Source organism: Nostoc sp. NZL (assembly GCF_015714705.1).
GTDB classification, from domain to species: domain Bacteria; phylum Cyanobacteriota; class Cyanobacteriia; order Cyanobacteriales; family Nostocaceae; genus Nostoc; species Nostoc foliaceum_A.
The window spans coordinates 115344-157419 of record NZ_WBKL01000062.1 but is presented as its reverse complement, the minus strand read 5'-3'; the positions used below and the strand labels follow the sequence as shown (position 1 = coordinate 157419).

Here is a 42076-nt window from a genome sequence, read left to right as displayed (position 1 = left end):
GAATGAGGGAGCAGGGGGAGACAAGGGGGAATTATTTAACAAGTTTCTTCTTTGTCTTTGCGCTCTTTCTTGTTTCTTACCCATGCCCGATGCGCCATGCCCCATACCCCAATTCTATTTCCCCATACCCAATTGTTGAGCTTTTTGGTAAACTTTACCCTCGGTTAATAAAGAAGGTGCAATCACAACTTCCACTTGTTGCATTTCTTTAATATTTTTGGCTCCTAAGGTGCCCATGCTGGTCTTTAAGGCTCCTAAAAGATTGTGAGTGCCATCATCTAGTCCTGCTGGACCAACGAGTATTTGCTCTAGGCTACCGGTGGTGGCAACGCGAATGCGGGTGCCACGAGGCAACACTGGGCTGGGAGTAGCCATACCCCAATGATAACCTCGTCCTGGGGCTTCTGCGGCTCTGGCAAAAGGGGAACCAATCATCACACCATCAGCACCACAGGCGATGCATTTACAAATGTCGCCACCGGTGATTAAACCGCCATCAGCAATGATGGGGATATAGTTACCAGTTTCCTTGTAGTAATCATCTCGTGCCGCAGCACAATCTGCGATCGCAGTCGCTTGTGGTACACCCACGCCTAACACACCACGGGACGTACAAGCGGCACCAGGCCCAATTCCCACTAGTACCCCAGCCGCCCCAGCTTTCAACAAATTCAATGTAACTTCGTAAGTCACGCAATTCCCTAACACTACGGGGATGGGCATGGAACGGCAAAATTCTGCTAAATCGAGTGGTACTAAAGACTCTGGTGACAGATGTGCAGTAGAAACTACCGTAGCCTGCACAAAAAATAAATCGGCCCCAGCTTTTGCTACCGCCTCGCCATATTTACTTGCACCGGCTGGAGTTGCACTTACCGCTGCAATGCCACCTTGTTGTTTAATTTCCTGAATACGTTGTTCAATTAATTCCGGCTTTATTGGTTCGGCATAGAGTTCTTGCATCAGGGCAACAAATTCATCTTTCCCCACAGAGGCAATCCGATCTAATATTGGCTCTGGGTCTGCATAGCGAGTGTGAATACCCTCTAAATTGAGAACACCTAATGCTCCTAACTGTGACAAACGTACAGCCATGCGAACATCTACTACGCCATCCATTGCACTGGCAATTATCGGGATTTCCCGCTCAATATTGCCAATACGCCACTTAGTATCTGCCAAACTGGGGTCTAGTGTTCTGTTACCAGGGACTAGAGCAATTTCATCTATTCCGTAAGCTCTGCGAGCTGTTTTTCCCCGCCCAAGTTGAATTTCCACGCTTTAATTTTTCTTAAATCTGTTTAAGCTAGGGTATCAAATTGTGAGATAAGTTGGGGCGTTTTTTTCCTGAACTACAGAGATAAATTCAAGTTACCCAAGCCGCCGTTCGAAACTTTGATGGACGCAAAGTATTGACCAAGCAACCAAATGAGTAAAAATTGTTAATTGGTTTTTATATTGTGTTGTTTGAGGGTTGGTGTTGCGCTAGTTTTTGGAGAATTGTAGTTTCATGTGTCTGTTATTACTTAGTTAATATCACGATTGTTGGCATTAATTGTCTTAATTTGCCTGTATTGAGTTAAGTCAAAATCATGCAAATTCCCACTAATGATTTACTGTTTATTTTTAGCTGCATCCACACCGGTGTAACCAGTTGCTATCCAAAGTATCGCTCTAGCTCCATCGCGAATAGATTTTTCGATAGATTCAGGGGGTTTTTCTGAAGGAACTGGTACTGGTTTTAAATAAATACCTCGACTACCCAAAATAATTTCGCCGATGACACAAGCCCGACGCATATGAAAATCTGAAGTAATCAAATAAACGCTCTTGATGCCGCGAGCTTGCAAATCATCTACTAACGTAGTAAAATTAGTAACTGTATCTACGGCCTCATAGTCCAAGTGTAAACGTTTGGGATCAACACCAGCTTTGGTAAACACTCGTTGGGTGAATCTAGGTGGACTACCCCCAGTAATCCAAATTGGTATATTTGGATGCTGGCGAACAAATTCGGCCGTAAACTTCTCTCGCTCTAAACGTCTGGTTGAACCACCCAAAACTACAACTGCTTGCGGCTGTACAAATTGGTTTTGTACTTCTTTGTATCCCCACCACGTGATTAGGGGTAGGACAAAAGCCATAAAACGAAAAGATTTACCTGTAAAGAGTAGCTTATTCAAGGCTCGATAACTTTTTTTACTGATTCCAAAATTTCCTCTGGCTAGAAGAAAAACAACAATTGATAGTAGAAGAGTAGCAAACTCCTATAAAATCTGCCCAAATATAAATTTGGGTGATTTTTATGTTATAGCGCGATTAAGCGTGCTTGAAATTTTTCCTCTAATTGATGGATTATCCTAACCGATATCGGACAATCCATCAAAGGGTTCTAGCACCTTGCCGGATAAGACCATTTAGAAGATAAAAATATAATTGGCATTTATCCTACTCAGTAGTTGCTGCTTCCAGCCAGACTTCCACATCATCTGCTAGCAACTTCTGTGCTGCATCCAGCATTGATGTTGCTATGTCTTTGAGGTCTTCACGGTTATTCAAGTAAGTTTTCAAGGCTTCCATTGGGTCAATGCCGCTACTTGCACTCAATTCAGGAATCCGGGGGCGAGCTAATTGACTCACTAATTCTGCTTGAATGGTGTAGGTATGAGCGGGACTTAAAGCAGTATGCAGAGAGGAACTGTCAATTAAATCCATCTGTTCGGAACGGAGTTTGTAAATTAGCCGCACTACAGCATCTTGAATATCATACTTAGCGATCACTTTCATTAACAACGCTTGGGGATCATCTGCTTTCGAGACATCCACTTCAATGGTGCGGAAAGTCCGAACTGTTAGGGGGCAAAATTCCCATTCAGCCTTCCCCCGCTCCAGTTCTAGCATCACATAGCCTTTGTCTTCTTTTTCTTCGCTAAAATCTACCCGCTCAATGCTTCCTGGATAAATCACAGGCGGGTTGTTGGATTTATTGAGGTTCTGGTGGCGGTGGACGTGTCCCAAGGCTACATAATCAAAACAAGGTCGCGTCAGCAAAGATAAGGGCAGAGTAAAGCCTTTACCCACCGCCAAAAAGCGTTCTGCGCCCAAGGTCGCATTGTCAGACATCAAGTGAGCCAGAAGGACTGTTGGCACATCGGGGTCAAGACGGCGAATTTCCCCTTCTAGAACAACTCGCAGGCGTTCCGTTAACAGTTGGTTGACTTCCGCTAAAGACGAACCTTCAGTCTCTTGGCGAGTCATCAGGGTAGAACGGGTCAGCCAAGGAAGAGTAATTACCTGCACTTTGCCATTGCGGGTTTCGATGCAGTGAGTAGTTAATGTGTCACCGACAACAAATCCTGGCACTCCCAAAGTGCGGTAAATATTTAAACTCGCTCCTCCCTGTCCTTGGGAGTGTTGGTCGTGGTTGCCTACCAACAGCACTGTTGGTATATTAGCATCCATAAGACGGCGAAATTGGCTGGCAAAAGCTTGTTGTACATATGGCGGTGGTGTAGCATCCGGGAAAGCATCGCCACCAAATATCACCATATCAACAGCATCTGTCAGCGCTCGGTCGATACATATAGACAAGGTATTGACAAAATCCTCCAATCGCGTATTTAATCCAGTTGCGGGATTAATTCGTCCGTGAGAGAAGCCGCTTCCCATGTGGATGTCGGAGAGATGGAGGATTTTAATCATAATCTGTCATTAATATTTAGTCATTTGTCTAAATATTAATGACAAATGAGCAATAACTAATAACTAAATATGAATTCCGCATTCTGTTTTATCACTTCCCCGCCAGCGTCCGGCGCGTTCGTCTTCGCCTTCGCCGACTTTGGTGGTGATGGGTTGGTCGCCAATGCTGGGATAACCTTGGTCGTGAAGGGGGTTGTAGATGACTCCATGTTCAGCCACGTAAACCCAGCTATCTTGACGTGTCCAAGTAGCTATAGGATTTACTTTCAGCCGACCTTTACCGTCTAATTCAAATATGGGCATATTTGCACGGGTTACTGCTTGGTCGCGGCGGCGGCCAGTTATCCAAGCGACGCTGTTGAGTTCGTCTAGACCCCGTAGCAGTGGTTCAATTTTTGTAATGTGGTGGAATTGGGCAATATCTTTGTCCCAGAGTTTGTCGCCATATTTGGCTTCAAAGGCTTCGCGGGTGTCTACATCTGGAGTTTTGAAAGTTTGCAGATCCAGATTATAGATTTGTTTAGCTTTGGCAACTAATTCTAGACTTTCAGGGAAGTGATGCAAGGTGTCAAGAAAGATCACAGGAACGGGATGCTTCAGTTCACTGTAAAGAATATGAGTAATTATCATGTCATCCACGTTAAAGGCGCTTGTTTGCACCAGTCCCGTTGGGATATTCTCTATAGACCATGCCAGTATTTCTTTAGGAGTGGCAGTTTCAAATTGCTCATTTAATTTTTCTAAGTCAAAAGCGATCGCTTGGTTTATAGATGCCGTGGGGACTGTCATGATAATCTTCTTGTTCAAATATTTTTACCTTGGATTAAGATTTATTTTACTCCATCAAGGCGCGTATTCCGCTCGGAGTTCAGGTATTTATTCTGTTCGGGAATTACGAAATTTTGGGGAGTGGCGAGTAGGGAATTGGGAGATCAGGAGAATAACCCATTTAAAGTAAAAATTAATACTTTAATAAAAAATTAAGTGTTTACTAAGAAATTTTACGGTAATTTAAGTTTTACAATGCTTTTATAGATATTTATACTGATTTTGATATGGTTAAGAAACAATTAATAAAAAGGATTTTACTTAAATGAACACTTCAAAATCCCCTAATCGCTTAAATGAATCTATAATTATGGGCGCTTTAATGATGTTGACCAGCGTTAGCATAATTACAATAATGAACTTTTTCTAAGATAAAGATTTCTAATTTTAGCAATAAAACTTCACATAGTCCTGCTCAGTTTTGAGCAGGACTTTTACTTTTATTATCCAGATAAAACCGTGTATATTAACTTTCTTCTATGACTTTCGGCAGAAAATCATTTTGAAACCGTATTTTTACGTACTTTTGCAATTAGAGAATTTAAAATTAAGATGCGATCGCATCATCCACGCCGACCAAGCTATGCTCCAAGCAACCTTAGACTTGCTTGCAGAGGTAGGATATAGGATATAAAAGCATGATTATAGAAGCGATCGCTTCCCGTGCTGGAATTGGCAAAACGACCATCTATCGGCGTTACACTTCCAAAAAAGAACTAGTTGCAGACACTATAGAAAGTCTGAGAGATGATTTAGCGATCCCCGATACTGGCAGCTTTTGAGGAGACATAGATATTTTGATCAATAATGCAATGCCGCCAAAAAAATAAGCTGATGCGCGTCTAAAGTATATAAACACTCTGGACGGTTACCTGATGACTGATGACGATTAACAGTCATCAGTTAACCGTCATCAGTCATCAGGTAAATGTACAAATTAAATGCGTAACAGCAACTTGTTACCAAAATAACTTTTCACGAACGGTTGTAAATGAGATGATGGATTAATTAGAGAAAAAGGTGAACAATTGTTATTTTTCTCCTTCCGCTTCTGGTTGCAGGATGGCATTACAGTATTGAATGAGAGTGGTCAAGCGATCGCTAATCGTCTGAAGTCTCGTTTGTGCAGTAGATGCTTGCCGCGCTCCTTGCAAAAACATCACATCTATTGCCAACAAGCGCAATTGTTTGCTCATTTCTGTTTGATAAGACTGCACTCGCCAGTTTTCATCAGCCAAAGGCACAATCTGCTGCCCGAAAAATTGCTGCAACGAGGCTACACGCTGTCGCAGTTCGGGCGCAACGATTGGGGTAGTTGTGGCATCGGAGCGTAATTGCTCTAGTAAGGTTACGAGTGCCAAATATTTCTCACGGTTTAAAGACATCCAGTGCTAGTTAAGATAGTATTAATGTCAAGTAATTTTTCTTCTACAATAAACTTTCTTAAGCGCTTATCAGCACTAAAAGCCTCAAATCCTGATTTGAGGCTTTGTTTGCCATCAATGGATTTTCAAGCTTATGATCCTTGAAACTCACACTGGATGACTACCGTTTGCAATTGGAGAATCATTCTTACATTGTTTTTTCTACCCGTCTCTGGGCAACAGCAGCTTCTTAGGTTGATGCTGCCAGTTTTATTTATCATTCACTTATCTACCGATCCTATCCAAACCCAATTGTATGAGCAGTCTAGCTATAAATTCATCAGTTGATCTGACCATTCCGGAATGGTTAAAGAAATGTTTGAAGGAGCCATCGACAAGTAACGGCGAAGCGGAAGATCATCGAAGGCATAATGATGCAGTCTTAATTGGTCGGGCATTTGAATTTGCTTACCAACTCCATCAAGGTCAATACCGCAAATCGGGAGAACCATACATCGCTCATCCCATCGCTGTAGCCGACTTGCTGCATGACTTGGGAGGCAGTGCTGCTATGATAGCAGCTGGATTTCTTCATGATGTCGTTGAAGATACAGAAGTTACAAGTCAAGAAATAGAAGAACGCTTTGGTGCAGAAGTACGCCAATTGGTTGAAGGTGTCACCAAGCTTTCTAAAATCAATTTCACTAGCAAAACCGAAAGCCAAGCCGAAAATTTCCGGCGGATGTTTTTGGCAATGGCGCAAGATATTCGGGTAATTGTGGTGAAATTGGCAGATCGTTTGCATAATATGCGAACTTTACAATACATGTCAGAGGCCAGCCGCCGCCGCAGTGCCCAGGAAACGCGAGATATATTCGCACCTTTAGCCAATCGCTTGGGGATTTGGCGAATTAAATGGGAACTGGAAGATTTGGCTTTTAAGTATTTGGAACCGGAAGCTTACCGCCAAATGCAGGAGCATGTTTCCGAAAAAAGGACGGCGCGAGAAGAGAAATTGGCTAGAGCTACGAACATGTTGCAAGAGCGTTTGCAGCAAGCCGGAATCCACTTTCAGGAAATCAGTGGTCGTCCCAAGCACCTTTATAGCATTTACCAAAAAATGCACCGCCAGCAAAAGGAATTTCATGAAATTTACGATTTGGCGGCGCTGCGGATTATTGTTCAAACCAATGAGGAATGCTATCGGGCGTTGGCGGTGGTTCATGATGCTTTTCGCCCAATTCCTGGGAGATTTAAGGACTACATTGGACTGCCAAAGCCTAACCGTTACCAGTCCTTGCATACTGGGGTGATTGGACTAACTGGCCGTCCTTTAGAGGTGCAAATTCGGACAATCGAAATGCATCATATCGCCGAGTATGGGATTGCCGCCCATTGGAAGTACAAAGAAACTGGAGGTTCTAGTATTAGCCATTTGACAGCGACAGATGACAAGTTTACTTGGCTGCGGCAGCTGCTAGAATGGCAAACTGATCTCAAGGACGCACAAGAATATCTTGATAGCGTCAAAGATAATCTATTTGAAGATGATGTCTATGTCTTCACCCCTAAGGGGGATGTTGTTCCTTTAAGCCCCGGTTCTACCACTGTAGATTTTGCTTATCGCATTCATACGGAAGTGGGAAACCATTGTTCAGGGGCGCGGGTGAATGGGCGAATGGTATCTCTGTCAACGCGGCTACACAATGGCGATATAGTAGAGGTTCTCACCCAAAAGAACTGCCATCCGAGTTTGGATTGGTTGAACTTTGTTAGAAGTTCGGCGGCGAAATATCGAATAAAACAATGGTACAAGCGATCGCGCCGAGAAGAAAATGTTGCCCGTGGACGGGAATTGTTAGAAAAGGAACTTGGTAAAACAGGTTTTGATAGTTTGCTGAAGTCAGATGCGATGCAGATTGTCGCCGAAAAGTGTAACTACCACAGCGTGGAAGATTTACTTGCCGGTTTGGGTTACGGAGAAATTACGTTGAACCTAGTGCTAAATCGTTGGCGAGAAGTGGCGAAGGGACAACAACCAGTTTCCACAGTGCCGCCATTTATCCCCAAAGAACCAACTACATCAAAAGCTTTACGAGATGCATCTCCAACGACTTCCCGCTCTAGTGATTCGCCAATTATTGGGGTAGAAGGGTTGGTGTATTATTTAGCTGGGTGTTGTACCCCAATTCCTGGCGAACCGATTATTGGTGTGGTAACGCGAGGTAGGGGGATTTCGATTCATCGCCAAGGCTGCCATAATCTAGAGACTGTGGAGTATGAGCGCTTAGTACCAGTTAGGTGGAACCCAGCCGCCGAAAATAGTGGTCGTCCGCACACCTACCCTGTAGATGTTCAAATTGAATCTCTTGACCGCGTAGGGGTGCTAAAGGATATTTTGTCACGCTTGAGTGACCAAGGGATCAATGTCCGCCATGCCCAGGTGAAAACCTCTGTTGGTCAACCTGCATTGATCGACCTAGGAATAGATATACGCGATCGCTCTCAACTAGAGCAAGTCTTCGTTCAAATTAAGAAAATGAGCGATATTTTGAATATCCGCCGTGTTGGTCAAATTGACGAATAGTAGGAGTACAAAAATACTGTGCCCCTATAACAGCTAGGGTGCGTTAACCCAATGTAACGCACCAGTTTAAGTTGCGATTTTACTCTCAAGTTTTAAATTTTGAGTTGTAACAAGGCGACATTCATACGTAAGCAATCGCTTCTAATGGCAAAATTACTGTAAATGTAGACCCTTTTCCTAGCTGTGAATCTACTTTAATTTCACCATCCATTAACTGAACCAATCGAGAGACTATTGCTAAACCTAATCCTGTACCATCAGAACTTTGCACTTGGGGAGCAGTTACTTCCCGAAAATAGGGATTGAAGATTTGTGCTTGAGCATCTGGAGAAATACCAATACCACTATCAGTAACAGAGATAGCCCACTGCTGTTGAGATACCGTCCAGCACTCCAAATGAATTGAACCAGATTCTGTGTAGCGAATTGCGTTACTTAGCAGATTTGTCAGAATTTGCTGAAGCCGAAGAGAATCTGTGATAACTTGACTTGGGGCGCGATCGCATTCAACAACCAAGGATAATTCTTTAACACGCGCTAGTGGCTCAATCATCTCTAAAACAAAGTTGATTAAACTACGCACATCGGTTAAAGTAGGCTGCAATTTCATCTGTCCGGCATCATAGCGCGAAATTTCCAGAGTATCGTTAATTAACCGGACAAGAAGTCTACCATTCTTGAGAACTCGCTCGATACTTTCAAGATTTGCATAGGTGTCTTTGAGTTCTGGTTGTTGACGCTGCTGGCGCAGAAATAAGTCTGCGTAACCGATGATTGAAGTCAGGGGCGTTTTCAGTTCATGAGCCAAATGAGAGAGATTATCTTTATTAGCGCGAACCAAACGAGTTAGTTCTTGGTTCGTCAACCGCAATTGACTTTGGAGTTGTTTAAGCTCTTGTAATCGTCCTTGAGTATAACTGTTAAAGCAACGAGCGATCGCTTCATCAATTACTGTATCAATCAGGCGAACAGCCCTTAGTACCTCTTGTGCAGATCCTTGTAATAAATCTTCTTCCAAAAAGGAAAAAATCACAAACCGGAGTAAACGATACTCTCGCGCAATTTCTGCTGGTTCAAATCCTTGTTCAGCCCGGAGTGTACCGTGTTCTAAACTTGCATCTACTACTGTTTGCAAATCGCTGGTTGCAGATTCAGAAAGTACTGTTGCTAATGCTTTCAAAACACGGGGTAAGCTATCCCGTACAGCTTTGAAAGTAAGTTCATTAGTAGCTTCAATTTGTTGATCCTGGTAAACCGCTTCTACCCATTGATCAAGAATGGCATCACTTTTTGCAATTAGAGTCTCACTAAAATCCATCTTTTGCCTAACCAAACACAGCGAAGCCTTTTCCACTAGTGGTAGATTAGTACGGCTGATGTCAAGTTTGCACCTGACAGAAGATACAGAAGATAAAAACAGAGGTAATAGATTTATTACAAAGAGTCTGCACCATCAGCGTAGAGACAATGCAGATTATTTATCATATTCAGGCTGCTCAGAATTAAGCTGAATTCACAATATTCATAGACTGCAACATTTTTTCTCGCTTCTTGCGGGCAATTTCTTGCAAGTCAACAGTTCTATCAGTCTCATCTACAATTTCACCAGTTATCACCTCAAGCACATCTTCCAAAGTGATGACACCAGCGATGCTTCCATATTCGTCTACCACTACTGCAAGATGTTCACGAGCTTCTATAAAGTTTTTCAACAGTTTATCTGCTCGAATTATCTCAGGGACAAAGTTGACTTTTCGAGTCAAACTAGCGATTTTTTGATCATTACTTCCTTCAATCATCGCTGTCAGTAAACTCTGTTTTAAAGCATATCCAATGACTTCATCAAGAGAATCATCTATTACAATAATTCGGGTATGTTGGGACGCAATAATGTTTGCTTTTGCCTCAGTAAGAGTCATATCCCCATAGATATATGTCAGCATGATTCGGGGTGTCATTAAGTCAGAAGCTGTCACATCATTTAATCTAAACACCCGCTGGATCATTTCTGCTTCATCGCTTTCGATAATTCCCTCTTGATGACCAATCTTCGCCAACAGCTTTATTTCAGCCTCATTCGTAGTTGGTCGTTTTTTTCCTTTGGCAAAGGGTGCAGTAACATTTTCTAGAATCCAGACTAAAGGTGTAAAAGCAATAGCAAGTCCAGCCACAGGTAGAGCCGCGAGTATGGCGATTTGCTCACAATAACGCTCTCCAATTGTCTTTGGGATGATTTCACCAAAGATGATAATCAAGAATGTCAATACTCCTGAAAATACACCAAGCCATTTATCTCCTAATACTTGAGTAGCAATACTACCTGTGAGAATACTACCAATGATATTGAAAGTATTGTTAAGAATTACAATAGCCGCAATAGGTCGATTCATGTTTTCACGAATCGCTAAAAGCGTTACTGCTGAACGGTTATTTGATTGTGCTAATTGTCTGACTCTCAGGGTCGAAACAGAGAACAGGGCCGTTTCTATACCAGAACAAAGCGCTGAACCTAAAAGAACAACAAACACAATGATTAAAAGCTGTAGCATATAGTTTCCCAAATATGGGAAGGGAAAGTTGAGGTTAGCTGATAGCCAAAGGAGTTGGTATCTTGTTATCTTCTGAGTTTACCGCTTTCCTATTTTAAGCCCATTGTGCAGGAAGGCTTTGTTCCTATAGCACTAGTTTTTCAGCGATCAATGATTAATATTAGTTAGTGTGTCTATTTGTTCCAATCACTATGCAACAGCTATTTCCCGGAGAGGTATTTGTTAACACTGCTGATTTTGATACTGGTATTCGCCAACTGTTACCCAGATACGATGAGATGTTGGAGGTAATTACCCGTTGTCTACCTTCCACAAGTCGGCGTGTTTTAGAATTAGGTTGTGGTACAAGCGAACTTAGTCTCAAAATACTTAACCGCTTTCCAGATGCCCAAGTAATTGCCTTAGATTACTCACCTCGAATGCTGAAATTTGCCCAAGAAAAAATTACAGCAGCTGGATATCAAAAACGGTGGGTTGGTACACAAGCAGACTTTGGTAACTGGGCAGATAATCCAGAAAAGTTAGATATTGGTAGCGAATTTGATGCCTGTGTCTCATCCTTGGCAATCCACCATCTTCATGATGAGATGAAATTGAAGTTATTTGAGCGAATTGCTGCTAGCCTCACTCAAGACGGCTGTTTTTGGAATGCAGACCCCATTTTACCGGAATCGCCAGTCTTAGCAGAAGTTTATAAGGCGGCACGAGAAGAATGGTCAGTTCAACAGGGAACTAATTTAACAGATATTCGCGCGAAGCTTGGTGCAACCAGCACCCAAGGTTACTCCAGTCAAGACCAGCTAGCTACCTTGGATGCTCATTTACAAATGTTGAGCAAAGCTGGATTTAAGACAGTTGCAGTACCTTGGAAATATTATGGTCTGGCGGTGTTTGGTGGCTGGCTATAAAAATTTTAGGTTTTGGATGCCTGGATTTGGGATTTACCTGTCTCTAATGGGTATTTATAGCATTAACAGCTTGATAGTAACAAAACAGCAATAAATAACATTATTTCTCTTGATCAGAACTAATATATAAACGCATTATGTCTGTGAAGGAGGTCTTGCTAACTCACGCAAGGTTTTTGGCTGAAACTTGCGGTAATTAAGCTTGCTTTATGTTTTTATGCAATATTTCCACATCAGAAAGTACCCGTGAGGGTACTATCAATCCTCCACAGACCTATCCGAAAATACAGAGTAGAAAATTTTATTCATAAAGAAACCAGGGACACGCGATTTAGATTCGTTTTTCTGCTCGTTTCAAAAGTGGAGTTCAACCCACTGTTTGCCATCACTTAGTTTCAAAAGGAGAATATCTTGGATGGCTCGAAATAAAAAGAAATCAGCCGGGTTTAAATATGAGCATCCATTTAACTCTAGATGCCCTATTTGTTGTATTATCCCGCCCCACATGCTGGAAAATGTCGTGGTGAATGGCAACCCCCAACAGCGGAGTTGGGCTTTTCATACATTAAATGTTTCGGCACAGCTTCGTGGACGGAGAGATGTCATAGGTGCTATCTCATTTGCACCTTCTCCAGGTGAAAAGCGCCGCACTATCTACGATGCAAAAAATGGGCAGCAACTACCTGGCACATTGGTGCGAGGTGAAGGAGATCCACCAAGCAGCGACGTAGCAGTGAATGAAGCCTACGATGCTGCTGGTGCTACTTATGACTTGTTTTATGAGATATTCGATCGCAATTCGATTGATGACAAGGGGCTGCGTTTAGACTCCACCGTCCATTATGGCGTCAAATATGACAACGCCTTTTGGAACGGCGACCAAATGGTTTATGGTGATGGCGACGGAGAAATGTTTCAACGCTTCACAAAGTCCATTGATGTGATTGGGCATGAACTAGCTCATGGGATAACTCAGTATGAAGCGGGATTACAGTATTATGGCGAACCTGGGGCACTGAATGAATCGTTTTCTGATGTCTTCGGTTGCTTGGTGAAACAAAAGACCAAAAATCAGACTGCACAAGAGGCAGATTGGCTGATTGGCGAAGGTCTTTTAGTACCGACTGTCAAAGGTGTTGCCCTCCGCTCAATGAAAGCACCGGGAACAGCATATGATGACCCAGTACTGGGTAAAGATCCCCAACCAGCCCATATGAAAGATAAATATACAGGTGTTGAAGATAATGCTGGGGTGCATATCAACTCAGGAATCCCTAACCATGCCTTTTATCTAGCGGCTGTTGAGATTGGTGGCTATGCCTGGGAAAAAGTTGGTAAAATTTGGTACATAGCTTTACGCGATCGCTTGCGTGCCAAAGCAGATTTTAAAAAAGCTGCCAACGTCACCATTCAAATTGCTGGCGAACTCTACGGTAATGACAGTCATGAGCAAAAAGCTGTGCAGAACGCTTGGCAAAAGGTAGGAGTTATTTAGAGTTAGGAGTTAGGAGTTTTTTCTTAACTTCTAACTTTTAGATGTACTACTTGTTGTTGCTAAACTGGGAGGTGAAAACTATCATCTCCCAGTCTTTGTATTTATCCCAACCAAGTAGCACAACGGAGAGCAAAAAAATGCGGATATCCTTTGAACGCACAGGCGGCTTTGCTGGGATTACCAAGAAAACAACCGTTGATACAGACACTCTCCCACCAAACGAAGCCAGCACACTTCCCCGACTGGTGGAAGCTGCTGATTTATTTAGGCTACCGGAACACATTACCTCGCCAAATCCCCAGAGCGATCGCTTTCAGTATAAGTTAACAGTAGAAGATAACGGTAAACAGCATACCGTGACTGTGAGTGAAGCAGCATTGCCAGGAACCTTAAGGCCCCTGATTGAATGGCTACAAACAATGTCACAAAAAAGGTAAGTTGCTCAATTAGCAATTGAATTTTTAGAGAAAAATCCAGTCAACCCAATATAAAATTGAGTGCCTAACGAGAAACATATAAACAGGAGAATATAAAGTTGTGGGTGAAGAGAAGATAAATTTTAATTTCGCAGAAGAAAACCAAACTGATGATTTTTTGCACGTAGCATCTGTAAAAGAGGATTGGGGTGGAGACGGCAGAGGGCGCATGAATTTATCAGGAAGACGCACAGCAATCTCTAAAGAGTATGTACCTCGTCAGTACCAATTCTTTGATACAAATGCTATACCAGAAAAACACGGTTGGCGAGTGAGTGGCATGCCAGATAATGTAGCATCTGGAAGTAAGCGATCGCTAACATGGCATGACTGTGGTGCATCCACTTCAAAAATAGTTTTACCACCTCAATTTGAAGCACCTTCTGGCTTCTTTAGTGCCGATTTAGAGATTTTTGTACTTAGGGGTGCAATTCAATTAGGTGAGTGGCAATTAAACAAGCATGGCTACTCCTTTGTCCCCGCAGGAGTGAGAGTAGGCCCTTGGAAAGTGCTAGGCAATGAAGAAGTTGAAATCCTCTGGATGGAGAACGGCCCTGTTCCATTGAAATATAAAAATGCAATAACCGATCATCCAGATGCTAGATTTCGTGACTTCATCCCTGCATTAGACAGCAAATTACTACCGTGGGGCAAAACAGATACAGTTCAGTTTGAGGTATCTAAAAAAAAGTACTTAAGAAAAGATAGTAACGGAGGTGGAGTATGGTTGCTTGCCATCTTGCCACATTATGACGGCAGAAATCAAATGATTCAATCTTATAATGAAGAAGCATATAGTTTAGTTGGATACTGTGATATAGGAAATTACAGTTTTGCAAAAGACCACTTTGGCTATTGTCCTAGCTTTAGCACTCTTCCTAGACACAAAACTGATGATGGCGGCTTATTCTTTGTCAGAGTTGATAGGGATTTATCACAAGTTGCAACAGTTTTGTCATATCCACACTAATAAACACATAGTTTTTAAACAGCAAGGTTTCTATGTGGCCATTCTAGAAGGTCTTTTTAAATAACGTCCAATAGGTGAACCTAGAACTTTTCCATTGTTGTAAATTAAGTTTCCGCGCAGAAAAGTACTCTTCACTCTTCCACTTAATTCCACTCCTTCAAAAGGTGTATAACCTTGTTGTGACTCCGACTCAGCAGCACTTACTACAAAGCTTTCATTGGGGTCTAACAGCACCAAGTCAGCATCATAACCAATAGCAATATCGCCTTTTTCTAACAAACCAAAGCGCCGGGATGGGTTCCAAGATAGCAATTTAGCCATGTGATTGTAGGACATCCCCCGCTTGCTACCCTCACTAAATACACCAGAAAGTAAATATTCTGTACCGCCAAAACCAGACTTTGCTAACCAAATATTATTCGGGTCTTTAGCACTTCTTTTTTGTTCAGCAGAACAGCAAGCATGGTCGCTAACTATCCAATCTACTTGATTGTTGAGTACTGCTTGCCATAAATATTCCACATCAGCGCGAGGACGGATAGGAGGGTTAACTTTTGCCCAAATTGTATTTGGAGTATCGACATCTAATAACAAATGTCCGACAGTAACTTCTCGCCGAAAGTTGATATGAGGAAAAGCAGTTTGCATAGTCAAAGCTGCTTCCATTGCTTTACGTGAACTCAGGTGCAATAAATTGATATTTGCACAGTTAGTCTCGTTTGCTAAATAAGAAGCAATGCAAATTGCTAAACCTTCGGAATGAGGAGGACGCGCTGCACTGTAAGCGTGTAATCCGCTCAGACTAGAGTCATTTTCAACTATTTTGGTATAGGCATTTAGAATTTCTGCAACTTCGCAGTGCAAACTTAAGCTAATAATATCTCGCGCTTGGGGATGTTTTTCCATCAAGCGAGTTAGACCACGCATAATAAATTCAAAATGGGCGAAATCATACCGTTCCTCTTTATTAATCATTAAAAAGAGGTTTTGCTGGTCTGACAAACCATGCAATCCATAGCCGCCATAAAACATGAAGATTTTAAACGAAGATACACCGTGTTCTTCAAACAATAGAGGTATTTCGTCAATATGCTGGCTAGCTATAGGTGCGATGTGATAGCTGTAATCGACAAAAAAATTACCTGCGGATAACGCCAACACCTCTGGAAAAAAATCTCGGTAGGAACCGCCTTTGTTGAGATAATACTGCCCTGTACGGATGTAATTTAAACTGGTAGTCACACCTCCCATTGCGGCTGCTTTGCTTTCAGTCACAGCATCTTTATCGAGGGGTTGATAGATACCGATGTGCATATGGGCATCCACGACCCCAGGAAAGCCCAGTAAATTTTTGCCATCAAATACCTCTTTGCCTGTGTCTGGGCTAATATTAGGGGCAATCTGAGCAAATTTTCCATCCTTAATTCCTAAATCAAGTAGTTCGATTGCATCCTGATGGGGACGAACTACCCGCACATTTTTGATAATTTGATCTAATACGGGAGTTTCAGACACAGTAGACCTCACACTAAAATGAGTTTAGTTAGGAATTCCAACATCGAATCAGGACGAAGACCAAATCCCATCATTATATAACGGTTTTTTATGAAATCACCTTCAGGAGGAAAGACAATGGAAAGTTTTAATGAGTATCATATAGACCCAAAAGAATTTACTTTTCTTAAAAGTTTTGAAGATAAATGGCAAGTCATTAGAGATGAGTTTACATGCTTTATTAAGGATGCATCTGATGACGAGTTAAAATTAACTTATGATATTTTGGGGCCTAAAAGTCAAACGATTAAAACCAAAGGTGATGCAAAATATAGTGCTTTTGGTATTTTATTTCAAGGTATGTTTATTGAACAATATATTCAAGCGTATCAAATACAATATCCTGATTATGGGTCAGATGATGCATCACAAAAAGCACTTGCATTAAGAGAGAAATATTTCCCAAATTTAGCTCAGGTGATAGAAAAAGTTAACTTTAGTGATGATGAGATAATTAGAAACGTGTATTATGGTACATTCCATCCAGGCTTAGATATCAAGCTGCATGTGAACTATAATCCTCACATGAATCGTGGCTATCTAGGATTAATCGTGCCAGAGGGAGATGTGGCTATGAAAATATGCCATGATCAACTTTATTGGCATGAAGGAAAATTCCTGGTTTTAGATCACAGCTATCCACACTGCCCGCATAATTATACCAATTATGATAGAACTGTCTTGGTTGTAGACTTTTTTAAACCGGATAAACCTAGAGAGGAAGTTATCCGATTTGAAAAAGAGCAAGTCACAAAACGTATGCAAGATAATCCTTATAGCTTAGGCGTTTTTGGTAAAAGCGATAAAGCGAAAGAAGAAGATTTTATCAAGTATGGTTTAGCCCATCAGTTAGAGTGGGATAAAGCTTTATAAGCTTAGTGTAATGCACCTTAGATTGTTGATGTGCGTTAGCTGAAAGCATAACGCACCCTAAATTTATATTTATTCAATAAAATTGGTAAATGAACGAAAAAACATACAAAAAGTTAATAGCAAAGCAACTTAATCAAGATTTTAAATCTGCGGTTGAAATTATCAAATTTTCTATTTCAAAACCTGCTGCTAATGAACTTTTAATTCAAAACAAATTTGCTGGGGTTAACGGTGGCTTTGATACTTTACTTTGTCGTGGTGATGTTCCCTATGTTAACTTAATTCCTCCTTTTGATTTAGGTGTAGAAGCTGTGGGGAAAGTTGTCGCTATAGGTGAAAATGTTAAAGATTTTCAAATAGGTGATGCTGTTATAACTACGGCGCGTGGCGGCGGTTATCGAGAATATCAGGTTATCGATGCAAACTTAGCGCTAAAGGTGCGGGAAGCGACACCAGAGTTACTAACACTAATGCCTACAGGTGTATCAGCCTTGGTTGCATTGGAACAAGTGGGGGAGATGAAAAGTAATGAAGTGGTTTTAGTGACAGCAGCAGCAGGGGGAACTGGTCATATTGCAGTGCAATTGGCAAAGCTAGCTGGGAATCATGTTATTGGTACTTGCAGTTCTGAGGCGAAGGCAAAGTTACTAAGAGAATTAGGGTGCGATCGCATTATCAACTATCGCACAGAAAACCTCAATCAAGTCCTCAAGCAAGAATACCCCAATGGGGTTAATTTAATTTTCGACTGTGTAGGTAAACAAGTTTTTGATACCTGCGTTGACAACTTGGCAGTGCGGGGACGGTTAATAGTAGTAGGTTTCATCTCCGAATACGCAATTGATGTAGAGCAAATTACACAACCACGAATTTATCACCAGCTATTTTGGAAAGCTGCTTCTGTGAGAGGCTTTCTCATGCCTCATTATAAAGAACATATGGCAGAGGCACGCGATCGCCTTTTAAACCTGTTCTACATAGACAAACTCAAAGTTGCCGTTGACCCAACCCAGTTTCAAGGCATAGAATCAATACCCGACGCTGTAGAATATCTTCTCAGTGGTCAGAATTGTGGCAAAGTGGTAGTGAGGTTTTAAGTAACACGGTATTAGTTTATATCCAGTCGGGGGTGAGAATGGCACAAGATTCAGAAAACACTTTAAAAGTTGCTCGGCAGGCATTTGATAATCTTACGCATGGTATGGCAACAGGAGAGTGGGAAGCATTGTTAGATATGCTCACAGAAGATTTTACTCTTTGGTTTCCAATGGGAAAATTCCACGGCTTAAACGTGGGAAAAGAGCGAGCTAGAGAATTTTTTGAGTACGTTTTTGAATCCTTCAATCCTGGTTTGAACCTGACTGGTCTAGACCGTGTTACTAGCAATGAAACGACAGCTGTTTTTGAGTTTCGGGATGAGGGGCTTTTGTTCGGACAGCTTTACAAAAATCGGGTGGCAGTTTCCTTTGATGTGCGTGGAGACAAAATTTGTGGCTATAGGGAATACTTTGGTAGTGATGGTAAATCGTATTAAATAATTCGTAATGTGTAATTACGAATTATTTAATACACTTTTGTTAGTTTCTTTCAGGGTTGAGTTCGTTGATTTCTCTGCATTTAGCCTCTGCGGCTTGATATGCTGCTAAATAGTCTTGACCACCTAACATCACATCACCGTAATATTCATAAGGTGGATCACCATAGATTGGCAATGGATCATCTTCTGGATAATCTTCTTTCGATTCTTCAATAATGGTTTTCAGTTTTTTAATGGTCAGCCTTTGCGCTGCAAAATACCAGAGTTCTTGGGGATTTTTGTTTAGGTGCGGTAATGTGGGATCGATAATACGGACATCGGAGGCGTCGCCTATCTCAATCCAACTGTGTTCAATCGGTCTGTATGGCTTCCCGCCAAAAGCTAAAAATCCCTGAATATATCTTGCTCCCTCAGTGGATAATGCTGCTTTGTAAGCATTATCAAACGGAGTGCTAGCTCTGCTGTTTATGCTTTCAGCAATTTTGATTGACAGCGTTTCATCCAATAGTTTGTTCATCAATAGCAAGGATTAGAGCAGCCATGAAAACATATTACCACTGCTGCTTACCATTTTGCTTGACCAAACAGGGCATTGGACAAACAGGGGATGGGGCAGAGGGAAAATAACTAATAACTAATAACTCATGACTAATGACTAATGACAAACTCTACTTTGTATTAATCACCATTTGTAAATTTCTTAACAAGTCGCTTGAGGTGTAGGGCTTAGACAAAAGGAGTTTGACATTATTACCAAGGATTCTAATCATTTCATGATTGGAGGCTAATCCACTGACACCAATAATTTTGATATCTGGATTAATTTTTTTCAACACATTGATAGTTGTTGGCCCATCCATAGATGGCATCATCATGTCAACCAAGACCACACTAATTTCTTGTTGATGTTTTGTATATAGTGCGATCGCCTCAATACCATCGCTAGCTAATAGAACTTTATAGGCATTTTTTTCTAACCAGGTTTGAGTAACCTCTCGAATTGAATCTTCATCATCAACAACTAGAATCAATTCTCCATGCCCTGCTGGTAATTCATGATCTCCACCTAATTTACCGTCTATCTCCATTGTCTGGGTGACGGGTAAGCAAATTTGAAACTCCGTGCCTTTGCCTACTTCAGTAACTACATTTACAAAGCCGCCATGACTTTTGATAATGCCAAGCACTGTTGAAAGACCAAGCCCTGTGCCTTTACCTAGTTCCTTTGTTGTGAAAAATGGCTCAAAAATTCTATCTACTATTTCTCTTTTAATTCCTATACCTGTATCACAGATACTAATCATCACGTAAGAACCCACCTTAGCATCAATATTCATCCGGGCATAGTCGCTATCAACCCAGAAATTCTTTGCAGAAATCTTTAAGATGCCGCCATAAGGCATGGCATCACGAGCATTAATGCAGAGGTTCATCAGCACTTGATGCATCTGAGTAGCATCGCCAAAGATATTCCATAGGTTTTGCTGAGGAACATCGATGCGAATTTCAATAGCTCTGGAAAATGTTTGCTTAACAATATTTTCAATTTCTGAAATTAAATACCGCACCTGTAAGGTTTTAAAGTTACCTACAGATCCGCGTGAAAACCACAGCACTTGTTTAACTAAATCTGCTGCACGTTTAACGTTTTTTTCCATAATTGTTAGCCATTGCTGACTTTTCTCATCTGGGAGTTTTGCCTCCAAAAGTTGCACTGTCATCATCATAGGTGTCAGTGCATTGTTAAGATCGTGGGCGATGCCACTTGCTAAGGTGCCAAGACTCTCCATCCGCTGGGCCCGGAGAAACTGCGCTTCGAGTTGTTTTTTCTCTGTGATGTCGGAGTTGACAATGAGGATGGATTTGGCTTGCCCTTCATCATCATTTACTAGTGCCCAGCGGCTAGCAATAATCATCTCTTTGCCTTGTTTTGTGACTTGATTTAACTCACCTTGCCACGAACCATGTTCAACTAGAGTTTTCTGAATGTTTTTCAGTTGGCAAAAATTTTGCTTTCGATATAAAAGCTGATTAGCATCCTTGTCCAGTGCTTCTTCTGCCATCCAACCATAGAGATGTTCAGCCCCTTTATTCCAAAATTGAATTTTGTGAACCAAATCTTGAACGAGAATCGCATCTGTGGTGATATCGAGCAAAGCGGCTTGCTCACGGATTTTCTGTTCTGCGTTTTTGCGTTCGCGTAGCGCAGCTTGCTGTTCGGTAATATCAATTACAAAGCCCGCCATTCGAGCAACTTTGCCTGTAGAGTCTAAAAAGATATACCCGTTGTCTTCAACTGTGATGTAAGTGCCATCTTTGCGACATACAAGAAATTCAAGGTGGAATCGCTCTTTTGTGGATAAAACGCGGTTAATCTCTTCGTTAAAGAAGTTTCTATCATCAGGATGAACCAACTCTAGCCAACGGTTTAAACCTCCTAACATCTCAGGCATAGAATAACCTAATATTCCCTGTACATTGCCAGCATATTTGATCTCGTTGGTATGCAGGTTCCAGTCGTAGAGAATCTGACCACTCGCTTGAATTAGTGCTTGATAGCGATTGTTCCACTCGTCTAATGCAGCTGAATGACATCGAAGTTTTTCCTCTACCCGCTGGCGCTCCAAGATTTCCATCTCTAAACGTTTGTTTTGCTCTGTGAGTTTTTTTGTGAGGTTTCGTAAACGTAAATGGGTATTTACCCTAGCTAAAACCTCTTTCTGTTCTAGAGGTTTAGTGATGTAATCTACTGCCCCAAGATTTAAACCTTTGACTTTATCCACCTTATCAGTCATGGCGGTTATAAATATTACGGGAATATCTTGAGTAGCTGGATTTATTTTCAAAAGTCTACAAGTTTCAAAACCGTCGATTTCTGGCATTAATACATCCAATAAAATCAGATCAGGTGAGGCATATTCTGCCATATTTAGTGCTGTTATTCCATCTTCAGCTACTAAAACTTTAAAGCCGTAAAACTCTAAAAAATCGAATAATACTTCTAAGTTAATAGGAGCGTCATCAACTATTAAAATGACATTTTTTTCATTGGTTTTAAAATTCATACTTGCCTCTTATTAAATTTATTTTAAAAATTATCGAATTTGTTTGCCTTTAAAATCTTTGGCAAGTTGACGAATATGGATGGCAAACGGCACTTTATCACCTCCTCGTTGTAATGGCAAATAATTTTTGCTAATTAGACTATCTTCTGGTTGATTGGGTATATCACATCTTCTGCCAAGTTTTTTAGATCCAAGCAAAAAGATTTAATTAAAAGTAAACTATTTCCTGGAAATACCTACGTCTATAAAGTAAAGCTTATAGGTAGGAAACATCAGCCCAGCTATGTGTGTAAAAAGTACATAGCCTCTGAGTTAGAGCACTACAAGTTGAAGGATCGGTGTAGGCGTAAGTAATCCTACGCTACTTGCAATTTTAGCTTGATGATTCACCTATAGCGCTTCTCTTTTGGATGCAATGCAATACACGACGATACACGGTAGAGAAAGTAATCCTGTGCCTCTACGAGTAGACTGTGTTCTATGCAAGTGAGAAATAGAAAATTTAAGGGCGCACAACTAGCTGTGCGCCCCTACTATGTTTATCCATCAAATTACGGGGTTCTGGGGGGGTCAAGTTTTATCCGAAGCGTCTTGGGACGACAAGGGCTTCCCCAACAAACCTGCCCAGAAGGCATATTACTAAAAACACTACTACGAGCGCCAATCACAGCATTAGCCCCGATTTGCACCCCCGATCCAACAAAACAATCTGCTGCTACCCATGCACCATTCTCAATGGTTATACTCGCCGTTTTCAACCCAAAGGCAGGGTCTTGGATATCATGACTACCAGTACATAGGTAACTTTTTTGGGAAATTACGCAGTGTTCACCTATGTGGATCTGATCGAGGCTGTATAAAACTACGTTATCTCCAATCCAACTGTAATTCCCAATGGTAACTTTCCAAGGGTAGGTGAAGCGGGCGGTGGGTCGAATTAATACGCCTTTACCGATACGAGCGCCAAATAGTCGTAGCAAAGCACAACGCAGAATATTTAACGGTTGAGGAGTGAGGGGAAAGGCGATCGCTTGTACAAGCCACCATAACAAAATATACCAAGCTGGACGGCCGCGATCAAACCAAGATTGGTCATATTTGCGTAAATCTACAAAAGGTTGATCATTAGTCATTAGTCATTAATCATTAGTTAGGAGTCAATGGTCAATAGCTTTCCCTCTACTCCTCTGCTCCCCTGCTCCCCTGCTCCTTCCTTTGAGGTAGTTGCAGTATTTAAGTGACCACCACAGTTGCGTAATTCGTAGAGTTTAACGCCAATTTGATATTCATATTGACTCAGCAAGCGTGCATAGATATATCCGGCTTTGCCATCCAAAAAACCACGTTGAATAATATAAAATAAAACAAACCGTAAAATAGGTTTAAATGGCAGGTGTACCCACACTTTTTTCAAAAAGCGCTTGCGTTGAACTGCATCACCAAATAGATTCGCGCCGATGGTGCCGCTATCATCTTTACCTGTGAGAATATTAAAATAAACGCTGGCTTCCCAGTTTGAATAGCGGTTGTGCCGTTCTAACCAGTGATAAAGGTCGCGGAAGTCCTCGTGAAGCATATCATTTTTGAGATACCCAACTTTCCCCTGCAAAATAACGTGTTCGTGAACTTCGTTATCACCAGTATTGGGAATATCTTCTGTATGTAGGTTTTCGTAGCGACCTTTTTTATGCTGAAATAAACGTAGATTCCAATCGGGATATTTCCCACCATAACGAATCCATTTTCCTAAGAAAAATACGCGGCGATTGAGATAATAACCTGTATATTCATCATTTTGAATTGCTTGGTCAATTTCTTCCCAAAGTTCGGGGGTGATGCGCTCATCGCAATCTACAATTAGCACCCATTCGTTACGGAAGGGTAGATTATCTAAAGACCAATTTTTCTTTTTAGGCCAGCGTCCATTGAAGTTGAATTGCACGACATTTACACCGTGACTTTTAGCAATTTCAATGCTGTTGTCGGTACTTTGAGAATCTACTACAAATATTTCATCTGCTCTGGCGAGGCTAGCGAGGCAGGCTGGCAAGTTGGCTTGTTCGTTTTTTGCGGGAATTAATACAGAAACTGGTATTTTAGATGACATATTGAGTATAAATTATGTTTTTTGTTATTTCTTATTTGATGTGGATAGAAGACCCTGAATAGCAGCATTTAAGTAACCAATCTGACCGTAAGCATATACAAGTTTGTCAAACCGTTCTGCTGGATCAGAAAAATATTGCAATGCCTTATACAAGCCGCGCACAAATCGTTCGCTACCTCTCTGCAATTGAGCGATTCCAGCTTTACCAGCGAGTTGTTCTCGATAGCATTCACTGATCCCCTGCCACCAACCTCGGTTTAAAAACCAGGAGCGTTGGAGGCGTTCTGGAGCAACATTATGAGCAACCAGCGCTTCGGGAAGATAAGCGACTTGCCAATTGCGCTGTAGGGCAAATTCGGTCATTTGCAGTTCTTCATTTGATAATAGATTTTTTCCCACCCGACCGAGGTGAGGATCAAAACCGCCAATTTCTTCTAGGAAACCACGGCGGATGGAGTAATTTAAGCCTCTGGGTGTTAAGCCAGGTTGCTCAATATAGATGATACTGTCACCCAAATCGTATGCACCTAGATTTGCAGCTAGCCCTGGAGATAGCCACCGTGGTTGCTGGATTCCCTGGGGCCAGATGAGAGTAACTTTGCCACCTGCGATCGCTAGTTTAGAGTTATTGTAATAGGCAAAATATAAAACTTGCAGCCAGCCCTTGCTCGCAACGGCATCGTCATCTAGATAAGCAAGAATATCACCACTAGCTACTTTTGCACCCGTGTTGCGGGCGATAGATAAACCAATGGTGGGTTCAAAGACATACTTCAGGCGCGAATTGTGGGCCCTTTGTTCTACAACCTCACGGGTGCGATCGCTAGACCCATTATCAACTACCACAATTTCAAAGTCAGCAGCAAAATCCTGCGCTAAAAGACTATCAATTGCAGCCCCTAAATAGGTATCTCGATTGTGGGTACAGATAATGGCAGAGATTTGGGTGTCTGGCATAGATTTTATTTTGGATTTGAGATTTGGGATTTTAGATAAAAATCTTAAATCCAACGCACACCTGCTGAGAGTTAATCTAAACCAAAAATTACCGACCCACCAACCGAGTTTCTTCGGAAATAATCTTTAAAACTTCACGTTTGTTGAATATGACTGTGTAAAACTACAAGTGTTTGGGCTAGTTGACTCAGACGGGTTTCCAAAGATTGCTTGCGCCCCAACAGTTGACGCAACTTTTGGTAACGAGCGATCGCCATACTAACATTGGGAACCTGATCTGCTGGACATGGGCGCGACCAGACTTTACCAGCATCGTCCACACCACAGAGGCGGTAGCCAGTAATAGATGATTGATAAGATACTTTCCCACCAGTGGCGCAAATTTCTTCTACGTAGTTCATCAGGCGATCAACTTCTGCATGGCGCAGTGTTGCGGTTCCTCCCGGTTCTGGCTCGGTGGGATTAGATTCTAACCAGCCATTGACAATTGGCCCTTCTAAGTAAATATCCTGAATTTGCTTCAAAATATTTTGCAGTTCTATTTGCCAACCTGCAACAGTTTCCTGAATTTCTTGCAATAGATTCATCGCCAATGCTGGATTGGCTCCGTGACGATGGCTACTAAAGGTCGGAGTTTTCAGCTTGGGTAGGCTGGGTGTTTTGCCACCATTCTCTTCTGCTTGAAAGGTCTGCACAGAGTCATGGTGAGGAAAGAAATTTTGTTCAGAAGGATAATCACTCTCAGCATCTACGCCCAAGTCAACTGTTTGTCCTTCCTGAGAGGATGGAGTTTGTGTACTTTCTGTGGGTTCGTTGGCTCCGACGCTGATTCTAAAAGAAAAAGGCCGTTTTGTCGTCGCATCAACTGTTTCAGCGGCAGAGGCAGTGCCGCGGTTCCCTAAATCATGTAGAGTTGCTTCAATGCGTTTTAAGCCTGCGTTCATAAAGACATCCTAAAGTTTGCTGTCCCCAATGGTGTTGAATAATTGAAAATGGGGTTGTTGGGATTTTTGGCTTTTGCCAGTTAGGGCATCAATGATGCTGGTGCTAATTTTATCCCTTAAAAGTTATTTGAAACTAAAATTTTCACCGATGAAGTAAAAAACTGTGGTGATAAATTGCAACCGTAGGCATATTGTTAAAATATTCAGGAAACAACGTTGGGTAAAATCATCTTAGTAACAGGGCCAGCACGATCTGGTAAAAGTGAATGGGCAGAAACTCTGGCCATGCAGTCAGGAAAAGCAGTTGTTTACGTAGCAACAGCCACCGATAACCCAGATGACCAGGAATGGCATCAACGCATTTTAGAACACCAACAACGCCGTCCCCAAGACTGGGTGACTTTATCTGTACCTATAGAACTGTCTGCTACCATCGCCGATGCCAAACCATATACCTGTCTTTTAGTTGATTCTTTAGGAACTTGGGTTGCTAATCTTTTAGAAGAGGACGAATCTACTTGGGAAAACATCCTTGCAGAGTTATTAGAAACGGTGGATTTGGTTGCTGCTGATATGTTGTTTGTAGCAGAAGAGGTGGGTTGGAGTGTGGTACCAGCTTATCCGCTTGGGAGGACATTCCGCGATCGCTTGGGTTCTTTAGTGCGCCAGCTAGGTGTACTCAGCAATACTGTTTATTTAGTTACTGGTGGTCATGTTCTCAATCTCAGCATCCTTGGTTACCCATTGCCAAATAGAGGCAAAGGAGAAGTGAGAAGTCAAGATTCTTAATTAATTCAAATTAATCCAAAATCTAAGATTTAAAATCTAAAATTGTAATATGGCAACCAAACAAGAAGTTAGAGGATACCTCGCCTACTGGTTTCAGTTGGGTAAGAAAGTGATTACGGACAACGGTAAGGCAAGCTTTTTGCCCAAATCAGTGCTAGATGGCGATCGCTATAGTGAAGAATTTGAACAGTGCTGGCAAAAAATTCTCTCACCAGAATCGGGTGATTGTTACCTAGAGGGTACACATGAAACCATTGCTGAACTGTTGACACCAGCATGGGATATGGTGGCTTGTGGCCGTTGCAGTATGCCAGTAGCCGCCCGAAACGTCGGGATGCCGGCGTTGTTATGCCCGTGCAATGATTTACCTAACTGGCCTAATACCGAATTACCAGCACCGCGAGAGCCAATTAAGACTCAAGACCAACTCAAAACAATTCGCGATCGGCTTTTAGATAATATTGCATAAACAAACAACCAAGTTGTAAATCTGATAAGTTTTCTCTAATTATTTGATTATTTTAATTTTTCCTGTAGTGGCTTTTAGTTCAATTACAGGATTTTTACCTATCTGTAATAGGGACGCACATCTGTATTCTCTCGTGTTTTGGGTTCCAGTTGATACCAATTCACGAACGAAAAACCTGATACGGAAGAAGCTTTCACATCCTCATCTTGCTACAGATAACTCTGGGGAACGCGCTGGCTCCCCTATCAGTTAGATATTTTTTTATTGGAAGTTCCTGAGTTCACTTTGGTACTTGAGGATTTGGCGTTGGACAAGTTTTATTAGCAAAATCACACTGATAAATATAGGGTTCTTGCCAACTCACGGGAATTTCTAATAAGTCTCGCGTTCCTGTCATACCTTGTCCAATAAATAGCAACAAAGCAATGCAGTTTAAAATCGTATGGACGATGCGCCATCGATTGGACTTATCTTGATAAATATCTTGAACAATTGCCAATGAAAAAATCATTAGCAGTGCTGCGGTAATGCCAATATAATAATGTGACCAATACCACTCATTAGTGCGGCGATATACTCCATCCTGACAGCCTAGTATTACTAAACCTGCACCAGTTAACGTAGCAAAAACTGCCCGCCATACACGCTGTTTTGCCCGATAAAGTAAAACTAAAGAGGCGATAGTAGCAGCAAATATTAACAGAATAAAAGCAAACTGAAAAGGTGTTTTATTCCATAACTGATTTGTGATAATATTTTTGCCAATAGGGTAGCTTAATCCGATTAAAGTTAATCCGACAACTGCACTTGTTAGTCTTTCACCTAACTGCTTATGTTCTCCACCCACCACTGGAGGAATTTTGCTCTTACTCCCGGCTAAAATTTGCAATCTGCGTTGGCGTGTTTGCCAAGCAAAATTAACCACTATACCGATGAGTGGGAAGACGAATATAACTGCGATCGCTGGATGTAAAAGACGTATAAAATCTGTTATTTCCATACAACACCTTTAAATGAATCATTAAATTCATGTCAAATGGCAATATAAAGCATTTTACTATCACTTAAATTAATTTCAGATGAGAATCTGTTGAATATTTATTTAATTGTGTTATTGTTAAACTTTTAAAAAAGCAAATAGGTTAATAATTCATAAAAATTTATAAATTTTGCAAATAGGTTTTCTACCCATATACATGAAACATATACATTTCCATACTATAAACTTGCAGATAACTTATTATTAGGTGGAATATTACGTCGGCGTAATTTAGTCATTTTAGCCAATTTCCAAACTGAATAATATTTATCACTGTAAACAATATCTGTCTTTAATTTATACTTTTTTTCGATTTTTTCATGCCAAGTGTCTGAAGGATTTAATAAAAATACATCAGCAAAACCATCAGGTATTTTAGGAATTTTTTGGTTGTTTACCAACAGAAAACGCACTTTTGGTTCTAAAAGATAGCTGAGAGAAAAAACATTCCCATAATTATTGCCCAAAGCATCACTAATTAAAAGTGGGCGAGTTGTCTGATTGATGATTTGGGCAACTTGTGGATTGCCATAGCTCATACCCTTATTCCACCAAGTTTCTGCCTGGGAACTCACCTTAGAAGAAATCAGACCACAAATAATCACTAATGCCATGATTATGTGCCAAATGCTCCGGCGTGACAAGCTCCCATTATATAGTTGCGTAGCTAGTAGGTAAGCAACAGTCACTTGGATTCCTAAATAAGATGGTATTAAATATGCTTCAGTAGATGATTGTATACCCCCAGCATTTGACAGTATTAGGGGTAGCGCCGGCACTACAATCAATGTGATGAGAAAAAACCAGACTTTATAATTAGTTGTTAGACAAAGAAAATAAATTGAATATCCTACCAAAATTAAAAAAATTGATGTAATTAAATAGTTAAAAGAATTATCTGGGTTAAGGTCTATATCAAAGAAAATCCTGCTTAACTGCATCAGCAAAAATGGAAAAACAGGCATTAAGTTTGACTGTGTTATTGTCTTATCTGCTGAAATCAAAAATTGAAAAAAGTCACCCATTACAATTGTTATCCAAGGCATGAAGGCTAAAAAACCTACCAGTGATGCTAAAAGATAAGTTCTGACAGTTTCAGTCAACTGAAATTTGGCAGTAAGCATCACATAAATTCCGTGAGCAACTGCTACAAATACACTCCAAAGAAATGTATAAAGACTGATGGCTAAAGTTACTGCATAAATGCTCCAAATAGCGAATAAATCTGGTCGTTGCCGTTCTTTCACAGGCTCATTTTTATCTTGTGATTCCAGCCGCATTGCTCGCAGTAAAGACGCACTAGATAGCAATATGGTGACTAACCAGAGGATATATTCTTGTGCTTCTTGGGCATAAACCAAGTGAATTGGAGAAATTGCCATGAGTGCGATCGCTACACCAGGAACCGATAATGGTACATTAAATAATTCTCGGCATAGCCAATAAACACAAGGGAAAACCAGCAAACTGATGAAGGCAGATAAACTCCTAATCGCCGTCACCGAATTACCAAATATTTCCATCCACAATTTGGCTATTATGTAATAAAACGGTGGATGGTAAGGATCTTCTTTTGCCAAAGTCATAATCGTGGCATTTAAGCTTTTTTGTTTATTGGCACCTTGAAACTGAGCAAAGCTTTCTCCAGTAATGACACGATTATTAAAAATTTCCTGTTTTGCTTGATTAATTGTGTAACCAGAAATCCGCAATGAGGTATAAATTTCATCATGCCAGAAAACTTTGCCATCAAGGTTAAAAAACCGAAACAATATACCCATTGCCAATAAAAAAATAATTAAAAATCGCAACCAACTCGGAGCAAATTTGAGATGGCGCATAAGTAGTTTTTCCAATAATTTGTCTAAAATAATCCAGTTAGGTGCACTGGATGAAGTGACATAGCTACGCCCATTGTAGACATCGCTAGTAATTCTGAGCCTGTTTATCAGACATTGCAAACGTGCTTTGACTGAGAGTCATTTGATTTGAAATATTGGCAATAAATACCTCTCTTCTATTAACTCTGAAAACAATTGCACAAGGTTGTATCAAATACGGCAAAACAGGCCTTAATTTTACAGATAAGATGTAGATGGAGGTAAAATATCACAAATAGTACTATTCCTATAGTCTGTGTTGTGCACTAGCAAGAGGACGCGGACTTTGTTTCTGTAGCCGCGACTGAGCGTCGTTAGGACAAAAGAGAATTTTTACAATATTTGGTAACGCCATCTATCAAAATCTTTACTATTAGATATAGTTAAAAAATCAATAGTCTTAAAATGTCTATCAATGGCTGGAATACTGCATATTTTAGCTCCAATATTCAAGTATGCCTGCAAAATTTTAGGAATTTCAACATTATATGGATCTGGACAATTTTGAGATATTTCTAGACAAGATTGTGGATTGGGATAAACCAAAATACTTGGATGCATCAAACCATTTTTCTGAAAATAATCATAAGCGCAACTAGCTTGCGAAGGACATTGTGTTAGTAATGATGCACAGCCAAAAAAATATTGGTTTCTACTCCAAATGAGATAATTTGCTAGCCCTTTCCATAGCAATAAAAGTGCCTGACTGTTGCGGTATTCTTTAGCTATACATGCACGCCCAACTTCAACTGATGCTTGAAGCACAGAATTGGGAATTGCATTAAGATTAAATATATCGGCAGCATCAAAGCCTAGTGTTTGAGAAGCCATTGTATAGGTTTGCATCCGATAAGTTCCAATTGTTTGACCTGTTTGTTTGGACATCAGGATTAAATGATGACAAACCGCATCAAACTTATCTATATCCATCTGGGTAAAGTTAGAAGCAGAAAATCCCAAGCCTAGTTCAAGATTAAAAACTTCAAAGCGCAACTGAAAAATTGATTCTAATTCTTCTTCAGTTGATGCCAAGCGTAGGATATATTTTTCAGTTTGAAGGACGGGAAAATCTTCAAGAGGCGGAGGAGGATTCAGTTGGTAATTGATGTTGCGTCCAGAAACTTCCATCTATGTTCCTACTTAGATTTGCGAAAATATCCTACTAGGATTTAGGCACTATACAAATAGCTCACATTATGCGTTAATGTGTCAAAGCGTGATTGAGACGGTTTTCGCTAAAAGAACCTCTAAAGAGCTTTTTTACTCTCTTGAATTAGAGGTAGAGTGCTTTTATTATGGACATTAATTCCGAAAAAATCTGGCAATAAGATACAAAATTTTCCTTTGATATACGCTATAAATGCAAGTCAGCAAAGAAAGTCAAAATCAGGGCAGAAAGCCCCCGGATAAATCCAGGGGCTTGGATAATTTTAGCTGCGATGCTTGCAGTGAGCGTAGCGATCGCCTATGGGGGCGGGTACGCGATGTCTACGACGGGCTACGCCTATGCAATCTGCGGTAAATGCACTCTACAATACTTAATTAATTACGGTGATTATTGCTGTAGCGAACCCTTGTACCTGCCCAAAGCAACTTCTCCCGCAGCGTCTGATAGTAGGAATTGTTCTCGCGCAAAATAATAAATTTAGCCCGACAATCTGCCATCCGCACATCAACGCGGTGTCCCGGCCAAATTGAAGTCCCCAATACCCCATCTGTCCACAGTTTGGTACTCAAATCGTAATCGCCCAAAGGCCAAATACTTACCACAGAACCAGGGGGCAAAACGAGGGGGCGACTAGAAAGGCTCATTGCACAAATAGGAGTGATGGTAATCGCCTCCATGCCATCATGCATAATTGGCCCATTAGCAGAAACAGTGTAACCAGTAGAACCTGTAGGAGTAGCAATGATTAACCCGTCCCCGACGTACTGATCGACTACCTCACCGTCAATTTCCATTTCCAGAATTGAAGTAATCATCCGGTCAGCGGAGGCGGGTTTGACGCAAAATTCATTCAAAGCCAGGTAATGCTCACTAACTGGTTCTAAATTAGACCCATGACCCTCATACACCGCAGCTTGTAACATCATCCGCCGTTGGATAGCATAGCGATCCTCAAACAGTCGATCCCAAATTTTCTCAGTATCCTGAAACTCTTCTACTGACTCAGTTAAAAACCCCAGATGACCTCCCACATTCACTCCCAGAATAGGGATGCCTGCTGGGGCTAAATGTCTGGCACCAGTTAAAACAGTACCATCGCCACCGAGTACCAAAGCGAGATCGATTGGTTGACCCGCAGAAGCCAAAAAGACAGGATAGGGGTTGTCTTTTGGCCCGCTAGGCCCCATCAACACATGGCACTCGCGGCTTTCTAGTTGTTTAGCACAGATTTCTGCCCATTCTTTACTTCGGGCATCCCGCGCTTTATAAGCAATGATTACCTGCTTGAGTTGCACGCACAATTACCACTTCAGGAGATTAAACTGCTCCATATCGACGGTATCGCGGTTGCGATAAATGGCAAGCACGATCGCTAAACCCACCGCCGCCTCGGCTGCGGCCACGGTAATCACAAATACTGTGAAAACCTGACCCTTAATTAATGTTGAGTCGAGGAAGTTGGAAAATGCCATTAAATTCAGATTAACAGCATTGAGCAGTAACTCAATTGACATCAGCACCCGCACAGCATTGCGGCTGGTAATTAAACCGTAGATGCCAATGCAGAATAAAGCTGCTGCTAGTAATAAAAAGTACTGGAGTTGCATGAATCTGAGTATCCCTCCTGAAAAAATCTGGCTATTTATCTACGACTCAGGTCGTAAATATTACTCTTTTGTTTCGCTAGTTGTTGATACTAGTTCTCTGGGGCGTTCTTGCAAAGTCAAAACAGTTTGCCCCAGTTTGGATGGTGTCAACAGGTCTGGCAAATACTCGCGGCGTGCCAAAATAATTGCTCCTACCATTGCTATCAGCAGCAAAATGGAAGCCAATTCAAAGGGTAGTAAAAAGTCAGTGAAGAAATGTTCTCCAATTAAAATGATAGAACTTTCACCACCCGCCACAGGAGGAGTTGAGTAGGCCCAAGGAGTAGCCAGAACCATTGTGCTTAAAAGACCAAACAATCCTACACTGACTAAACCAGTCAGTAATTTCCGCACCCAAGAGTTGGGAAATGCTACAAAACTCTCCCGCTTGTTCACCAACATAATGGCAAACAAAATCAATACGTTAACCGCCCCAACGTAAATCAGTATTTGTGCAGCTGCAACAAAATCAGCATTTAGCAACAGGTAGATTCCCGCTATGCTGATGAACACGCCGCCTAGCATAAAGGCTGAATAGACGATGTTGGAGAACAGCACCACGCCAATGGCCGCCCCAATCATCATCACACCCAATATGCCAAGCGATACAAACTGTACTCCTTCTGCTAGATTCACTGTTTTTTGTCCTTAGTCATTGGTCATTAGTCATTGGTCATTGGTCATTGGTCATTGGTCAATTGTCATTAGACAAAGGACGAAGGACAAATGACAAATTACATTCATTTTTCTGTTTGTTCCACCAGGTCTTCTGGACGCGCACCCGCACGCGGTGCATCTGCGGGCAGTCCATGTGGTTCGAGGACGCCCTTGGGTAGGTAAACTAATTCGCGCAGTGGTGTCACCATTGGGTCATCTGTTACTTTGTAGGGCAGACGACCTAGCGCTACGCTGTCATAGTTCAATTCATGGCGATCGTAAGTGGAAAGCTCATACTCTTCTGTCATAGATAGACAATTAGTTGGGCAAAATTCCACGCAGTTACCGCAAAAAATACAAACCCCAAAGTCAATGCTGTAGTGATTGAGTTTTTTCTTTTTGCTAGCTTTGTCGAATTCCCAATCTACTACAGGCAGGTTAATGGGACAAACGCGAACACAAACTTCACAGGCAATGCACTTATCAAATTCAAAGTGAATCCTACCGCGAAACCGTTCGCCAGGAATCAGTTTCTCGTAAGGGTACTGTACGGTAATCGGACGCCGCCGCATATGATCGAAGGTAACAGAAAGTCCCTGACCAATGTAACGCGCAGCTTGTACCGTTTCTTTGGCGTAATCACCAACTTGTTTCAGGAACTTTAGCATTTTTTGTCTCTCTTTTAAGGGGATAAAAGTTAGGAGTGAGGAGTTAGGAGTGAGGAGTTAGGAGTGAGGAGTTAGGAGTGAGGAATGAGGAGTTAATTAAAAACTCATAACTCATAACTCATAACTTATAACTCCTAACTCTTAACTCTCTCATTACCCGCCGAAGGCGAAGGGAAAGGCTAGTTTCAGGGCGGCAGTTAATAGGAGATTAACCAAACCAACTGGCAACAAAAACTTCCATCCTAAATCTAACAATTGGTCAATCCGTACCCGTGGCACTGTCCAGCGCAACAGGATGGCGACAAACACTAGTAAATAGGCTTTAAACACGGTCATCGTGATCCCCAAAGCAGCAGTTACTATCTGGAACACGGGATTTAGTTCACTGACTCCCAGCCAACCAGCGATGAGGTTGAGGGGAATGGGAAAGTCCCAACCGCCCAGGTAGAGAATTGCTACTAGTAGGGAAGAAAGGATCAAGTTAACGTAAGAACCCAGGTAGAAAAGACCGAATTTCATACCTGAGTATTCAGTCTGATAGCCTGCGACAATTTCTTCTTCTGCTTCGGGTAAGTCAAAGGGTAATCGTTCGCATTCAGCTAGGGCGGCTATCCAAAAGATCAGGAAACCGATTGGTTGTCGCCAAATGTTCCAGCCCAGAATGCCGTAGCCAGACTGTTGATTAACAATATCAACGGTGTCGAGGCTGTTAGACATCATAGCGATCGCTAACACCGCTAAGGCCAAGGGAATTTCATAACTAATAGATTGCGCTGCTGCCCGCAACCCCCCTAAGAGGGAGTATTTGTTATTAGATGCGTAGCCAGCCATTAACAAACCAATCGGTTGAATGCTTGACAAGGCAATCCACAAGAATACGCCCATACCCACATTGCTAATTACGATGTTCTGCCCAAAAGGGACGATCAAGAATGACAGAAACACCGGAATCACAACAATAATTGGGCCAAGGGTAAACAGCCAGGGGTCAGATTTGGCTGGTACTATATCTTCCTTAAATACCAACTTCAATCCATCTGCTACAGGTACTAGTAACCCAAAAGGACCCTGGTATTCTGGCCCAATTCGCTGCTGTGCAGCGGCGGAAATTTTTCGTTCTAGCCAAGTAGCAACTAATACCCCCACTGTTGCCCCAATCAGCATCAGTATCATTGGCAGTGGCATCCAAATTGCTTTGGCTGTTCCTGCTGGTATACCTAAATCCCGGAGGGATTCAATAAAAGTTCCTTGGAGGTCAATTCCTGAGTTCATGTTTCCGCTCTTTAAGACATCGAGTCATGGTGAGTTACAACTATTAGTTGAATTAATACCTGTAAATTCACCTATTTTTAATTTTTGCCCAGATGACGCTTGATTGAAGATTTGTTGCTAATTCCCATGCCTAGTATATCCTTGGATGGTTTTAGCCCTCTGAAGCGAGATGAGAACTTCTACTTATGGTTGGCATTGAGATTGGCTAATAAATCCTCAGAATTTGGGGAGCAGGGGAAAACAAGGAAGAAAATTTTACTTTGTCCTCCTTGTCCCCCGGCACGACAACACAAATACTCCGCTTCCCTTTTGGCAACGGTTGTCTGCTTTGTGAAATTTTCTGCTTCCCCAGAACTGGGGACTGACATGACTTAGTAATTTTAGACTGTCGATTTGAGATTTTTTGGTAAAAGCACCTTGTTTTCACTAAGAAAAAGAATCCAAAATCTAAAATCCAAAATTGCTTAACTGCCAGTTAACGTTGGTCAATGGGGGTATAAGTAACTTCGTGCCGACCGTTGTAAACCTGGGTAGGACGGAAAATCCGGTTTTCTGCTAGTTGTTCTTTCCAATGGGCTAGCCAACCAGCAACGCGAGCGATCGCAAATATTGGCGTAAACAAGTCTGTGGGAATACCCATCTTCCTATACACCAAACCTGAGTAAAAGTCAATATTGGGATAAATCCCTTTGCTACCGAGTTTTTCTCCTACCACTCGTTCCATTTCTTGAGCAACGTCATAGAACTTGTCATAGCCAAACTTCTCAAACAGTTGCTCTGCTAGTCCTTGTAAGATTATGGCTCGTGGGTCTTTCACTTTATAGACACGATGTCCAAAACCCATAATTTTGGATTTAGTTTCTAGACAATGCTCTATGTAGGGACGGACATTTTCCACAGTGCCAATTTTTTCCAACATCTGAATTACTTCTTCATTGGCTCCACCATGCAGAGGCCCACCTAAAGTTCCAACGGCACTAGCAACCACAGCGTAAGGATCAGTCAAGGTGGAAGCTGTCACCCTGGCACTGAAAGTGGAAGCATTCATTGTATGCTCGACTTGAAGTATCAAGCAGATATCAAAAATCCGCGCCATCAGAGGATCGGGTTCTTGCTCATTGAGCATGTATAGAAAGTTGGCGGAGTAGTCTAAGTCATCACGGGGACGTACCGGGTCATTGCCTTTTCGCATCAGTTGGAACGCCGCCACCATTGTCGGAATGGTTGCTATTAGGCGCACCACCGAATCTCGAATGTAGGCAGGATTATGTAAATCCCGGAGCGAATAAAACAAGCCTAAAGCAGCAGCAGAGGCTTGCAGCGCATCCATTGGGTGACCGCTTTCTGGAAAGCATTTCATCATGTCCCGAATGCGGTACTTTATTCGCCTGTGGTAACGAACTTCATGCTCAAATGTTTCCAGTTCTTCTTTGCTTGGCAGTTCGCCCCAGATTAAGAGATAAGCAGTTTCTAGGAATGTACTTTTTTCTGCTAGTTCTTCAATCCGGATGCCACGATATTCTAGTATTCCCTTTTGCCCATCAACATAGCTGATACTTGATTGAGCGGCGGGAATGCCTTCTAAACCAGGCTTGTATTCGCACACCATCATGGCAACACCATTCGCTTTGTGAAATATCTGATCAAGCTAACTTACCAGAAATTTATTGTCGCCATAACAGTAGCCGTTCTAACAACAATAGAAAATGTTGAAAAACTGTTATAGCAGGTACTTGGGTGGTGTCAACCAAAACATCTGACTACGACCCAGAGGAGAACCTGTTTCTGGTAGTTTTATCCCAATCATACCTGCTTTTTTCAAGACTAAGCTTTCTTTGACTTCTCCCCATAGGAGAATTTCTGCCCAATTGGTCAAATCAGGTTCGTGTCCAACCAGCGCCAGTTGGGTATTTTGGGAATAATTTCTTGGCTCTAACCAGTCTTTTAGCCAACTAGAAATTTGACCATCATGGGCGAGGTGGCTAGATTCCTCTAACTGGGAGCTTAGTTTTTCTGATATGAGGATATCAGCCGTTTGGCGGGCCCGCACTAAGGGGCTGGTGAGAATCAAATCAAAGCTTAAACCCAATTTAACAATTTTCTGAGCAACTTTCTCCGTTTTTTGCCTTCCTTCTTTGGTAAGGCTGCGCTCCTCATCCTTGATGCCTAATCCCTTGTCTTCAGCGATACCGTGACGAATTAAATATAGTTCCATACTTTTAGTTTTATTAGCGTAGCGGGGCGTAGCCCGTACTTAGTTAAAATTATCGTCTGGTGTGAATTAACCTATCCTAATCTCATTATTACGTATTCGTTTCTCTGCCATCTGTCTGGTACAGTGCAGTGTTACACGTTCTAAAATTATTGGTCAGCATTAGGATAAAAGTCTAAGTCTAAAATATTATCGACAGTAAAGGGACAGATGATCGCAAAGTTATCCTCTGATAAACCCGTTTCCACCATCGCCTCTCGCCGCGATCGCTGATAAGTAGTATTAATCCACTCGGCATCATTTAAAAAGAGGTGCAAGCTAGGACTTTCTTGCAGTAATTCATCTATATTCAGTATTCAGTCGCTCACTGGTAATGGTCACTTGCCAACTATGACTGCGACGTTCTGGTTGATACTTCCACTTCAGCAAATGCGACAACACCAACCGCAACGCACTTTGCAACGCCCGTTGTTGACTCTTACCCAAGTCCACCACTTCCTCAATTAAGTGTTCTAAATCAAGCGTGTCCCAGTGGTGCGTAGGCGTAGCCCGTCGTAGACATCGCAAAAGCTCTGCTGTCTGCTCTACCCACGCACAAAAATCTTGCTCATACAGAGTTTGTAACATTTGCAATTCTATAGACTTCATGACGCTTCTTTTTAGCAAATAAAATAGGTAGGCGCAATTTATATTTGTGCCTACCTACTTAACATTAAGCATGAACTACATCCTCAATCAGTTCAGCCTCTGTGAAAAGATCAAAATTCCCGACTTTTCTCAAAAGTCGGGAAATATGTTTATCACAAATGACTTAGGGATGCTATCTGACCAAACATTTTGACTGCTGCATGAGTTAGGAGTTCTCTCCATCTCCTTAATCTCCTTCTACTCCGACTGAATCGGGTTATCTCTGGGATTAACCAACCTCAGCAGTTTTTGTTTAATTTGAGCATCGAATACTTCCCATTTCATTTTCGCATAGGCGGAATTTTCGTTGCTGCCAGATAAGAAGCCCATCGGGATTTCAAAGCCGCCTGCGCTTGTCCTTCCACCGCCAAAAAAGCGCCCTGCACTATCTTGTCCAAAGGCTTCTTTGATGAATTCATCAGGATCAAGGGTAAGTTTGGTGGTTCTCAGGGAGCCGATGACTATTTCCAGTTCATCGTCTTCATCGTGAACAATGCCATAAACTACTGCGGTGTGGACGTTTTCTTCGGTGACAAGAAAATCAGCCGCTTGGGGGATGGCATCGCGGTCATCATAGCGTAAGTAACCAACACCAGCGATAGAAAAGTTATTTTGGACGATGCGATTTTTCAGCGATCGCTCGATCACATCCATTACCCGCTTGGAACGGTTCGCCTGTAAAATGGCGTTTAGCAGTTGAGCATCATAAAATCGGCTTAAATACGCCGCTGCCATAAAGTCTTCTTCTTGCGCTTGCATGAGCCGATTTGTATCAGATCGCAAGCCGTGCATCAAGGCAGTGGCACATTTGACGTGTTGATTTATGCTGGTATCTAATGCCAGTAATCCCGTCTGGAGGTACTGGGTAAAAATTGTTGCTGTTGCTCTTACATAAGGGCGGATATCCTCAAACTCTGAGTGGAGATCACCTTGTATACTGTGATGATCAACTAGTACCACTAGGGGAATTCCAGCTTGCTGCACCGCTGACAGTAGCTGTGAAGTGGTTCCCTGGTTATCAATTAGTACAAAACCTTGATAAGATGACAAATCTTTGGTTTTCAAAGTTTGCGGTGTCCAACGTTGGATTGGTAAGTTAGTTAGCCTTACCAAAGCAATATTTTCTTGATGGCTCAACGCACCAGCATAAATTATTTCACATTTGATATCATATTGCTGGGCGATTAACTGATAAGTCCAAGCACAGGAAAGGGCATCAGGGTCAGGAAAATCTTGCAGAATTACCAGTTGGCGATCATGCCGATGTGCCAGAAGGGTTTTTTGCAGTTCTTCTGACTTTTGTTGTGCCAGCGAATTACCACGCTGACTGAGATATATAGCCCCATCACCTACCGATGGCGGTAATGACGGACTCTTAAATGCAACTTCCACTGGCGCTTTCTCGATTTCAGGTTCCTCTGGGTTTGGCTCTGTGGTCAATGACAAACTCTCAAACTGAGTAACAGGCGAATTCAAGTACATAGGGAACTTTTTTAAAGTGTGAGGCTCCTTTAATTCAGAAATACTACGATCAGCAATTCACTGAATTTAGCCACATTATTCTGATCTTCGCAAAAATTTCAAGACATTGCACTATACATCTAAGTATATTTTTTGTCAGTAACAGCGCTCAACAATAAACTAAATTCCATGAGAGTGCGTATAGGTGCTGGAGGCAAAGAATTTTAGTATATCGGGCTGTATCTGACAGCATAAATTTCTTTTAAGAGCTTTTTTCTCTTACCTAAATTGAATCAACTGAATTTTTATCTGGCTTAGGGTGTATTTTCTATTTTATACTTTAGAATTAGTCCTTGATATTAGAAATATTCTTATGCTTAATATTCTCATCATTGTGACTATTGAGCAATTAATAATTATTTTTGATGAACAACGCGTGTTTAGTATCCCCTTTGAAAATTCTGAAAATTCTGATAATTTAGAGCGAGCCTAGTGGAAGAAGGCAAAAGCCAGGAAAGATGAGGAGCAAGGGGGAAACCCATACACAAATGTAGAAGCATTGAGCATTGACAGATTGTGCCTGTCTACGAGACGCACTCGCCTTCGTTGCAAGCCATATAGCCGACAATTTTTAAACGCTCCATAACTAAAGTTATTGGTTATGTCCCAAAGCAAGAGGTTATTTTTTCTTTCCCCTTTGCTCCTCTGCTTTTTTGCTCAAAGACCTATAACATATTTTTGCCACTCTGTGTGCAGTCCACTCTTAAGATGTTTGCTGACTTCAAAATAGAGGCTGCTATAAGGTTGGCGTGGGGGATGACGCAAAGGCATATGAGCTTCGTGGGGAGTGCGACTGCCTTTTTTGACATTGCAACGGACACAAGCGGTCACAATATTCTCCCAGCTATCGCCCCCGCCGCGCGATCGCGGTATTACATGGTCTAGAGTCAACTCATCCCCTGTGTAACCACAGTATTGACAGGCATGACCATCACGGTGCAATATATTTCGACGAGTCAGAGGAATTTCTTTATAAGGAACACGCACGTAATGACGTAACCGGATCACGGTCGGCAACGGGAAATCCGAGTATAGAAATTTGCCGTTGTGTTCTACGTGTTCTGCTTTGCCCTTAATTAACAGAACCACAGCACGACGCCAACTCGTTATATTGAGAGGTTCGTAAGAGGCGTTTAAGACTAAAACCTTCCCCATTTATCTGCGCTCAGGGTATTAGTTTTACACTAAGTTTTACATATATTAACACAAATATACCCTGTTAGGGTGATGAGAATAAATTATACTTTCGGGATAATTCGGAAATTAAGTTATTAAGTTTAAACTTCTAAATTCACAACTTTTAACTTTTACTTTACTATCGCAATATCTTGTATCAATTCCAATATGAAGGGTAAACTTCCTATTTAATCTGATCTCGCTTTTATGAGCGTGTATAGATAGATAACTTGGAAGTTTAGCCGTGGTGGGATAGGAGTCAGTACAAATGTTAAGTCGCAAACAAATCCCTGGTGTAGTTCCTAATCAGCAGTGCGACCCCTACGCGTGGTTTTCGCAACGAGCTTGGGTAGAAATTGATTTAGGGGCGTTGTCGTACAATATACAGCAATTGGTACAGTTTTTATCGCCAGGTACCCAGTTGATGGCAGTGGTAAAAGCCGATGCGTATGGACATGGAGCGGTAACAGTCGCCCAAACTGTAATTCAATCGGGAGCTAGTTGGCTGGGAGTCGCTACAGTACCAGAAGCAATTCAATTGCGAGAAGGCGGGATTCAAGCACCCATTTTGATTTTAGGGGCAACTCATACACCAGAGCAGATTCATGCGATCGCACATTGGAAACTTCAGCCCACACTCTGTAGCCCTAAACAAGCTTTGGTATTTTCCAATATCCTAGAATCTATGAATCATGGTTCTCCAGTGCCCGTACACATCAAATTAGACACGGGAATGTCTAGGTTGGGAACCGATTGGCGGCAAGCTGGCGAATTTGTGCAATTAGTGCAGCGGTTACCACATCTTTCTATTGCCAGTATTTATTCTCATTTGGCAACAGCAGATGATCCTGATCCGACGGCAATGGAAGAACAGCATAAACGATTTGAGGAAGCGATCGCTCAAATCAAAGCAATGGGAATTGAACCGCCCTGCTTGCATTTGGCAAACTCAGCAGCTGCACTGACAAATTCGGCA

At 41.7% G+C, this 42076-nt stretch carries 44 protein-coding genes (1 of these 44 running past the window's edge); 14 read left to right on the top strand and 30 right to left on the bottom strand.

Annotated elements, in window-relative coordinates; genetic code table 11:
• Window positions 1-114: 114 nt before the first annotated feature.
• The 4 genes from F8R90_RS08995 to cysH form a co-directional block, all read right to left on the bottom strand.
• Window positions 115-1278 (bottom strand): GuaB3 family IMP dehydrogenase-related protein, encoded by a 1164-nt coding sequence (locus F8R90_RS08995; RefSeq protein WP_100898834.1) that lies wholly within the window; start codon window positions 1276-1278, stop codon window positions 115-117.
• A 335-nt stretch (window positions 1279-1613) separates the two neighbouring features.
• Window positions 1614-2144: a YdcF family protein gene (locus tag F8R90_RS08990; protein ID WP_190895344.1), complete on the bottom strand. Its 531-nt coding sequence runs from the start codon at window positions 2142-2144 to the stop codon at window positions 1614-1616.
• 304 nt (window positions 2145-2448) lie between these two features.
• Window positions 2449-3702: an exonuclease subunit SbcD gene (sbcD, locus tag F8R90_RS08985; RefSeq protein WP_196510459.1), complete on the bottom strand. Its 1254-nt coding sequence runs from the start codon at window positions 3700-3702 to the stop codon at window positions 2449-2451.
• 63 nt (window positions 3703-3765) lie between these two features.
• Window positions 3766-4491, bottom strand: coding sequence for a phosphoadenosine phosphosulfate reductase (gene cysH / locus F8R90_RS08980; RefSeq protein ID WP_196510466.1), 726 nt, complete (start codon window positions 4489-4491; stop codon window positions 3766-3768).
• A 541-nt stretch (window positions 4492-5032) separates the two neighbouring features.
• On the opposite strand from cysH, the gene F8R90_RS33380 reads away from it, so the two are divergent.
• Entirely contained in the window at window positions 5033-5164 is a 132-nt protein-coding gene (locus F8R90_RS33380; RefSeq protein WP_269141744.1) for a hypothetical protein, read from the top strand.
• Between the two features lie 4 nt (window positions 5165-5168).
• Window positions 5169-5312, top strand: a complete 144-nt coding sequence (locus tag F8R90_RS08975; RefSeq protein ID WP_230966201.1) for a TetR/AcrR family transcriptional regulator — start codon at window positions 5169-5171, stop codon at window positions 5310-5312.
• Window positions 5313-5561: 249 nt separating this feature from the next.
• Here F8R90_RS08975 and patD read toward each other — a convergent pair whose 3' ends face one another.
• Window positions 5562-5915, bottom strand: a complete 354-nt coding sequence (patD, locus tag F8R90_RS08970) for a heterocyst frequency control protein PatD (RefSeq protein WP_196510458.1) — start codon at window positions 5913-5915, stop codon at window positions 5562-5564.
• 295 nt (window positions 5916-6210) lie between these two features.
• Between patD and F8R90_RS08965 the strand changes: the two genes are divergently transcribed.
• Complete coding sequence (locus tag F8R90_RS08965) at window positions 6211-8481, top strand: RelA/SpoT family protein (RefSeq protein ID WP_196510457.1); 2271 nt, start codon at window positions 6211-6213, stop codon at window positions 8479-8481.
• Between the two features lie 121 nt (window positions 8482-8602).
• Here the strand turns inward: F8R90_RS08965 and F8R90_RS08960 are convergent, their stop codons facing one another.
• Window positions 8603-9799: a sensor histidine kinase gene (locus tag F8R90_RS08960; RefSeq protein WP_196510456.1), complete on the bottom strand. Its 1197-nt coding sequence runs from the start codon at window positions 9797-9799 to the stop codon at window positions 8603-8605.
• A 184-nt stretch (window positions 9800-9983) separates the two neighbouring features.
• Window positions 9984-11030 carry a hemolysin family protein gene (locus F8R90_RS08955; RefSeq protein WP_196510455.1) on the bottom strand — a complete coding sequence of 349 codons (1047 nt, stop codon included), beginning with the start codon at window positions 11028-11030 and terminating at the stop codon, window positions 9984-9986.
• A gap of 191 nt (window positions 11031-11221) precedes the next feature.
• On the opposite strand from F8R90_RS08955, the gene F8R90_RS08950 reads away from it, so the two are divergent.
• The 4 genes from F8R90_RS08950 to F8R90_RS08935 all read left to right on the top strand — a co-directional run bounded on the left by F8R90_RS08950 (window position 11222) and on the right by F8R90_RS08935 (window position 14879).
• Window positions 11222-11938, top strand: a complete 717-nt coding sequence (locus F8R90_RS08950; protein WP_196510454.1) for a class I SAM-dependent methyltransferase — start codon at window positions 11222-11224, stop codon at window positions 11936-11938.
• A gap of 415 nt (window positions 11939-12353) precedes the next feature.
• Entirely contained in the window at window positions 12354-13433 is a 1080-nt protein-coding gene (locus F8R90_RS08945; RefSeq protein WP_196510453.1) for a M4 family metallopeptidase, read from the top strand.
• Between the two features lie 137 nt (window positions 13434-13570).
• Window positions 13571-13870: a protealysin inhibitor emfourin gene (locus tag F8R90_RS08940; protein WP_196510452.1), complete on the top strand. Its 300-nt coding sequence runs from the start codon at window positions 13571-13573 to the stop codon at window positions 13868-13870.
• A 100-nt stretch (window positions 13871-13970) separates the two neighbouring features.
• Complete coding sequence (locus F8R90_RS08935; RefSeq protein ID WP_331000627.1) at window positions 13971-14879, top strand: DUF4437 domain-containing protein; 909 nt, start codon at window positions 13971-13973, stop codon at window positions 14877-14879.
• Between the two features lie 30 nt (window positions 14880-14909).
• Here F8R90_RS08935 and F8R90_RS08930 read toward each other — a convergent pair whose 3' ends face one another.
• The gene (locus F8R90_RS08930) at window positions 14910-16394 is read right to left on the bottom strand and encodes an amidohydrolase family protein (RefSeq protein WP_196510451.1); all 1485 of its coding nucleotides are present in this window, start codon (window positions 16392-16394) and stop codon (window positions 14910-14912) included.
• 117 nt (window positions 16395-16511) lie between these two features.
• On the opposite strand from F8R90_RS08930, the gene F8R90_RS08925 reads away from it, so the two are divergent.
• From F8R90_RS08925 to F8R90_RS08915, 3 genes are all read left to right on the top strand, one after another.
• Window positions 16512-17306, top strand: a complete 795-nt coding sequence (locus F8R90_RS08925) for an aspartyl/asparaginyl beta-hydroxylase domain-containing protein (RefSeq protein ID WP_196510450.1) — start codon at window positions 16512-16514, stop codon at window positions 17304-17306.
• Between the two features lie 89 nt (window positions 17307-17395).
• On the top strand, window positions 17396-18403 hold the full coding sequence (locus F8R90_RS08920) for a zinc-binding dehydrogenase (RefSeq protein ID WP_196510449.1): 1008 nt from the start codon (window positions 17396-17398) through the stop codon (window positions 18401-18403).
• Window positions 18404-18441: 38 nt separating this feature from the next.
• A complete protein-coding gene (locus F8R90_RS08915) occupies window positions 18442-18840 on the top strand; it encodes a nuclear transport factor 2 family protein (protein ID WP_196510448.1) in 399 nt (132 codons plus the stop codon).
• A gap of 43 nt (window positions 18841-18883) precedes the next feature.
• On the opposite strand, the gene F8R90_RS08910 is transcribed toward F8R90_RS08915, so the two are convergent.
• The 7 genes from F8R90_RS08910 to F8R90_RS08880 form a co-directional block, all read right to left on the bottom strand.
• On the bottom strand, window positions 18884-19360 hold the full coding sequence (locus tag F8R90_RS08910) for a hypothetical protein (RefSeq protein WP_196510447.1): 477 nt from the start codon (window positions 19358-19360) through the stop codon (window positions 18884-18886).
• A gap of 151 nt (window positions 19361-19511) precedes the next feature.
• Window positions 19512-21908 (bottom strand): hybrid sensor histidine kinase/response regulator, encoded by a 2397-nt coding sequence (locus F8R90_RS08905; protein WP_196510446.1) that lies wholly within the window; start codon window positions 21906-21908, stop codon window positions 19512-19514.
• 30 nt (window positions 21909-21938) lie between these two features.
• Complete coding sequence (locus tag F8R90_RS08900; protein WP_196510445.1) at window positions 21939-22106, bottom strand: hypothetical protein; 168 nt, start codon at window positions 22104-22106, stop codon at window positions 21939-21941.
• Between the two features lie 353 nt (window positions 22107-22459).
• A complete protein-coding gene (gene hpsU / locus F8R90_RS08895) occupies window positions 22460-23041 on the bottom strand; it encodes a hormogonium polysaccharide biosynthesis acetyltransferase HpsU (RefSeq protein ID WP_196510444.1) in 582 nt (193 codons plus the stop codon).
• A gap of 17 nt (window positions 23042-23058) precedes the next feature.
• Window positions 23059-24015, bottom strand: coding sequence for a glycosyltransferase family 2 protein (locus F8R90_RS08890; protein ID WP_196510443.1), 957 nt, complete (start codon window positions 24013-24015; stop codon window positions 23059-23061).
• Window positions 24016-24039: 24 nt separating this feature from the next.
• Complete coding sequence (locus F8R90_RS08885; RefSeq protein WP_196510442.1) at window positions 24040-24972, bottom strand: glycosyltransferase; 933 nt, start codon at window positions 24970-24972, stop codon at window positions 24040-24042.
• A 134-nt stretch (window positions 24973-25106) separates the two neighbouring features.
• Window positions 25107-25916 carry a hypothetical protein gene (locus tag F8R90_RS08880; protein WP_196510441.1) on the bottom strand — a complete coding sequence of 270 codons (810 nt, stop codon included), beginning with the start codon at window positions 25914-25916 and terminating at the stop codon, window positions 25107-25109.
• Window positions 25917-26132: 216 nt separating this feature from the next.
• Here F8R90_RS08880 and cobU point away from each other — a divergent pair, with 216 nt between their 5' ends.
• On the top strand, window positions 26133-26705 hold the full coding sequence (gene cobU, locus F8R90_RS08875; protein WP_196510440.1) for a bifunctional adenosylcobinamide kinase/adenosylcobinamide-phosphate guanylyltransferase: 573 nt from the start codon (window positions 26133-26135) through the stop codon (window positions 26703-26705).
• Window positions 26706-26754: 49 nt separating this feature from the next.
• Complete coding sequence (locus tag F8R90_RS08870; RefSeq protein WP_196510439.1) at window positions 26755-27174, top strand: hypothetical protein; 420 nt, start codon at window positions 26755-26757, stop codon at window positions 27172-27174.
• Between the two features lie 280 nt (window positions 27175-27454).
• On the opposite strand, the gene F8R90_RS08865 is transcribed toward F8R90_RS08870, so the two are convergent.
• From F8R90_RS08865 to F8R90_RS08855, 3 genes are all read right to left on the bottom strand, one after another.
• Window positions 27455-28174 (bottom strand): DUF4079 domain-containing protein, encoded by a 720-nt coding sequence (locus tag F8R90_RS08865; protein WP_196510438.1) that lies wholly within the window; start codon window positions 28172-28174, stop codon window positions 27455-27457.
• A gap of 218 nt (window positions 28175-28392) precedes the next feature.
• A complete protein-coding gene (locus F8R90_RS08860; RefSeq protein ID WP_196510437.1) occupies window positions 28393-30054 on the bottom strand; it encodes a glycosyltransferase family 39 protein in 1662 nt (553 codons plus the stop codon).
• Between the two features lie 372 nt (window positions 30055-30426).
• Window positions 30427-31221 (bottom strand): GNAT family N-acetyltransferase, encoded by a 795-nt coding sequence (locus F8R90_RS08855; protein WP_196510436.1) that lies wholly within the window; start codon window positions 31219-31221, stop codon window positions 30427-30429.
• Window positions 31222-31453: 232 nt separating this feature from the next.
• Between F8R90_RS08855 and F8R90_RS08850 the strand changes: the two genes are divergently transcribed.
• Window positions 31454-31615 carry a hypothetical protein gene (locus F8R90_RS08850; protein ID WP_196510435.1) on the top strand — a complete coding sequence of 54 codons (162 nt, stop codon included), beginning with the start codon at window positions 31454-31456 and terminating at the stop codon, window positions 31613-31615.
• Window positions 31616-31635: 20 nt separating this feature from the next.
• Here the strand turns inward: F8R90_RS08850 and F8R90_RS08845 are convergent, their stop codons facing one another.
• The 12 genes from F8R90_RS08845 to F8R90_RS08795 all read right to left on the bottom strand — a co-directional run bounded on the left by F8R90_RS08845 (window position 31636) and on the right by F8R90_RS08795 (window position 41079).
• The gene (locus F8R90_RS08845) at window positions 31636-32556 is read right to left on the bottom strand and encodes an NAD(+) kinase (protein ID WP_190890173.1); all 921 of its coding nucleotides are present in this window, start codon (window positions 32554-32556) and stop codon (window positions 31636-31638) included.
• A gap of 6 nt (window positions 32557-32562) precedes the next feature.
• Window positions 32563-32868 carry an NADH-quinone oxidoreductase subunit NuoK gene (gene nuoK / locus F8R90_RS08840; RefSeq protein ID WP_006199065.1) on the bottom strand — a complete coding sequence of 102 codons (306 nt, stop codon included), beginning with the start codon at window positions 32866-32868 and terminating at the stop codon, window positions 32563-32565.
• Window positions 32869-32928: 60 nt separating this feature from the next.
• Window positions 32929-33543, bottom strand: coding sequence for an NADH-quinone oxidoreductase subunit J (locus tag F8R90_RS08835; RefSeq protein ID WP_190890174.1), 615 nt, complete (start codon window positions 33541-33543; stop codon window positions 32929-32931).
• Window positions 33544-33647: 104 nt separating this feature from the next.
• Window positions 33648-34232, bottom strand: coding sequence for an NAD(P)H-quinone oxidoreductase subunit I (gene ndhI, locus F8R90_RS08830; RefSeq protein WP_190890175.1), 585 nt, complete (start codon window positions 34230-34232; stop codon window positions 33648-33650).
• Between the two features lie 153 nt (window positions 34233-34385).
• Entirely contained in the window at window positions 34386-35504 is a 1119-nt protein-coding gene (nuoH, locus tag F8R90_RS08825; protein ID WP_190890177.1) for an NADH-quinone oxidoreductase subunit NuoH, read from the bottom strand.
• A 179-nt stretch (window positions 35505-35683) separates the two neighbouring features.
• The gene (locus F8R90_RS08820) at window positions 35684-35872 is read right to left on the bottom strand and encodes a hypothetical protein (RefSeq protein WP_196510434.1); all 189 of its coding nucleotides are present in this window, start codon (window positions 35870-35872) and stop codon (window positions 35684-35686) included.
• Between the two features lie 107 nt (window positions 35873-35979).
• The gene (locus F8R90_RS08815) at window positions 35980-37116 is read right to left on the bottom strand and encodes a citrate synthase (protein ID WP_196510433.1); all 1137 of its coding nucleotides are present in this window, start codon (window positions 37114-37116) and stop codon (window positions 35980-35982) included.
• Window positions 37117-37224: 108 nt separating this feature from the next.
• Complete coding sequence (gene sixA, locus F8R90_RS08810) at window positions 37225-37719, bottom strand: phosphohistidine phosphatase SixA (RefSeq protein ID WP_196510432.1); 495 nt, start codon at window positions 37717-37719, stop codon at window positions 37225-37227.
• A 146-nt stretch (window positions 37720-37865) separates the two neighbouring features.
• A complete protein-coding gene (locus F8R90_RS33375; RefSeq protein WP_269141743.1) occupies window positions 37866-38033 on the bottom strand; it encodes a DUF29 family protein in 168 nt (55 codons plus the stop codon).
• 22 nt (window positions 38034-38055) lie between these two features.
• Window positions 38056-38364 carry a DUF29 domain-containing protein gene (locus F8R90_RS33370; RefSeq protein ID WP_269141742.1) on the bottom strand — a complete coding sequence of 103 codons (309 nt, stop codon included), beginning with the start codon at window positions 38362-38364 and terminating at the stop codon, window positions 38056-38058.
• A gap of 237 nt (window positions 38365-38601) precedes the next feature.
• Window positions 38602-39885, bottom strand: coding sequence for a DHH family phosphoesterase (locus F8R90_RS08800; protein ID WP_190890184.1), 1284 nt, complete (start codon window positions 39883-39885; stop codon window positions 38602-38604).
• Window positions 39886-40581: 696 nt separating this feature from the next.
• Window positions 40582-41079 (bottom strand): HNH endonuclease, encoded by a 498-nt coding sequence (locus F8R90_RS08795; protein ID WP_190890185.1) that lies wholly within the window; start codon window positions 41077-41079, stop codon window positions 40582-40584.
• A 289-nt stretch (window positions 41080-41368) separates the two neighbouring features.
• Between F8R90_RS08795 and alr the strand changes: the two genes are divergently transcribed.
• A protein-coding gene (gene alr, locus F8R90_RS08790) for an alanine racemase (RefSeq protein WP_196510431.1) crosses the window boundary here: on the top strand, window positions 41369-42076 show its 5' portion. It continues 480 nt past the right edge of the window; 708 of the gene's 1188 nt are visible here — the first part of the coding sequence; its start codon is at window positions 41369-41371; the stop codon falls past the right edge of the window.

Bases quoted from the DNA above. Each gene is read 5' to 3' on its own strand.
- F8R90_RS08860 (WP_196510437.1), bottom strand. From the start codon at position 30,054: ATGCGCCATCTCAAATTTGCTCCGAGTTGGTTGCGATTTTTAATTATT.
- F8R90_RS08850 (WP_196510435.1), top strand. From the start codon at position 31,454: ATGCAAGTCAGCAAAGAAAGTCAAAATCAGGGCAGAAAGCCCCCGGAT.
- F8R90_RS08990 (WP_190895344.1), bottom strand. From the start codon at position 2,144: ATGGCTTTTGTCCTACCCCTAATCACGTGGTGGGGATACAAAGAAGTA.
- hpsU (WP_196510444.1), bottom strand. From the start codon at position 23,041: ATGACTAATGATCAACCTTTTGTAGATTTACGCAAATATGACCAATCT.
- F8R90_RS08960 (WP_196510456.1), bottom strand. From the start codon at position 9,799: ATGGATTTTAGTGAGACTCTAATTGCAAAAAGTGATGCCATTCTTGAT.
- F8R90_RS08800 (WP_190890184.1), bottom strand. From the start codon at position 39,885: ATGTACTTGAATTCGCCTGTTACTCAGTTTGAGAGTTTGTCATTGACC.
- F8R90_RS08885 (WP_196510442.1), bottom strand. From the start codon at position 24,972: ATGCCAGACACCCAAATCTCTGCCATTATCTGTACCCACAATCGAGAT.
- cysH (WP_196510466.1), bottom strand. From the start codon at position 4,491: ATGACAGTCCCCACGGCATCTATAAACCAAGCGATCGCTTTTGACTTA.
- ndhI (WP_190890175.1), bottom strand. From the start codon at position 34,232: ATGCTAAAGTTCCTGAAACAAGTTGGTGATTACGCCAAAGAAACGGTA.
- F8R90_RS08870 (WP_196510439.1), top strand. From the start codon at position 26,755: ATGGCAACCAAACAAGAAGTTAGAGGATACCTCGCCTACTGGTTTCAG.
- F8R90_RS08795 (WP_190890185.1), bottom strand. From the start codon at position 41,079: ATGGGGAAGGTTTTAGTCTTAAACGCCTCTTACGAACCTCTCAATATA.
- F8R90_RS08905 (WP_196510446.1), bottom strand. From the start codon at position 21,908: ATGAATTTTAAAACCAATGAAAAAAATGTCATTTTAATAGTTGATGAC.
- F8R90_RS08975 (WP_230966201.1), top strand. From the start codon at position 5,169: ATGATTATAGAAGCGATCGCTTCCCGTGCTGGAATTGGCAAAACGACC.
- F8R90_RS08925 (WP_196510450.1), top strand. From the start codon at position 16,512: ATGGAAAGTTTTAATGAGTATCATATAGACCCAAAAGAATTTACTTTT.
- F8R90_RS08915 (WP_196510448.1), top strand. From the start codon at position 18,442: ATGGCACAAGATTCAGAAAACACTTTAAAAGTTGCTCGGCAGGCATTT.
- patD (WP_196510458.1), bottom strand. From the start codon at position 5,915: ATGTCTTTAAACCGTGAGAAATATTTGGCACTCGTAACCTTACTAGAG.
- sbcD (WP_196510459.1), bottom strand. From the start codon at position 3,702: ATGATTAAAATCCTCCATCTCTCCGACATCCACATGGGAAGCGGCTTC.
- F8R90_RS08880 (WP_196510441.1), bottom strand. From the start codon at position 25,916: ATGAACGCAGGCTTAAAACGCATTGAAGCAACTCTACATGATTTAGGG.
- F8R90_RS08855 (WP_196510436.1), bottom strand. From the start codon at position 31,221: ATGGAAGTTTCTGGACGCAACATCAATTACCAACTGAATCCTCCTCCG.
- F8R90_RS08865 (WP_196510438.1), bottom strand. From the start codon at position 28,174: ATGGAAATAACAGATTTTATACGTCTTTTACATCCAGCGATCGCAGTT.
- F8R90_RS08890 (WP_196510443.1), bottom strand. From the start codon at position 24,015: ATGTCATCTAAAATACCAGTTTCTGTATTAATTCCCGCAAAAAACGAA.
- sixA (WP_196510432.1), bottom strand. From the start codon at position 37,719: ATGGAACTATATTTAATTCGTCACGGTATCGCTGAAGACAAGGGATTA.
- F8R90_RS08940 (WP_196510452.1), top strand. From the start codon at position 13,571: ATGCGGATATCCTTTGAACGCACAGGCGGCTTTGCTGGGATTACCAAG.
- nuoH (WP_190890177.1), bottom strand. From the start codon at position 35,504: ATGAACTCAGGAATTGACCTCCAAGGAACTTTTATTGAATCCCTCCGG.
- F8R90_RS08955 (WP_196510455.1), bottom strand. From the start codon at position 11,030: ATGCTACAGCTTTTAATCATTGTGTTTGTTGTTCTTTTAGGTTCAGCG.
- F8R90_RS08965 (WP_196510457.1), top strand. From the start codon at position 6,211: ATGAGCAGTCTAGCTATAAATTCATCAGTTGATCTGACCATTCCGGAA.
- F8R90_RS08920 (WP_196510449.1), top strand. From the start codon at position 17,396: ATGAACGAAAAAACATACAAAAAGTTAATAGCAAAGCAACTTAATCAA.
- F8R90_RS08820 (WP_196510434.1), bottom strand. From the start codon at position 35,872: ATGTCAGTCCCCAGTTCTGGGGAAGCAGAAAATTTCACAAAGCAGACA.
- F8R90_RS08950 (WP_196510454.1), top strand. From the start codon at position 11,222: ATGCAACAGCTATTTCCCGGAGAGGTATTTGTTAACACTGCTGATTTT.
- F8R90_RS08945 (WP_196510453.1), top strand. From the start codon at position 12,354: ATGGCTCGAAATAAAAAGAAATCAGCCGGGTTTAAATATGAGCATCCA.
- nuoK (WP_006199065.1), bottom strand. From the start codon at position 32,868: ATGCAACTCCAGTACTTTTTATTACTAGCAGCAGCTTTATTCTGCATT.
- F8R90_RS08910 (WP_196510447.1), bottom strand. From the start codon at position 19,360: ATGAACAAACTATTGGATGAAACGCTGTCAATCAAAATTGCTGAAAGC.
- F8R90_RS33370 (WP_269141742.1), bottom strand. From the start codon at position 38,364: ATGAAGTCTATAGAATTGCAAATGTTACAAACTCTGTATGAGCAAGAT.
- F8R90_RS08815 (WP_196510433.1), bottom strand. From the start codon at position 37,116: ATGATGGTGTGCGAATACAAGCCTGGTTTAGAAGGCATTCCCGCCGCT.